Here is a 57,671-nt window from a genome sequence, read left to right as displayed (position 1 = left end):
TCATCTAATGGCTCTATTTTAATTTGAGTGCCACCACTAGTGCTATAAATAGGTTTCTTGCCTCTTAATATTTTATTCATACTTTTAAGTTTATTTACTAGAATTGAACTGTTAATAATTGGCGCTTTATCTACTTTATTAAAACTACCATCAACACAATAATAGCTTTTCATAATAAACTCATCATCAATTCGAGTGTGGGGGGATTGATTATTCACCCTCTCACAACTTTGGTCATCATTCCACTCATCAAGATAGCCAGATGAAGAGATGGTTTTTAAACTGATAGATAGCAATAAAAGTAGGAGTATTTTCTTCATACTAGGATTTTATAAGAGCTTGAACCAAAGTCAAAATTTCGTTTGAGGTATTAGGGAGGGATTATATATATAAAGCCGATATCAATAGGCTACTCCCCCGTATCCTTCAAAGTCTGTATATGTATCCGAGATTAATTATTCTCATATACTCTGTTATGAGTGTCATAACAACGAATGAATGTAGTACATCTCATTAAGTGTTTGAGACGTTGAGCACCTGCGTAGGTACATGAACTTCTAATACCACCTAATATGTCCTGAATTGTTTTTGATACTTCACCTCGATATGGGACTAATACTTCACGACCTTCAGAGCTTCGATAATCTTTCAGTCCGCCAAAGTGTTTTACATTTGCTGCATCTGAACTCATGCCATAGAACTGAATAAATGACTTTTTTTCAGTCACATCAACTTCTTTTGTAATATATTCTTTAGTAATTATCTTACCACCACCCTCGTCATGTCCAGCTAACATTCCACCTAGCATTACAAAGTCAGATCCTCCTGCAAATGCTTTAACAACATCACCTGGTGAAGCACAACCACCATCAGCAATAATATGTCCGCCTAGTCCGTGGGCCGCATCGGCACATTCAATGACTGCTGATAATTGTGGATATCCAACACCAGTTTGAATACGAGTAGTACAAACACTTCCTGGTCCGATGCCGACTTTAACGATATCAGCACCATTTAGAATTAATTCTTCTGTCATTTCACCAGTGACTACATTGCCTGCAATGATTACTACATTCGGATATTGTTTTCTAAACTTTCTAACGAAGTTGCTAAAACGCTCACTATATCCATTTGCTACATCAATACAAACATACTTCAGATTGCCTTTATCAACTTGTTTGTATACTTCTTTGAACTTTGCTGAATCATTATCAGTAATACCAATACTCATTGCCACATGTTCACGTCTAAAATCATTCTTGGCATTAAAGTAATTAACGAGTTCGTCTACTGCTAGGGTCTTCACAAGACAGGTAAAAATTTGTTGTTTTGAAAGGATGTCTGCCATTTCAAATGTACCAACTCCATCCATATTAGAGGCCATAATTGGCACACCTCGATAATGTCGATAATCATCTATTGTGTCGCCTTTATAGTTGCGAAATTTAAAACCGCGTTCTAAGTCAACTTCCTTGCGAGAACCTAATGTGCTTCGTTTTGGTCTTATTAAAACATTGTTATAATCTAACTTTATATCTTCTTCGATTCTCATTTCTCAATTCCTTATTGTTTATAAACTTATTGGACAATCTGTTGCTTATGTTACACACTCCACCAAACAATATTCTTACTCTATCTTATTCAAGATTGTTATTACTAATAATTTCGATAACAACTTTATCTCCAAAATCGTTTTCCCCAGAGATCTTGCCATTATTTAAATTACCTTGTAAAGATGTGGCTGAAATCCCTCCTAAAGGCCAATATATAAGATCTCCTGAAATGGTAATTTGACCATTAGTTTTCCATCTAATTTTTAATTTATCTCTAACTGAACTATTTTTTAACTTACCTCCATCTGAGCTCGATGGCCAGAACCTTTCGCTGCTATGGATTTTGCCCTTACAATTGTCTGTGGCTAAAGTCAGTCTGTCCATTCCTTTATATTTAAGCTCCCAGTTTTCTTCTGGAATTGCCACATACCATTTGGCAATATATTCACTTCCACGAAGACTACTTTCTTTACAGTCAATAGCATCTTTTTCATCTTGGAGTTCAGCTTGTTTCTGAAGGAGCTCAACTTCGAGTTCAGCTTGCTTCTGAATGAGCTCAACATTGTTATTTTCTTCTATAATATTATTACCCAAATGAAGCATGTAGGGATGAACGCCAAAGTTTGGTGATTCATTAAAATTTGAACCCATGTAATTTTTTACATCAAAAGTATAAAGTTCTGGCATATATCGCTTAACAAATTTAGTATGGGCTTTTACAAATTCATTGTCACCATCTTCCCATCGATAAACATTTTGACCATTGTCACTTTTTTCATATTCTTCTTGTGATAAATTCTTTATCTGACTATAGGGAAGCCACATTGACCCAACATCATATTTTGCCCATTGAGCAGTCAGCTTAAAGTCTTTTAAAAATCTGTAATTAAAGCTTAAATACTCATGCACTTTTGCACCGCGAGGAAGCGTATGTTCAAGATAGTCATAGCCAACTGCATCATATATCTCTGCTAGTAAACTTGCATAGTATGTGTATTCCCAAGAGTAATTCAATGTATTTCCACCTCTAGAGGCGTGATTAATATTAATACCATCTTCATTAACAAAAGCATGCACCACATACATATCATCATGCCCTTTATCTAACAAAGTTTGATTTTCTAATCTAAAGCCCAGCATAATTTCACCCACTGCTACTTTCATTCGAATGTTGCCACAGTTATTTGTACCTGTATCTTTATGAAAGACACTGTTAATATTATTTATATCACAAGGCCTTGTTCCATAATTCATCACAGGAAACTTTTGCTCTATTAGCTTTTTAGTCATGTAAGAATCTACCTGTTTACGCTCATCTGGTGTGTACTCTATTTCGTCATACCAAAACGCATAAGACTGGGCAAATGTTCCGATCGTGGATGGTATATCATAGCCTGCAACATTGTAACCCCCAGACTTTGTAACAGGTATAACAAACATAGGATCTTTTGTAGCTGATGCCCACGTAAGTAATATGTCTGCTAATATTTGTGGATTGCTTGCCGCTAATCCATGAACATAAGCTTGACAATGAAACCATGCACGATGTGAATCTTCATCTGGATATGGATTTACATTTGTAATTCTATTTACACAATTCCATTCTTTATTTTTTTTAACTCGAAATCCATTTATTGGGACTTGTTTGGCATATTCTTTTAAAGCTTCAAAATCAGCAACGGGTTCCCAATCCTTCACAACTTTGATTTGTTTAAGTGTATCTGGTAATAGTCCATTGGACTTTGCACTTGAGGTTTCATAAGAAGAGGTTGTTGAACCTCCACAGTTGTATATAAAATAAGTACCATCAGCAGAAATACTCTTTACTGGCTCACTGCCATCAGGACAAGACCCAGCGAGACCTTGAGCTGAGAAAAAGGATAGAATTAAAAGTATGAATAGTCTCTTCATAATAGAATTATAGTTCAAAAGGAATTCAAATTTTGTTTGATGTGTGAGGGAGAGTGTATATATCTATCCGAAATGCAGAGAGGGGCTCCCCTATATAATTAAATTAGTAATTAGTTTAAATTGGAATCGCTTGATTTCTATCTAATCCTGTATTTGGGTCAATAATTGGCTCTGATGAATATTGAGCTAGATAAGCTGTTCTTGTTTTGGCTGATTGATTTGCTCCAGAGGCATGTGGAGTAAGGCTAGAAAATACCACTAGAGTTCCTGCAGAAACATGTAAAGTCTTTGCTTTAGTTTCATCAACCTCAATAAATAAGTCTTTTGATTTGTCTGACCATTGGTGAGTAAATACTTCTAAAGTGGTCTCTATATTTGTAGGAATAATCGACAAAGGTCCATTCAATGAATTGGTATCATCAAGCGCCAACCAAGTTGTCAAATAGGGTTTATGATCAAAATTTATGTATCCTGAATCTTGATGCCAATTAAAGCTTGACGGCGTGCTAGGCTCTTTCGTTACGAATTGTTCATTGAAAATAAATGCATCACCATCAAGTAACGTTGTAACTACTTCCTTTATACGATTGCTTTTAAGGTATTTCTGAATTGAAGGATAATATTTACTTTGATTTTTAGTAAATTTTCGACCAGCTTTTGAGATATCACCATAATGCTTATTGTCATATGATTGTTTTACTCTTCTCGATTCTTTATGAATTTCTTTAAAGATGCTATTGAGTGACTCTTTAAGCTCTAACAATACTCCTGAACTAACAAAATCTTCTAATACAAGAAAGCCTTGAGATTTGAATTCATTGACTTTTTGTTGTGTTAATTTTTGCATGATAAGATTTTATCTCATAAAAAGATTATAAGTCCAAATTGCGTCTGATGTGTGAGGGAGGGTTTATTCATGTGTAACTTTGTTCATTGACCTCATTCGACCATTACATCTCAAACCTTACATAAGGTTTTGAATTGCCATTACCAATTCTAACTTTGGATTATTTGGTGGTGAGCATTTACCGTAGCTTTGAATGCCAAGAGCGTAAAAAGGCAAGACACAGCAGATAGTGCAACTCGGACCCAATGTAAGTTGTACCAGAATTCAAGATTTACACGAGCCTCTTCTGGTGTAAATGATTGCGCAACAAACCCATTATTCATTGGTAAAAAGTAGACAGCAGATAGGCCAAGCCCGATCAAAGTTAGAACAAGCGCACAAAGCCAATAATTTCGAGCGAGCATAGTTTTCCGTGTGCTCCAGATAGCAACAATTATCGCAAGTAAGCTAGGTAAAAACGTTAAGGGCAGAGTCATCACAAGCAAATCAAATTTACCTGCGAAGTCATTCATGAATGCAACTGGCTCTAAGGTTAACCAGAAAGCCGCATGTACCACTCCCATATTGATTAAGTTACCCAGATAAGCACCTGATGTGATAATGGCAATCGCATAGATTGAGAAGCTTAGAACATTTAAATCCACATGTTTTGATCGAGCCATATTAGTCTCTCCTAAAAAAATAGAATTATATGTTAACTTAAATTAAAGTCCAAATTTCGTTTGATATGTGAGGGAGAGATTTTTTTGAGCTATAATTAAATTTTTTTAATAATAAGAAGGAATAAAAATGATACGTATGTTGGTGACAATTAATATTTCTAAGGGCTGGAAAACCTGGTCAGAGATGGCAAAAGGTCTTGAGCCTCAGATGAATGAGCAAGGTGCAAAGATGATTTGGGCAGGTACAAATCCAGATGAAACAGCTGTTTATGCATTAATCGAAGCGAAAGACCCATCATTTGTAAAATCATTTGGTGAGCGCGCTGATATTATAGAAATTAGAGAAGCAGCCGGTGCAGACGTTGCATCAACAACCGTTTTGACGCAAATAGATGAATACTACATGGGGTAGGATTACAAGTCCAAACTTCGTTTGATGTGTGAGGGAGGGTGTGTATATCTTTGATTGGAAAAAAAAATTATTTTTATTATGTCCACACGGGGGTGGATTGCATTGATTCAGGAATCGCAACGCCCATGCGTTGAAGTATACTGGGTGCAATGGCGGTTTGGTGAATCACATGATCTGGTGCTGGCCCTTGAACAGGATGGTTAGGGTTAGCAAAGTAGTAGATGGGAATGTCGCGCATGATGGCTTCGGTGCCACCATGGTGGCCCCGAGCGCTTTGGCCATGATCTGCGGTGATTATGACGTCATAACCTTGCTCTTGCCAGCGCGGGATAAAGTCGCCCAGAGCTGCGTCAATGGTATAACAATTTTTGTCTATTTGAATGGAATCAAAGCCATAATTATGACCTAAGCTGTCTAGGGTACAGGAGTGGAATAAAAAATAGTCCGGATGATGGCGTTGAATTACTAAACTCATTTGCCAGAACAGGTCAATGTCTGAAGGTGTTGCAGGCTGGGCTTTATTTTCTCCAGTCATGGTGTAAAAGCGGGCGTGTTGAATAGGCCGATTAATGTCGTCCACCTCCATGTCGCGCAGGTGATTAAATGGACTGGATTGAAAATAATCTGAAAAGAATGAATGGGCTACAGCTCCTGTGGTTCCACCTGCAGCTTTGACGGCACTAAAAATGTCAGCATTTTCCAGTCTGCCTTGATGGTAGTTAGAGGTCACACCATGGTCTTGGGGAGTGAGTCCCGTGTGAATGCTGGCGTAACATGGGCCAGACGCAGAGGGCAAGACTGATTGGCCTTGCCAAACCTTCGCATCTCCAGCCTCTACCCAACCTTCTAAATTTCCCATCAGCTTGCGCGCGTAAGAATAACCTAATCCATCTAAAATGAGCAAAATAACTTTATTTTTCATACTAGGATTGTATATCAACTTGAACTCAAGTCCAAATTTCGTTTGATGTGTGAGGGAGGGTGTAATTAAAAAAGGAGGTCAATCATGACCTCCTTTTGAATATTAAAATAGAATAAATTAATATTTAGGCGCGAGATTGTCTATAGAAAAGCACCATAAATACTACTAAGATTACACTCTGTAGCCAGAAACCAGCATCAGCAGGTATCGAGCCATTTACAACATGATAGATTGGCATCAAGAATAGAAAAAATTGAGCCCATATCAATGGCATAGTGGCAGTTTTAAGCTGGTCTTCAGATGTCCAGCTTGGAAGCATCCAGAACATATAACCTATGACCATCATCGCAGAGCCAAAATGTTCGGCCATTGTTGGAATTCCAACAGAAGCAACCCAGTCAGTTGGAAGAGGTCCAAGGCCAGATAGTAATACTAATCCAAAGAAAATATGAAAGCCACCAAAAATTTTATAAATCCTTGTTAATGTCATTTTTTAACTCCTAAGTTATTGTAAATATAAGGTATGTATTTTTTACAGTGAATACTATATATGTAAGAAAGGGCATTCAATAACTCTTTTTTTTTATATTATGATTTTTTTCATTCAGGAATTACAGCTCATTTAGAAATTCAAACTTCGTTTGATGTGTGAGTGAGGGTATATATATCTATCCGTTATCGCAATGAGCCTCCCCACCCGTACCTTCAAAGTCAGTATATATATGCGAAGGATGGTACTTTTTTCATAGTATTTATCTAAACCATCGGTTATATACACTTCAAACCAACGGTTATTAGTCACTATGTATTTAATTGTTATTATTTATATAATTATTTGAACTTAAGCGAAGTGTAGAAAAGGGGTGTTTTTTAGTCCTATTGTGTACTGAGTGTGTACTGGAGCAATATTTTGATTTAAGTGAAATGGCTTAAAGCCTTATAGGATATGGTGGTTATGGGTGGACTTGAACCACCGACCCCAGCATTATGAATGCTGTGCTCTAACCAGCTGAGCTACATAACCAAAAGAGCGCCTATTATCGAAATTTTTACTTGGAAAGTCAAGCTAAAAACCATAATTAAGAAATATATTAATATCATTCATATTGTATTCCCTAAATTTCAATATAAAATTTAAGTAACTACTATTATTTGAAATCAACCATAATGGTGAAAAAAATTCTTAAGGTGTCGCTAACTGGTGGCATAGCATCAGGCAAATCTCTTGTTAGTGACTTACTGGGAATCTATGGTTGCCATATTATTGATTTAGATGTTATTTCTCGAGAAGTTGTTCTCCCTGGCACAGAAGGACTTAATGAATTAATAGAGGTTTTTGGAGACTCTATTGTATTACCTAATGGTATGCTTAATCGGAAACACCTTAGGGATGAGCTTTATAAAAAAGGGCGCAATAGAGCTTTAATTGAAAAAATTTTACATCCAAAAATACTTCATAAAATGAATGCCGCTATGAATTCATGTCAAGAAGGAATCATGATTGTAGTAATTCCTTTACTAGTTGAGAAAAAATTATGGGAACCATTTGATAGAGCGATAGTAGTTGATTGTGAAATTGAAAATCAATTATCTCGCCTGATGTCTAGAGAGAAAATTAGTAAAGAAAAAGCTAAAATAATGTTGATGGCTCAAGCCACTCGTGAAGAGCGCCTTCAACTAGAAAACCATCTTCCTACTGATATTATTGAGAATAATTCTAAGATAAGTGATTTAAAGATTATGGTTAAAGAGCTTAATCAAAAATTACTTTCACTCCTGTAAATTTTAGATTACCCAAATATATTAGTTACTCATTACGAATCAATGGGTAGACCTTCGGGCTAAAAATACTTCTATTAGCCAATAGAATTAAAACAAATGATACTAAAGCAGTTGATACAATAATCCAAAGTGTTAATCCAAAATCAAACTGCCATGTAAGCTGTAAAGCTTTTTCTACAACAAGGTAAGAACTTATAGTTGCAACAGAAACAGCAAAAAATATTAAGGTGCCATATATAAATGCAAATTCCATTGTCATGGCCTTGAGTATAGTTGGAAAGTCTACACCCACAATCTTATATATTAGGTTGTTGTATCTTCTAAATGTTGTTTGAACAAGAACTGCACTGACGATAACTATTAGGCCAATAATAATTACAATCAAAGATATGGCCGTAACTGCTATAAATATTTTATTTAATACTTCGCTTATCTGAGACAAGATCCTATCAATCCTTATTGCTGATACATTTGGGAATTTTTCAACAACCATTGACAAAATTTCATCAGATGGGAGCTCTGACTTTAATGTTCCAACATTCTCATAAGGGAGTTTATTAGCAAAGGCTTTATTAATAATTATGGCAAAGTTAATGGAAATATCTCGATAGTCAACCTCTCTAAAGTTCTTAATAGTACCAGTAACATCTCGACCTAATATATTCAACACTATCTTATCATTAATCTTCATGCCTAGATCATATGCAGCCCTACTATCCATAGAGATAAACATTTCATTCTCATTGCCAGGCTGCCACCACTCTCCCTCAATAATAGGATTGTCTGGCTGTGGCTTTTCAGCCCAAGAAATTCGTCTGTCACCCCTTACAACCCAGGCAGATCTATTATTATTCGAAACAACTTCCTCAATGGGAATTCCATTTAATGAGATAAATGAGGCACTAGCCATTGGACTAAATTCGAGCTCTGCATTAGGATCAATATCCATAATAAAAGATTCAAGAGCAGGCTGAATATCTTTATCAATGCTAACAAAAAATAAATCTGGTGCCATTGCTGGAATGCTGTCTGATATTTCTTTTTTTAAATTATTTGCAACAAAACTTAGAGTAAGCAATAGGGTTAAGCCAATCCCTAAAGAGATTGTCATAATTGGTGCAAGAGATTTTTTTGCTACAATATTTCTATAAGCTATCCTATAGCTGTTGTTAGAAAATTTATAGAAGTGCTTAATGAATAAGATTAATAATTTTGACACGCCATAAAAAATAAGCATGGTTACAAAAAAAGATACAAAGTATAAAACTGTATAAAACTTCTGATCAGTTTGATTGACAAAATAGGCCATCAAAATAACTACCAAAATACTCAACAAAAGAATATTCTTTAAGGAGAAATTTAAGCTTACAGGATTAAAAGTATTTCGAAATAAAGAGGCTGCTTTAATTTCGCTAATTGAATATAGAGAGGGTATAGAGAAAATTAGTACTACTAAAAAACCAATAAAAAAAATGTTAAGATATCCTAGATAACTAAACGCAGGCTGTAAATCTATGCCAAGTGACTCTGGTAGAAACTCATTAGCCAATAATGGACTAAAGACACCTATGAAATAAGCAAAGATTGAAGTTAAAACTAGGATCAACATAATCTCATAAAAATACATTATTTGAATAAAGTCAGAGGAGAATCCAATCGATTTTTTCACGGCTATACTTGTATTACTTTGATTAACAAACGAAAGAAGTGTATTGCTAATTCCAATACCAGCAATCACCATTGCACTGACAGAGACTAAGTTTAAAAAATTTGAAAAGTTATCAATCACACTACTCAGACGTCGCCCACTCTGCCCAGGAAGACGAGTCTTAATTTTGTCATCATAAGAAATAATAGAATTTACTAACGCTTCTTGCTTCTTAGGCTCATTTGAATTATTAAATTTAAGTCTATACTTGTGATCAAGAAAACTCCCTCCTGAACTAAGTCCAAATTGCTCATAACTATCCATACTAATAATCGCAAATTCACCGAAAACAGCACTTTCAGCTAGGTCTGGAACTGAAGAAACTAATCCAGCGACTTTAAATTCTTGTCCCATTATTACAATATCATCGCCAACACTTATATTTAGAAGATTCTTAATACTCTCATTAATTAAGACAGCTGGTTTTTGAGTATTTAAAAATATTTGATTTGCCACACCCTCAGGTATTGTTTCAATCTGGCCATAGAGTGGGTAATTATTATCAACTGCCCTGAGTTCTGTAAATACTGGCGACTCCCCTTGCTTTGAAAGCATCGTTGCAAATTCAATAGAAGCACTGACTTCTCCAAGATCTTTGAACTTCTTAATAATGCTCCCAGGAAGTGGATCTATATCACTATCAACCTGGATATCTCCACCTAGAAGCTCTTTTGAATTATTTGTAATTTCACTATTCAAAGATTCTTTCACAGAAAAGGTTAATGAAAGAAGTAATAAACTAACGAAAAGAGTTGATGTTACAACCCATAGTTTTTTATAACTTCTTGAGAAGTCTCTTAAGGCATACTTATTAATTAATTTGAACTGTTGAAAATCAAACAATCTGGCCATCCCTTATTTCAATAATACGATCACATCGATCAGCCACTGAATTATCATGAGTTACCATGATAAGTGAGGTTTTACTTTTTTTTGTATAGTCAAAAAGTAAGTCGATCATACTTTCTGAGTTTGCACTGTCTAAATTACCGGTTGGCTCATCAGCCAAAATAATCTTAGGCTTGTTGATTAGAGCTCTCGCTATTGCTACTCTTTGTTGCTCACCTCCAGATAACTCACCTGGAAGATGATGAATACGGTGCGAAAGCCCAAATTCACCAAGAAGCTCCTCAGCATCTTGTTCTCGATTATATTGATGATTTGCCTCAAGAGACAATAGAACATTTTCAATAGCAGTAAGATTTGGAATTAAGTAAAAAGATTGAAAGACAATGCCAATATTTTTTCTTCTAACTTCTGATAGTTCATTCTCTTTTAACCCAACTATTTCGTGATCATTAATTTTAATAGATCCTGTTGATGCAGTTTCAAGCCCAGAGGCTAGCATAATAATTGAAGTTTTTCCTGAGCCACTTGGCCCAACAATAGAAACAACCTCCTCACTATCAATTGAGAAACTGATACTCTTTAAAACTTCAACAATGTCATTTTTATTGCCGTAATTTAAGGAAACATTATTGAACTTGATGGCTGCACTCATTTCACAATCTAATATAAAATTCAGCGCATGATTATCTCAAAAAAATATAGTGTCAAATCATTATTTGTAAGCTTGGTGCTTATATTTTTTATATCAAATGCCTATGCAGATAATTATCTAAAAGTTATGCTCTATGGTGACAGCCTAATGGCTGGATATGGACTACCTCAAAATGAAAACTTAGCCTCAGAACTTTCAAGAAACTTTACAGATGGGCCCGCATTAAAATTTATTAATGCCAGCATTTCTGGAAATACTTCTAAAAATGGTTTATCTAGATTGGATTGGTCTCTTGGTGATAACCCAGATATAGTAATTTTATGTTTAGGTGCCAACGACATGTTAAGAGGCCTCAGTCCAACTCTTACTAGTAATAATCTCAATAGAATAATAACTAAATTTAAAAAAAATGATGCCGTTGTGATACTTGCTGGAATGCTCTCTCCAGAGAGTATGGGGCCTGATTATCAAACTGAGTTTGATAACATTTATCCTGAACTTTCAGAAAAACATAGCCTTATTTTCATGCCTTTTTTATTGGAGGAAGTTGCCCTTCAAAAAGCATTATTACTCCCTGATTATAAACATCCAAATGCACAGGGAATTAAGACTATCGCAGCCAACTTAAGGCCTTATATTATTGAAGCAATAGCAAAAGTGAAATAATAAAAATACTATTTAATTAGTAACCTATCAACAATTTTTCCACCCTCAAGGTGGGATTCAAGAATCTCATCAATATCTTCTTCATCAATGTATTGATACCAGACATTATCTGGGTAGACAACCAAAACAGGTCCATTTTCACAACGCCCCAGGCACCGAGACTCACTTACACCGAGACCCCCTTTTCCCAATGACTGATTGGCACGGCACTTATCCTTAGCATAACGATACATCTCTTTAGCACCACTTTGTGAGCAGCACTGCTTACCATCAACCCGAACATTGTTGCAGAAAAAAATATGGTGTTTGTAAAAATTACTCATAACGCTATAGCTCTCTTGTAACAGTTTTTTTTATCAATTCCAGTAATTTTAGATGCTAATTTAGCAGCCTTTGCAGCTCCCATTTCAGAGCATAGAATCGGCAATAACATTTCAAGCTGAGTTTCAGCCTCATCTATGTCTATTTTATCAGCAGGAGAAACTAAAATCACAAATTCACCTTTTTGGTGACTTTCGTCAGTTGCAAAGTATTCAATTAAATTAGGTAGTTTATTGGTAAGGATTGTCTCGAAGGATTTTGTTAACTCTTTTGCAATACAAACATCACGACTGGCTCCAAAAACTTTAAGCAAGTCTTCCATTGTTGACAAAATACGCTTAGGAGATTCATAGAAAATTATCGTTTCTTGAAGATTTGTTTTGGCTTGAAGCATCTTTAATCTAGCAGCCTGTCTTGATGGAAGAAAGCCAAAGAAAGTAAACTTATCAATGGCTAACCCAGAGGCTGACAATGCTGTAATTAAGGCACTTGGCCCTGGGATAGGGACAACATCAATACCTTCTTTTTTTGCAGTTGAAACTAGAACAAACCCTGGATCACTTATAAGAGGAGTACCTGCATCACTTATTAGGGCAACCTGCTTGCCGTCATTAATTTCAGCTATTATTGAATCTGTTTTTTCTCTCTCATTATGCTCATGTAAGGCTCTAATTGATGTGGTGATTTCATAATGAGTAAATAGTTTTTTACTGTGTCTAGTATCTTCTGCAAGAACAATATCAACACTCTTTAGAATATCAATAGCTCTCAGGGTGATATCACTTAAGTTACCGATAGGCGTTGCAACAATAAAAAGCTTTCCAGTCATAAAAATTTATTAAACATTAAATAAATATTGTTAGTAGTCATCATTATGCTTTATAAGACGAGTGTTTCCTAGATTAATCTTTATCTTTAGCTCAAAAAAATACTTAATCTGATTTAAAATAGAATATATATCTTTTTTTAAAATTTCGACTAATTAGAAACAAGGAGTAATAATGAAAAAAGTAATTCTTTTAGGCTTTTTATTAATTTCTGCATCCTTCTTAAGCTCTTGCTCACCAATTATTCAAGGTGCTGCTGCCGTTACCACTGTTGCAACAATGGCAAATGATCGTCGATCTATGGGTGAAATTTTAGATGACAAAGCACTGTATATGGATTTGAGCAATCTTGTTAATAAGGATCCAATGTTGGATGATGCGCATATCAATTTCAATGTATTTAATAAATCTGTTCTTATGACTGGTGAAGCTCCAGATGATGATCTTAAAAATTATTTAGAGGAGCAAGTTAAAAGAAGAGCTCCCTTAATGAAACAACTCATTAATGAGGTAGAGGTAATGCCAAACAGTAGTTACTTATCCCGTGCAAAAGATGGTGTAATTTCTGTGCAAATTGAAGCATTATTTCTTGACCAAGAGGTTTTTCATCCCAGACATGTATCGGTTCTTACCGAAAGAAAGACAGTTTATCTAATGGGATCAGTGACGAAAAGGGAGGCAGAGCATGCTACCAATGTTGCTAGTAAAGCAAAAAATGTAAATAAAGTAGTTAAACTATTTAACTATTTATTAGTTCGTCCTGCAGAAGAAATTGAAAGAGACAATAAGAAAAAGGAAGATGCAGAAAGAAAAGCAGAGTTAGATGCTAAAAGGGCTGAACTTGAAGCTGCTCAAGCTGAGCTTCAAAGACAGATGGACGAACTCAACTCAAATTAATAATTTTTTATTGGTGCAAATGAGGCTCTATGAATGCCCTTTATAGGGCCGAATTTATTAAGAGCATCAAGGTGTTCCCTTGTACCGTAACCTTTATGTTTAGCAAAGCCATAGCCTGGATAATTTAAATCAAGCTCTTTCATTTGTCTATCCCTTGTAACTTTTGCAATAACAGATGCTGCTGATATAACTGGTTCGATTAGATCACCTTTGACTATTGCCTGACAATTGCCAACATCTGGACATTGATTCCCATCCACAAGAACACTAAATTGATCATCTTTGTCACTTATAGAAAGCTCCAGTTGTAAATTATTAACTGCTCTTTTCATTGCAAGCATTGTTGCCTGAAGAATATTAATTTGATCTATCTCAATGCTGCTAGCTTCGCCAACAGACCAATTACATTTCTGAACAATTTGAGAGTAGAAACTTTCCCGTTTTTTTTCAGTTAATTTTTTTGAGTCAGTCAAGCCCTCTAAATAGAAATTTTCAGGAAAAGCTACTGCAGCTGCAATAACACTTCCAACTAAAGGCCCCCTTCCAGCTTCATCTACACCAATAATGATCAAGTTGAAACTCCTTTAAATCCAATATCAGTTCTATAGTAAGGTGTTTGCCATTTGACATTTTTAATAAGATCATAAGCTTTTTTTTGTGAATCTTTGATATCATAACCTAGGCTTGTTACACAAAGAACTCGGCCACCATTACTAAGGATATTTCCTTGGTTTTCAATTGTCCCTGCGTGAAAAATCTTAGAGTCTAAAGGCTCTTGTGGTAGCTCAATTTTTTCACCTTTTTTATAGGAATTTGGATAACCCTTTGCTGCCATAACAACACCTAAAGCTGTTCTATCATCCCACTCAGCCGATTGTGTATCTAAAGTTCCTTGAGAAGCAGAAAGGCAAAGTTGGGCTAAATTTGACTTTAAACGCATCATAATTGGTTGCGTCTCAGGATCCCCAAATCTACAGTTGTACTCTAAAACTTTTATTTCACCCTTTTTATTGATCATAAGTCCTGCGTATAAAAAACCAGTATAAGGCATACCTTCTGATTGCATTGCATCTACTGTTTTTCTTATTACTCCGTCCATCACCTGATCATAAATAGCGTCAGTAACACATGGTGCTGGTGAGTATGCCCCCATACCACCAGTATTTGGACCTTTATCTTCATTATCTCGAGCCTTGTGATCTTGTGATGTTGCCATTGGAAGAATATTAACCCCGTCCACCATGACAATAAAGCTAGCCTCTTCGCCAGTTAAAAACTCCTCAATAACCACTCTTGACCCAGCATCTCCAAATCGATTCCCTTCTAACATATCTTCAATTGCGTCTGTTGCTTCTTGTAATGTACTTGCGATAATGACACCTTTTCCTGCAGCAAGCCCATCAGCTTTAATTACGATTGGAGTTCCTTTTTCTTTTACATAGTTAGTAGCTTTTTCCGTCTCAGTAAAAACCTTATAAAAAGCTGTAGGAATATTGTTTCTCTGCAAAAAGTCCTTACAAAATGCCTTGGAGCCCTCTAATTGTGACGCTTGTTTACTGGGTCCAAATATAGCTAAGCCCTGTTGACAAAAGTCATCCACAATTCCCATGACTAAAGGAGCTTCAGGACCAACAATTGTAATATCTATTGATTCATATTTAGCAAATTCTATAAGTGCGGGTATGTCTTCTGAATTTATTTTTACATTTGATATTTTTTTTTCTAAGGCACATCCAGCATTACCAGGCGCTACAAAAACATGCGTCACTTCAGAGAAATTAGCACACTGCCAAGCCAGTGCATGCTCTCTTCCTCCAGATCCAATGATTAAAACTTTCATTAATGTTTCCTTATTTTTTTTCTAAGAAAAAATAGAATAATTAGTCTTTGAATTATAATGACTAGGCAAGAATATTTGCTATACAAATAAGCGTTTTGGCAAAACCTCAGATAGAAGACTACTTTCACCAATGCCAATAAACTGATTGTTATGATCATAAAGCCTAAGTTTCTTAATTGAGTCAAAACCACTGAAAGAGATTTTTCTGCCAAGTTTTATATCATTAGTTTGTTCTTCATTTAGATGAATACTTTGAAGAGTAGGTAACATCTCATCGGCGTTTAAAATTACCGTATCTAAATTTTCAAAACCTACTTCTTTTAGCCTTACTAACTGTTCATAATTTAAACTTTGACTAATATCAAAATGACAAAAACCTGTTCTTCTGAGCTCAACAACATAAGCACTAGATCCAAGATTTACTCCAATATCCTCAACCAAAGTTCTGATATAGGTCCCCTTAGAACATGAAACGCTTATTGTCATGATATCGTCTGCATAATCAATAAAACTAATATCATAAATTTTAACTGGCCTTGCAGCTCTATCAACTTCAATACCTTTCCTAGCCAGCTTATAAAGAGGAGTGCCATTTCTCTTAAGTGCAGAATACATAGGGGGGATTTGCTCAATATCACCAATGAAGTTAATCAAGCTATCCTTAATTACATTTTTATTAATAGCTGAAGTGGAGCCACAATCAACTATATTGCCCTCAGAGTCTCCAGTAGTACTTGACTGACCCATCTTTGCACGAACATAATATTGTTTATCGCCGTCTAGAAGAAATTGGGCAACTTTTGTTGCCTGACCAAGGCAAATTGGCAGCAAACCACTTGCTAATGGATCTAAACTACCAGTATGTCCAGCCTTATTAGCATCAAACAAACGTTTAACTTCTTGAAGAACTGTATTAGAGCTTTTTCCAGTGCTTTTATCTAGAAGTATAACTCCATTGATGTCTCTGCCAGTTGGATTTCGTCTTGACATTTATTGATTCAGAGTTTACTTAAAAGGTCATCCATTCGAGCCCCAGTATTAGGAGCAGTATCATAGATAAAACTAAGTGCCGGCGTATGACGCAAATCTAAAACCTTAGAAAGACTGGATCTAAAAAAACCACTGGCCTTATTAAGAAGAGTAGTAACAGTTTTTTGTACACTTTCATCAACAGAAAAAAACACTTTTGCACTTGTCAAATCACGACTTACCTTGACATCTGTAATTACAACTTCTTGAAGTCTAGGATCTTTTGTTTCTTTGCTTAGCAAAAGCACCAGTTCACGCCTTATAAGCTCATTTACCCTTTCGGCTCTATAACTGGTTTGCTGTGCCATTAAGAATAAAACTCCTATAGAGTCCGAGCACGCTCGATTCGCTCGAATACCTCAATTTGATCACCAGGCTGAACATCTTTATAGTTCAGAACTCCAATACCACATTCAGTTCCAGACTTAACCTCTTTAACATCGTCTTTGAAGCGCCTTAGAGACTCTAATTCACCCTCATAAATAACCACACTTTCTCGTAAAACACGAATTGGACTATCTTTTTTGACAACACCTTCTTCAACCATACAACCTGCTATATCACCAAATTTTGGAGATCTAAAGACATCCTTCACTCCTGCAATTCCAATAATATTTTCACTTAGTTCTGGACTTAGTAAACCACCCATAATAGCCTTGATATCATCAATCACATTATAAATGATGCTGTAATATTCTATTTTAACATCCTCTGTATCAGCAGTTTTCCTGGCAACAGCATCAGCTCTCACATTAAAACCAAGAACTAGGGCGCCTGATGCGCTAGCTAAAGAAATGTCGGTATTATTAATTGCACCAACACCGGAAGCAATAACCTTTACCTTAACCTCATCTGTAGAAAGCTCTTCTAAAGCCTCGACTAATGCTTGAGCTGAACCACGAACATCTGATTTAAGCAACACATTTACAGTTGACACCTCGCCTTCTTCCATCTTAGAAAAGAAATCGTCCATCTTTCCTGCTTGTTGTTTTTGAAGTTCAGACTCACGATCTTTAGTCTTTCTGAATTCTGCAACTTCTCTAGCCTTTCTTTCACTTTCAACTACAAGAACTTCAGCACCAGAATCTGGAACACCTGATAACCCTAGAATTTCAACAGGTGCGGAGGGTAAAGCCTTGTTTATAGTCTTTCCATTATCATCAATAATTTGTTTAACCTTACCAAACTCCTGTCCTGCAATCACAATATCGCCTTTGTTAAGAGTTCCTGACTGAACAAGTATAGTAGTAACTTTACCACGACCTTTATCTAACCTAGCCTCAAGAACAACGCCACTAGCTGGCTTATCTACAACTGCAGTAATTTCATTCATTTCAGCAGTCAAAGAAATACTTTCAAGAAGTTCATCAATGCCTTCACCAGTATGGGCTGAAACTCCAACCATTAATACATCACCACCCCATTCATCAGAAATAACGTCATGAGTAGAGAGAACCTGTTTGACTTTATCAATATCTGCACCCTCTTTGTCAATCTTATTAATTGCAACAATAATTGGTACATTGGAATCTTTAGCATGTTTAATGGATTCAATAGTTTGGGGCATAACACCGTCATCAGCTGCAACAACTAAAATAACGATATCAGTTGCTGTTGCTCCACGAAGCCTCATTTTAGAAAATGCAGCATGTCCCGGAGTATCAATAAATGTAATACGGTTATCCTTTTGGCTAACTTGATATGCACCAATATGTTGAGTAATGCCTCCAGCCTCTACAGAGGCAACTTTAGATTTTCGGATATAGTCTAGAAGAGAAGTTTTTCCATGGTCAACATGGCCCATAATTGCAACTACAGGTGGCCTTGGTGATGTCTCTAGATCTTCAGTAACTTCCTGCACCAAAGTATCTTCAATAGTTTCTTCACTACTTGCAATAGGTGTATGGCCCATTTCTTCGACAACAAGCATTGCAGTATCTTGATCAATAACATCATTAAGTGTTGCCATAACACCCATACCCATCATCACTTTGAGAACCTCACCAGCTTTTGTAGTCATTTTGCTAGCCAGCTCAGAAATTTTAATCATCTCAGGAATATGCACGTCATGCTTGATAGGTTCAACTGGCATATGAAAACCGTGCTGTGCTTGTTCATCTTGAACTTTTTGTGAAATCTTTGTGCGCTCCTTTTTCTTAAGCTTTCTATTAGGATTATGTCTGGCAACATGAAGCTCTTTTCGATTAGGAGCAGGAGTATTCCTCAGTCGTTTAGGCTGTTTTTTTGCATCATTAGCTTTTTCAGACTCAACCTTATCTTTATCTTTTTTAGTCTGCTCATCTTTTTCAGCAGTTTCATTTTGTATTTTCTGGGCTTGCAACTCTTCGGTTTTTATTTTTTGCTGACGAACCATATCATTGCGCTTAGCATCATGCTCTTCATCTTTCTGTTCAGAGAGTCTTCCAGCTTCTAGAGCCTGCTTGGCTTTCAAAATTGCAGTGTCATCAACAGTTTCAGAGGTTATATTTTGAGGAACCTCACGCTTCTTTTTAACCTGAATCTTAACACCACCTGAAGAGGGAGTCTTTTCAGGTTGCTTAGGCGTTTTTCGAGAAACAGATATAGTAGATTTAGTGCCAGAACGTTTGCTTAAACTTGACATTAAAATCTGTCTTTCATCTGCAGAGATATTTGATTCTGCTGTTTTTCCTGAAATCCCAGCACCTATTAGAATTGCTATGACTTGATCAGGTGTTTTTCTGAGTAATTTAGATAAACTTTCTACAGTATGTGCCATATTTATTGCCTATATATTCGTGATAATCATTCTTAAAAAAAACTCATAAAATTAGTCAAACCAGCCTTCTTTTTCTCTTGCTGCCATAATGATAGCTGAAGCATTATCGTTGCCAACATCTTGTATCTCTAGAAGCTCAACAATTGCTAGCTCTGCAAGTGCCTCTACTGTAGTTATTTCAGCATCCACAAGTGAATTTGCAAGCACGTCATCAACACCCTCAACACTTAATAAAATTTCTGTAGCTTCAGAGTCATTTAATGCTTTTACAAGCTGAGCATCTTGCGCCCTCTCTTGAAGCTCCCCCACCATCTCAGAATCAAACTCCTCAATCTTTGATAATACATCTGATTCAGCATCCGCAATTTCATCAAGACTCGTATAACCTTCATCAATTAACACGCCAGCAACCTCTGCATCAACGCCAAGTTTTTCAGCGAGTTTTTCACCAGTTTTTTGCAGCTCTTTTGCCTGCATATCATCTGCATCAGCTAGTGACATTACATTTAGCTTCCAACCAGTTAACTTACTTGCTAATTTGATATTTTGACCACCTCTTCCAATTGCTAATGCTAATTGATCTTCTTCAACTGCGATATCCATAGATCCCTTTTCCTCATCAACAATGATCGAGCTAACCTCTGCTGGTGCCATTGCATTAATGACAAATTGCGCAGGATCCTCGTCCCAAAGAATAATATCAACTCGCTCACCATTAAGTTCATTTGAGACTGCTTGTACACGAGCACCTCTCATACCAATGCAAGAACCAATTGGATCAATGCGCTTATCTTTTGCTTTGACAGCAAGCTTTGAACGAAGACCTGGATCTCTTGCTCCAGCCTTAATCTCAATGACGCCCTCACTAATCTCAGGAACCTCCATTTCAAAAAGTTCGATCATCATGTCATTAACGGTTCTACTCAAAAAGATTTGTGCACCACGAGGTGTGGACTTCACTTCTTTAATATAGGCCCTTAATCGATCATTTTTTCTTATAGACTCATTAGGTATCAGGTCATACTTTGAAATCATGCCGTCAATACCACCCATATCAACAAAGACATTACCCCTATCAACCCTTTTGACAGTAGCCATAACTACCTCACCAACACGCTGAGTGAAGTTATCAACAACGACTGTCCTCTCGGCTTCGCGCACCTTTTGAATAATAACTTGCTTAGCAACTTGTGCGGCAATCCTACCAAACTCCATAGATTCCATAGGCTCTTCAACATATGCATCAACTTCAAGACCGCCTGACTCTGCCTGATAAATATGGAGCTCTGAATCAAATGTGTTTCCATCGTCATCTACAAATTGCTCACCATCTTCAATAACTTGCCAACGCCTAAAGGTATTAAATTCACCACTATGTCTATCGACTTCGACACGGACATCGATATTGTTGCGTTTTTTTGTTGCCACTGCTAAGGCCTCTTCTAATGACTCTATAACATCATCTTTAGTTATATTTTTTTCATTTGAGATTGCCTCAATCATTAAAAATAACTCTTTGCCATCCATCTACTTCTCCTAAAAATGAGCAACTAAATTTGCTTTTTCAATTAAATCTATATCAAGTGTAACTGGGCCAAGCTCAGTTACTAACTCAAAAGTATTACTGGTTTCACTTACACTTCCAATGGCTCCAGTAAAATTTCTTCTGCCATCTAATGGTCTATAAGTCCTTAAACGAACATCATGTCCTAAAAAACGTTGGTAGTGAGCCACTTTAAAAAGAGGTCTCTCAATGCCTGGTGAGGAAACCTCAAGATTATACTGACCACTTATAGGATCTTCAACATCCATTATTGCGCTCACTTGCCTTGAAACTGTCTCACAATCATCCACTCCAATGCCTTTCTCTGAATCAATATAAAGCCTTAATACTGAGTGCTTACCACTGGAGACGTATTCTACACCCAGTAGCTCATAGCCCAAATCATTAATACTTGGGTTAATTATTGAAAACAACTTGTCAGCAATCTTGGCCACAAAAAATTCCTAATAAAAACCCCCAAAAGAGGGGGTCTAAATTGGTAGCGGGGATAGGATTTGAACCTATGACCTTCGGGTTATGAGCCCGACGAGCTACCATACTGCTCCACCCCGCACTAAAGAGGCGAAATTATACGCCGAAAACCTTTCTACTTCAACATTTTTCACCCTGTATGCGTATTTATTCTGAAACAGCTTACTTTATAATAAGCCCATGAAGCAAATTATACTCGGTGTGCTGATGGATGATATTGCCAGCATTAAACCTAAAAAAGACTCCTCATTTGCCATGATGCTAGAGGCACAAAGGCGTGGCTGGATAATTTATACTTTTGATAGTAATGATATGTTTCATCTTAAGGGAGAAGTTTTTGCCAATGCTTGCAAAACCAAACTTAAAGACTCTGAGCTAGATTGGTATCAGTGTGAAGAGCCTATAACACTTCCTTTATCTGAAACAGATGTTGTATTTATGAGAAAAGACCCGCCCTTTGATATGGATTATATCTATGCAACTTACCTCCTAGAGCAAGCAGAATTAAGTGGCGTTTTAGTTGTCAACAAACCAAGCTCACTAAGAGATGCAAATGAAAAAATGTTTGCCCTTAACTTTCCAGATTGTATTCCCAAAACTCTTGTTAGTTCAAACAATGAAAAACTAATAGACTTTATTAACAGTAATAATGAAGTTGTTGTAAAACCTCTTGATGGTATGGGTGGTAAAGATATATACAAACTTCAGAGGGGTGATGCAAATATTAAAGAGGTGCTTCAGAAAATAACTAATCAAGGAAAACGCTTCATAATGGCACAAGAATTTCTGCCTGAAATCAAGTACGGGGATAAGAGAATCTTACTAATAAATGGAGAGCCTGTTGACTATGCCCTTGCTCGCATGCCAGCTAAAGGAAGCTTCAAAGGTAATCTTGCTGCTGGTGCCAAAGGAGTTGGTCAAGAGCTATCTGATAGAGACCGTTTTTTATGCAAGCAGATTGCACCAATGCTGATTGAAAAAGATTTGTTATTTGTTGGTCTTGATGTAATTGGTGATTATATAACAGAGATAAATGTTACGAGCCCAACATGCATTCGAGAACTCGATAGCGAGTTCAACCTTAATATTTCCTCTTCAATTCTTGATGCAGTTGAAACTAAATTAGGACTGGGCTAGATTAAATCCATATTTTGCGAGCATAAAACCTAAGCTAGCTGCCAGAACTGACAGCCCAACATTTAATAAAATATTTAATAGCGCTTGACTATAACTTCCTCCACTAAGCATCTCAACTGACTCTATTGAAAGCGCTGACATGGTTGTTAAGGAACCTGTCAATCCAACGAGTAACATCAACCTATAGGTCTCACTAAGTAATAGTTTTTCCAAAATAAAAACGACTAAGAGTCCTGCAATAAATGAGCCTAAAACATTTGAAATTAAAGTGCCATATGGTAGAGCTTTTCCAAGATACTGAACAGATACAATACCAATATAATAACGGCAACTTGCGCCAACCGTTGCCCCTATTCCAATAGTTGCTATCGACGTTAATGCACTCATAATTTTGGCCTCAATTGCTTTAATTTTTCTTTAATTTTAATCTCAAGACCGCGCTCAGTAGGCTCATAATAAATCTGCTCTCCCATCTCCTCAGGAAAATAGGTCTGTCCTTCACTGAATGCATCAGGCTCATTATGCGAGTATCGATAATCCTTGCCATGCCCAAGCTCCTCAAGTAACTTTGTAGTGGCATTTCTAAGATGGATAGGAACATCAAGATGACTCGTCTCCTTAGCAACATCCATAGCCTTATTGAAAGCTTTATAAACCGCATTAGATTTTGGTGCACAAGAGCAAAAAACTGCGGCATGGGCAATAGCTCGATTACCCTCTTTATCCCCTAAACGCTCATACACATCCCATGCATTAAGTGCAATTTGAAGGGCTCTAGGATCGGCATTTCCAATATCTTCAGAAGCGATTGCTAGAAGTCTTCTTGCAATAACCTTTGGGTCACAACCTGAAACAATCATTCTCGCCATCCAATAAAGAGCGCCATCTGGAGATGAACCTCGAACCGACTTATGAAATGCTGATAATTGTTGATAATAAATATCACCACCCTTATCAAAACTGGCTACCTTAGTTTGCAAAATTTTAGAGACATCATTTATACTTAATGTTCGATTTGATTTGTCTGTTAGCTGCTCAATGATATTAATTAAACGACGAGCATCACCATCACTATGCTCAATGATTAAAGACAATGCGTCATCATCTTTAAGTGTAATTTTTTGGCTTTTGATGGCCTTGCTTGCAATTATTTTCAGGTCTTCATCTCTGAGCTTATTAAGAATATAAACACGCATCCTTGATAATAATGAAGAGTTAATCTCAAAAGAGGGATTTTCAGTAGTAGCGCCAATTAAGGTAATAAGTCCAGACTCAATATGAGGCAAAAAAGCATCCTGCTGAGCTTTATTGAAACGATGAATTTCGTCTACGAATAAGATTGTATTTTTATCATGTTGCTTATAAAGTTCAGCATGTTCAATTACATTTCTAAGCTCTTTAATTCCATCTAGCACAGCTGACATCTGCTCAAAGTGGGCTCCCATCTGCGAGCAAATAATTCTTGCAAGAGTTGTCTTTCCAACTCCTGAAGGACCCCAAAAAACCATTGAAAGGAATTGCTTATCTGCCAGGGCTTTACCAATAGGTTTATCAGATTTAAGGAGGTGGTCTTGTCCTATAAAATCATTTAATTTAGTAGGACGTAATACCTCAGCTAATGGTTGATAAGTCGACATAAATATTAAAAAATTAATTTTGTACTTTGATTATTATCTTCTTTATTTGTTACCATAAGCGCATATTTAAACATTATAATTTACCCATGTTTTTAAGATTTTTTTGCCTTGTTTTTTTTACAACAAGCGTATTTGCTAATTCCCAATCATTTGAGGACTTCCTAAGTCAGGTCAGAACGACTGCAATAGAACAGGGTGTCTCTAAAATGACAATTGATAAAGCATTTTTCGAACTTACTCCTAATACAGATATCCTCAAATCAGACAGCTCTCAAGCTGAATTTAATCAAAATTTTTGGCACTATGTCAATAAAAGAGTAAGCAATGTTCGTCTCAGTAATGGAAGAGAAAGCTTAAAACAAAATGCCTCATTACTCAATAAAACATCTGAAAAATATGGTGTGCCTGCATACGTTCTAGTAGCATTTTTAGGCCTTGAAAGTAACTATGGTAATTACATGGGGAATGAAAGTCTTGTGCGTTCTCTAGCAACCCTTGCTTATGACCCAAGACGCTCAGGGTTTTTCACAAAAGAACTAATTGCTGCATTAAAACTTATGGACAAGAACACCATACCAATTAATGCAAAAGGATCTTGGGCTGGAGCCATGGGAGCTGTTCAGTTCATGCCTACAAATGTTATTGCCTATGGTGTTGATGCTAATAATGATGGTAAGGTTGACCTTTGGAATGACAAAGCAGATATTTATGCAAGTGCTGCAAACTTTCTTAAAAAACTTGGCTGGAAAAAAGGAGAAAAATGGGGGCGTGAAGCTAAAATACCTAAGAACTTTGATTACCGCTTAACGGGTTTAAAAAACGAAAAAACGGTTAATGAATGGGCTGCATTAGGAGTCTTAAAAGGGAATGGCTCAAGCCTACCTACCTCAAATTTCAAATCATCTTTAATTGTGCCAATGGGCCATAAAGGTCCTGCCTTTTTAGTGTATCGAAACTTTGATACAATTATGGGTTGGAATCGTTCAATTCTTTATGCACTATCCGTCGCTTATTTATCAGATCGTATTAAAGGTGGGGGGAAATTAAGCGCCAAATTAATAGATGAACCACTTTTGAGTAAAGAGAACGTAATGCAAATACAGAATACTTTAAATTTACTTGGCTATGACACTGGAACTCCAGATGGAATGGCAGGACCAAAGACAAGAGAAGCAACAAGAATGTTTCAGTCTGATATTGGTCTTGTAGCTGATGGTTATATTGGGTATGAGTTATTCCAAGTCCTTCAATGATAATCAAAACCTACCTTGGTTTTGATGTTGGCACTAAAAGAACGGGTATTGCAATTGCTAATAGTTTGACTTTACATGCTAGTGGCATTGAAACTATCCTGCATAACAAAGATGGATCAACTAATTGGGCACAACTCGAAAAAACTATTAACAAACATCAGCCAGATAAATTCATAGTTGGTGTGCCCCTTGATAAAGATAATAAAGAGCAGGAGATGACATTTATAGCTCGCTCCTTTGGGAGAAAGCTTGAGAAACGATTTGATAAAGAAGTCATTTTTATTGACGAATATTTATCATCGTCAGAAGCGAAAAAACAACTAAAATGGCACTACGCTCATAAGAATGCTGACAGGGGCGATGTAGATAAGCGCTCAGCCAAACTAATTTTACAGACTTGGCTTAATGAAACCACACACGATTAGCAACGAATCACAACTAAACTCAAATGGAAGGTTGGTCCATCTCTTAGGCTTAAAAGGACTTCCAAAAAATCAGCTAGAGAAAATATTAGATGTAGCTGATGGACTTATAGATAGTAAAGGAAATCTCCAAAAATCAAAAATCTTAAGGGATATGTCGGTTGCAAATCTATTCTTTGAACCGTCAACTAGAACTCGAAATACTTTTGAAATTGCTGCCAAGAGAACAAGTGCTAAGACAATAAATGTGGATCTTGCAAATTCAGCAACCAAAAAAAATGAAACCTTGATGGATACAATGCATACCCTTAAGGCTATGCAAATTGACATGTTTGTTATTCGTCACAAACAAAATGGAATACCTCATCATGTTGCAGAGAATATTGAGGGAGTTTCAATTTTAAATGCTGGTGATGGCATTAATGCGCACCCAACACAAGCTTTACTAGACGTCCTTACAATAAGACAGCGCAAAGGACAATTTGACAACTTATCAGTTGCTATTGTGGGTGACATTAGACACTCGCGAGTTGCCCGCTCTGGAATCCAAGCGATGAAGACATTAGGCACAACAGATATTCGCCTTATAGCGCCTGAGACCCTTCATTATAAAGAAGAGACACCTGATTTAGAACGCTTTGATAACCTCAAGAAAGGTATTGAGGGTGCTGATGTTATTATTTCCTTGAGACTACAAAAAGAAAGAATGATTGCAGCAGATATTCCAGATGAGCAGACATATTTTGATAATTTTGGTCTTACTAATGAGATTTTAAAACATGCAAAACCAGACGCTATTGTGATGCATCCTGGACCAGTTAATAGAGGCATTGAACTTGAATCTAGTGTTGCAGATGGACCCCAGTCAGTCATCCTGCAGCAGGTAACTAATGGCATTGCAGTTCGCATGGCTGCTATGGAAATTTTAGCAGGAGCCTTTTAAAAAGTGAGCCAGCCTATTAATTTTGAGCTTGCAATGGATGCACTTCAAAAACTAAATACTGATGACACAATCTCATCAGCTCATGGCTTATTGTGCGGATTCTATTGTGTTAAACAAGACATCGGTCTAGATGATTGGCTCAATGAAATACTAGTGACTATTGATTTAAACAATCTCATTGAAAAAGAAGCACACCAAGTACTTGCAGAAATATTTAACAACACAAGCGAGCAACTGTCTGACCCAACACTCAATTTCTGGCCAGTTATTGCTGATGATGAGTCTTCTTTAAGAGAACAAGCAAATACTCTTATTGAATGGTGCCAAGGATTATTAGTTGGTCTTGGACTTAGCTCAGTTGAGACCTCAGATGAGGAGGTGTTAGAAATGATTAAAGACATTAGTGAGATTTCACAGCTAGATGCTGACCTATTAGACAATGAGGAGAATGCTCAAGACTTTTATGAGATTGTTGAGTTTGTTCGTATAGGTGTTCTCTTTATTCAAGAAACCCTTCAGCCTTCAAAACAGGACTTTATTAGCCCAGATCTTTTGCATTAAGCCTAACAATAGGTTCTAAATGAACCATTCCATTTTAGGTTTATAATATATTAACTTCTTTTTTCTTAAAAAAGGAGTGGATAAAGATTTTATTAAATAATTTAAGGAGTAATAAAATGACTTTAGGAAATTTATTTAAAGCACAAGCAATATTTGTATGGCTCTATGCAGCATTGTTTTGGGTAGCACCTCAAATGGCTGCTCAAGGACCAGGATGGACTTTAACTGCAAACATGGTTTCTTTTGGACAAGTACTAGCAATTCCATTGTTTGCCTTAGGATTATTTGCTTGGATGGCACCAACATGGGTAGGGGATAACATTAATAAAGTTGGTATGATTTTTGGTGTCTACATTAATCTTGCACTGGTGGCAGTTCAAGTTTTTCATATCTCAACAAGAGCTGCAAATTTTGATCCAATGGGAATGATTCCAGCCTTACTTTTAGCTGCTTTATTCTTTTGGAAAACACGCACTACTAGCTAGTTATAAAAAAGCCGAATTAAACATAAGTCTGATTCGGCTTTAAAAAAATGGTGGCCACACCTAGAATTGAACTAGGGACACAGGGATTTTCAGTCCCTTGCTCTACCAACTGAGCTATATGGCCAAAGCGCGTAATTATACACAAGGGAAATCAAAAGTGCGTTTGAATTTAGGCTTGTAAAGCCTGTCAATCAGCCATATCATCTAAAAAACGTTCGGCATCTAGTGCCGCCATGCAGCCTGATCCTGCTGAGGTAATTGCTTGACGATAAACGTGATCTGCAACGTCTCCAGCTGCGAAAACACCCTCAACACTCGTTTGAGTTACATTGCCTTGAAGACCTGCTTGGACCTTAATGTATCCATCATTGATTTCTAGCTGCCCCTCAAAAACTCCAGTATTTGGGCTATGACCGATAGCTATAAAGACACCATGAACATCAATTTCTTTAGTTTTACCGTCATTACCCTTTAGTCGAAGGCCATTTACCCCCATCTCATCGCCCAAAACTTCGTCTAGGTTATGATCCCATTCAATAGAAACATTACCATTTTTAGCTTTTTCCATGAGCTTATCAGAGAGAATTTTCTCAGACCTAAACTTATCTCGTCGGTGCACAATAGTGACATGATCTGCAATATTTGAAAGATAAAGTGCCTCTTCAACTGCAGTATTCCCCCCACCAATTACGGCGACTTTTTGTCCTCGATAGAAAAAACCATCACAAGTTGCGCATGCTGAAACACCCTTACCCTTATAGGCCTCTTCTGAATCAAGCCCTAAATATTTGGCCGTGGCACCTGTAGAAATGATAACTGCATCAGCAGTATAGGTAGTATCTCCTCCATGCAAAATAAAGGGACGCTTTGAAAAATCAACTTTGGTTATATGGTCATTAATTATTTCTGTATTAAACCTAATAGCATGATCTTTCATCCGTTCCATCAAATCTGGTCCTTGAAGACCATCATGATCACCAACCCAATTATCCACATCAGTTGTTGTCATTAATTGGCCACCTTGTTCGCTGCCACTAACCATCACTGGATTAAGGTTTGCTCTTGCTGCATATACTGCTGCAGAATAGCCTGCAGGGCCTGAACCAACAATCAAAACTCGACAATGTTTTATATCACTCATTATGAAATACTTTATACTAATTTATTAAATAAGTATTATAAACTGTCTTGAAAAAAAATAATAAACGCACGGTCGAAAATACCCCCACAAATAATCCGCGCTCAAAAGTTGTAAGCGAGGCAATTTTTATACTACTCCTAACACTAGGGGTTGTTTTCCTGATTTCATTGATAACTTATACTTCCTCTGAGGATCCTTGGACTGGTGGTGCTGAACTTGCAAAACCAGTTGCTAATGGTGCAGGTATATTTGGTGCTTATGTCAGTGACATAAGTCTTGGGATACTTGGATATGTCTCATATGTCATTCCTATAGCCCTAGTCTGGCTTGGTTATAACTTTCACCGTGATGCTAAAAAAGAACAAAAAAGCCAACTGACCTTCATAATTAGACTTCTTGCATTCTTTGTAATGTTATTCTTTACAACTGCACTTGCTCACCAATTTGCTCCAGAAATTAAGATAATGGAAGGACTCAAGGAGACCTTTTTAGCTGGAGGAATGATTGGAAAGTCAATGCATGAACTTGTATTTTATGAGTTATTTGGAAGCTCATCTACCATAATTTATGTTGGCATTATTTTAGTGAGCTTTAGTGTTTCAACCAGCGCCTCATGGAAAAACATTGGCTCATCAATCCTAAGAAAAGGCTCAAAAGCTGATACTGACTTATCAATAAAAACTAGCAAAATAAAGCCCAGGCCTGAAATCATTAACTCTCAAAACTCAGAGCCAGAGGCAATAGAAAAGAAAGTTGATAAAACACAAAAGGCTGAGAAGCCTAAAAAAGCTGAGAAGCCTAAAAAAGCTGAGAAGCCTAAAAAAGCTGAAAGTAGTAATCTCTATAAATCTGCTGGAACAGCTGGACTTCCAAGTCTAACTCTTCTTGATGATGTCAATAATTCTGGGCTGGGTTATACTGAGGAATTTCTTGTTGAGATGGGACAGCAAGTTGAAATTAAATTAAAAGATTTTGGATTTGATGTAACTATTACAGCTGTTACTCCAGGGCCAGTTGTTACACAATTTGAAATATCGCTTGCGCCAGGTATCAAGGTAAGTCAGATTATGAATCTTAATAAAGATTTAGCCCGCGCATTACTTGTTGAAAGTGTAAGAATTGTTGATGTGATTCCTGGCAAGCCTGTTATTGGGCTAGAAATTCCAAACAATAATAGAGAAATGATTGGCCTCAAAGAAATACTTGCTAGTGAAACTTTCATTAAATCTAAATCCATACTTTCGATGGGCCTTGGTAAAGATATTAATGGCTTTCCAGTAGTTGTTGATCTTGCTAAGATGCCGCATCTTTTAGTTGCTGGAGCAACTGGCATGGGAAAATCAGTAGGTCTTAATGCCATTATCCTAAGTATCCTTTATAAAGCATCCCCTGAGCAGGCTAGGCTAATTATGATTGATCCAAAAATTGTTGAACTTGCCTCTTATGCTGATATTCCCCACCTATTGACACCCGTTATCACAAATATGAATGAGGCTGCAAGCGCACTATGGTGGTGCGTTAATGAAATGGAAAGACGCTATAGCCTTCTTGCAAAATTTGGCGTAAGGAATATTGAATCATTCAACGAAAAGCATTCCAGCGCTCAAACAAGTGGCAAACCATTATTAGATCCTTCGTTTAACCCAGATACTGCTAAAGAAGGGGAACAGCATCCAGAACTTGAGGCACTTCCTCTTATTGTTATTGTTATCGATGAATATGCCGATATGTTGGGTGCTCTAGCTCAGGAAGATCGTGCTAAATCCAAACGTGTTGAAGGTCTTATTGTTCGTATTGCCCAAAAGGCTCGTGCGGCAGGAATTCATTTAATTGTTGCAACGCAAAGACCAAGCGTTGACGTTATAACTGGTCTCATTAAATCAAATATTCCAACTAGAGTTTCTTTTAAAGTTTCATCTAAAACAGATTCTAGAACCATCCTTGATCAATCTGGTGCTGAGCAATTATTGGGTATGGGTGACATGCTATATATGGCACCAGGTATGACCCACCTAACTCGTGTTCATGGGGCATTTGTTGAGGATAGTGAAATACTTCGGGTGGTGAAACACCTCAAAAAGAACTCCAATCCAAACTACTTAGCAGGAATTTTGACACCTCAAAATGAAGGTTCTTCTCAAGATTCAGCCCAAGCTTCTGGTGAACTTGATCCCCTTTTTGATGAAGCTGTTCAAATAGTTACCTCGACTAGAAGAGCTTCAATTTCTAGTCTACAAAGAAGAATGCGTATTGGCTATAATCGTGCGGCCAGAATCATTGAGGACATGGAAGCCAGTGGTATTGTTAGTTCAATGAATAGCGCAGGCAATAGAGACGTTTTAGCTCCAGAGCCAATTAATCCTGATGAAACTTAGCCACTAGGGCATAAACTTGGATTCCAAAATTCATCTTCGATTTTTCCCATAGAAAAAATTAGTCCCACAATATCAGTAAACGAAAACTTTTCTATATCACCAATAGCCATAATATATTGGCCAGTATTAGAATTATTAAAAACCCTTACATAGTAGGTACCAGCTTTGAAAACCCGATCAGAGAGAAAGTTTTTTCCAACCTCAGGGCCATTCCAATACCACTGCTTACCGTATTCTTCATACCAAGGTGTCCACTCAAAGTTTTCGCCATCAGCAACGAATAAAACATGGAAGTCTGAATCTAAAACCTCAAAAGAAAACTTTTCCTCTAGTGCACATTCCCCAATCTTTGCTGCTAGAATACCTGCATAAAAATTAAAGTCAGTTTCAGACTGTATCCGATAAAAATGAGGATCCCCAGTCAGTGTGGAATATATTGCTTTTGAGATTTCTGGTTCTTCAACCTCATAAGGTGCATCAGGTGGGTAGCTTGAATTTTCATTCATTACCGGTTTATGCGCATTTGAATATGAACAAATCATCAGGAGGGTTATGAACGTCAGAATTTTTTTCATCATTTATATGTATTTTTTGTCAGTTTAAATAATAGGCTTAAAGACAGCCAATTACACATATAAGGATTATGGTTTTTTATGACAGATAGTTTTTTTTAAATGGCTTTGATTTTGTCACGTTGTGAAATTATTAGCATTACTCAAATAAATTAACCTTGACCTAACATTTTCGATACTATATAGTGTTAACAGCCAGCGAATGTTCTATTAGCTGGTTTTTTTATTGAAAAATTTGTTGCGTCTTATCTTAGGCGTTTATTTAGGAGAAAAAAATGAAAAAAATTATAAGCATTGTTTTGTCATTGCTAATTATGGGTATTTTTTCACCGGCTTTTGCAAATTCGATTAAATGGTCGATGCCTGGTGATTCTTTAACTCTTGATCCGCATGCTCAAAATGAAGGACCAACACACATGGTTTCTCGTCAAATATATGAAGGCTTGGTAACTCCAGGCATTAATATGGAGGTACTTCCTCAGCTAGCTGAGTCATGGACTACTACAGCTGACGATACATGGGTATTTAATGTTCGAAGAGGTGTGACATTTCATGATGGATCAGCCTTGACAGCAGGTGATATTGCTTTTAGTGTCAATAGAGCAAGAACTGCTCCATCTGATATGGTTGATTTAATTAAGAGTGTTAAATCAGCAAGAGCAATTGATGATCATACTGTTGAAATAAAAACTGATGGACCAAATCCAATTCTTTTGAACCAACTGACTCAGATATTTGTAATGTCTGAATCTTGGGCAAAAGCGAATGGCTGTGAAGCTTCATACAATTGGGATGCAGGTGAAACATCTTATTGTGCATCCAATGCGAATGGAACTGGCCCATTTGAAATTACTTTTAGAGAGCAGGACGTAAGAACTGTTTTTGAAAAAAATAATAACTGGTGGGGAAATCACTATACTCACAATTTAGATAAAATTGAATTACTCCCAATTAAGAATGATGCAACAAGAGTTGCGGCGCTTCTTTCAGGAGAGATCGATTATACTAACGTTGTGCCGGTTCAAGATATTAAAAGAATCGACTCTTCATCAAGTCATGCTGTGAAAATGACTCCTCAAAATAGGACTATTTTCTTTGGTATGGATCAAGGTTCAGCTGAATTAAATTCATCTAATATTAAAGGAAAAAATCCTTTTGCAGATAAAAGAGTTCGTCTGGCGATGTACCATGCTTTAGATATGGAAGCTATTAAGGATAAGGTCATGAGAGGTCAAAGTGTACCAGCAGGTATTATTACTGCTCCAGGTGTTAATGGTCATACAGCGGCTCGTGATGAAAGAATGGCTTACGATCCTATGACATCAAAGAAACTTTTAGCTGAAGCAGGTTATCCTGATGGTTTTGAAGTCACTTTGGATTGTCCTAATGATCGTTACATCAATGATGAAGCAATTTGTGTAGCAGCTATTAGTATGTTTGCAAAAATTGGTGTTACAGTAAACCTTGATGCAAAAACTAAGAGTCAGCATTTCTCTGAAGTAAAAGAGGGTGATGCTAATGGTATGACTAGTGATATGTATATGTTAGGTTGGGGTGTCCCAACTTTTGACAGTCACTATGTATATTCATACTTGTTTGAAAGCTCTGGTAGCTGGAATAAAGTAAATTTCAATAACGCTAGAGTCGACGAATTAGTTGCGGCAATGGGTGTTGAAACTGACTTAGATAAAAGAAATGCTATGATTGCAGAGGCTTGGGATATTACTCAAGACGATGTAACATATCTACCTTTACATCACCAAGTTGTTAACCAAGCATCTAAAGGTAATGTCGATGTTCCAATTAGAATGAACAACGAACCATTATTTAGATTTGCCAACGTAAACTAACATAGTTTATATTTTTTCTGGCCAGTTATCTGGCCAGAAAAACACTTTAAGTTAATGTAACATAACTCCCTTTTCATCTCTATTCATCCATGTTTATCTATTTTTTTAAAAGGCTTTTCCAATCTGTTCTTGTAATGATTGTTGTTGCCTTTGTTTCCTTTTCTTTATTCAATTTTGTTGGAGACCCTGTAAATAGCATGACTGGAATAGATGCCTCATATGAAAGACAAGCTGAGGTTAGGGAGATTTTAGGATTAAACGATCCTGTCTATATTCAATTCTCAAGATTTTTAGGTAATGTTATCCAAGGTGATTTTGGTATATCTTATCAATTAAAAAGAGAGGTTTCTGATCTTATTGCAGAACGAATGCCAGCAACTCTAGAGTTAGTATTTGTGTCGGCTTTACTTGCGATAATAACTGGCGTCATTTTGGGTGTTTATACTGGTATCCATAGGGATAGCTTTATTTCAAATGTCATCCTAGTAGTATCACTAGCTGGCGTCTCTCTTCCTACATTCATTATCGGAATAATGTTAATTTACTTGTTCTCTGTAATACTAGGGGTCCTCCCTTCTTTTGGAAGAGGTGAGGTTGTGCAATTAGGTTTCTGGGCAACAGGTTTTTTAACCCCCTCAGGACTAAAGGCATTAATATTGCCCTCAGTCACCTTAAGTTTATTTCAAATGACATATGTCATTAGACTAGTTCGTGCAGAAATGATGGAAATATTACAAACCGATTATATTAAATTCGCTAGAGCAAGAGGTATTAAAAGAAACACTATCAATTATAAGCATGCTCTTAAAAATGGCTTAATACCAGTAATTACTATTACTGGAATTAACATTGGAACTTTAATAGCCTTTTCAATTATTACTGAAACAGTTTTCCAGTGGCCTGGTATGGGGCTTCTTTTTATTAACGCAGTCTACTTTGTTGACATACCAATAATGTCAGCCTATATGATTATGGTTGCTTTTATTTTTGTTATGATAAATTTCATTGTTGATATCACATATTATTTTATTGACCCAAGAATAAGACTTAAAGAAGAGGCGGGCTAGAGATGTTATACAAAACCTTTAATAAAATTTATGATACAGATATAGGTTATAGTTTTTTTAATTCAAAAATTGCGATTATCTCTTCTACAATTTTATTCATTATTTTTCTTTGTTCCACTTTTGCTGGATTAGTCTCACCCTACAATCCTTTTGACCCAGCTACAGTTTCATTAATGGATGCTTTTACTCCACCTTCTTGGTCTGAGGGAGGCAGCTCAAGTTTTCTTCTTGGAACGGATCAGCAAGGAAGAGATATGCTCTCAACAATTATCTACGGTTCAAGGATTTCATTAATTGTGGGATTTGCATCGATACTTTTTGCTATGATTCTTGGGGTATTCCTTGGTGTTACTGCTGGTTATATAGGTGGTAAATACGAGATAGTTGTCATGCGAATTACAGATGTCCAATTAACGATACCAAGCATTCTGATGGCCTTGCTGGTAAATGGCATTGCTAAGTCAGTCATCTCACAATCGATGCATAATGATATGGCGATATACGTATTAATTTTTGCAATAGGTATCTCTGAATGGCCTCAATTTGCCAGAGTTTCTAGGGCGTCTACTTTAGTTGAAAAAAATAAAGAATACGTATCAGCTTCGAGAATTATAGGATTATCAAACATCCTTATTATGTTTAAACATATTTTACCAAACATACTCAGACCCCTCTTAGTGATTGCTACAATAGGATTGGCTCTTGCAATAATCACTGAGTCTACACTAAGTTTTTTAGGTGTAGGAGTGCCCCCTACTACCCCTTCACTAGGAACATTAATTAGGTTTGGAAATAGTTTTTTATTTTCAGGTGAATGGTGGATTACATTTTTTCCAGCTATCTTTTTAATCGTATTAGCTTTGTCAATTAACCTACTAGGAGATTGGATGAGAGACGCCTTAAATCCAAAATTAAAAATAAGATGAGTTTTTTAGAGGTTAAAAATTTAAACATTAGTTATCCAACTAGAAAAGAAACTATTGTTGCTAGCAAGGATGTTGAATTTACATTGGAGAGGGGAGAAATATTAGGAATAGTTGGTGAATCTGGCTCTGGAAAATCTACGATTGCAAATGCCATCATCGATTTAATTGATCCACCTGGTGAAATAACTAGTGGGTCAATAAAAATTGATAATGATGAATTAAGGGGCAACGAAGAGCTCATTCAGGAAATAAGAGGAAAGAAAATTGGATTTGTTTTTCAGGATCCACAAACATCCTTAAATCCATTATTTAAAATAAAGGATCAATTAATTGAAACTATTCAAACTCATCTAAATTTAGACTACAAAGATGCATTAAAAAAATCGATTCAGCTCTTAGAAGAAGTAGGTATTGATAACGCTGAAAAAAGAATTGAGGATTATCCTCATCAATTTAGTGGAGGTATGCGGCAAAGGGTTGTTATTGCTTTAGCAATTAGTTGTGAGCCAGATTTAATTATAGCTGATGAGCCAACAACTGCTTTAGATGTAAGCATTCAACATCAAATACTGGAATTACTAAAAGATCTGACTAAAAAAAGAAATTTAGGGGTAATTATTATTACTCATGATATGGGTGTTATTGCTGAAACAACAGATAAGGTCATTGTTATGAGACATGGTCTTATTGTTGAGCAAGGTGATACCAAAGAATTATTAACAAACCCCAAATCGAATGAAGCTAGAAGCCTAGTTATTTCTGTCCCACCCACGAATAAAAAAATTGATAGATTCAAACTTATTAGTCCTGATGGAAAAGAGATTACTTCTGATTCTAAAAATTTAACAAAAAATATTATTAAAACCTGGGGGGTAAGAGAAAATAAAAATCAAAAATTATTAGATGTAGTAGGTGTTACTAAAATTTTTGATGATCAATCTTTAGCGAGTAATTTTTCATTTGGATCAAAAAATGAATCTACTGAAAAACTAGTGAAGGCAGTTGATAATGTTTCTTTTGAACTATTTGAGGGAGAAACTCTAGGTTTAGTTGGGGAGTCTGGTTCAGGAAAATCAACAATAGCAAAAATTATTACTGGACTAGTTAGACCAACTAATGGGGAAATTTTTTATAACAATCTATCACTTTATAATTCAAAAAGAAAATACCAAATTGATAAAAGCAGAGGACAAGTTCAGATGATTTTTCAAGATCCATACTCATCTTTGAATCCAAGATTTAAAGTAAGAGACATAATATCTGAACCAATCAGGCTTTTTCAAAAAAATATTAACACTAGTGAGCTTTCACAAAACCTTTATGACTTAATAGATATTGTTGGGATGTCAAGACAATCATTGGATCGATATCCTCATGAGTTTTCTGGTGGACAAAGACAAAGAATATCAATTGCTAGAGCTTTAGCTACTAGGCCACGCTTATTAATTTGTGATGAGCCTACCTCAGCTTTAGATGTGAGCATACAAGCTCAAGTTTTAAATCTTCTAAAAGATATTCAAGATGAACTTCACCTTGCTATGCTGTTTATTAGTCATGATCTTCCTGTAATTAGACAAATGTGTAATAGAATTGTAGTGCTTAAAGATGGAGTTGTTTGTGAAACAAAAGAAAGTGAAGAGTTATTCAATAATCCAGAACATCCTTACACCCAGGAACTTATTAGACTCATGCCTAAAATTGAATCTATAATTTAATTAATTTATAAATTTATTAAAAATCTTATGCAACAAAAAATAAACTCTGTGCGTGCTCGTATGAAGGATAACAATGTTGATTTAATTGCTCTGGGTCCTGGCACCCATATGAAATGGTTATTAGGCTTCAACCCCTCTCCTGATGAAAGACCTTGTATGCTATTGATGGGATTGGAAAATGACGCCTTCCTTATGCCATCAGTTAATGTAGAGGATGCAATGAAGCGCTCTAATATTAAAATGTTTAGCTGGAAAGATGAAAATGGTCCTGATAAAGCATTAGATGAAGCTCTTTCTTATACTGGCTCATCCAATGCAAAAAATATTGCTATAGATGAAGCAATGCGCTCTCACTTTGCTTTAATACTTATCGACGCCTTACCAAAGCCAACCTATGAGTTTACTAACTCTACTATTGGCGCACTCAGAATGCGCAAAGATAATGACGAATACACTAACCTTAAAGAGAATGCGCTGATCGATGATCGGGCAATGCAAGCTGGCTTTGCAGCAATTAAAGAAGGTGTAACTGAACTTGAAATTGGTGAAGCAATAAACAAACACTTTATCTCAGAGGGTGCAAAACCTCAATTTTGCATTGTAGGGTCTGGTCCAAATGGTGCCTTTCCTCATCATCATACAGGCAATAGAAAAGTAGAATATGGCGATGTTGTTTTGATTGATATCGGTGGAAGAAAAGGAACCTTCCCAAGCGACATGACTAGAATGTCAGTACTAGGTGAACCACCAGAAGAATATCTAAAAGTTCATAATATTGTTGAGCAAGCAGTCCAAGCAGCAATGTTAGCTGCAAGGCCTGGCGTTATGGCAAAAGAGGTTGATGCTGCTGCAAGAAGCGTTATAACTGAGGCTGGTTACGGTGACTATTTTGTCCATCGAACAGGTCATGGTCTTGGCATTGATATCCATGAGCCTCCCTATATTACTGCTACTTCTGAAGTAGTCTTAGATGAGGGCATGGTATTTTCAATTGAACCTGGAATTTACCTCCAAGAAAGATTTGGAGTTAGACTGGAAGAGATTGTAATTCTTAGGGCAAATGGTCCTGAAATTCTATCAGAGCTTTCACGTGAAACAAACTTTATAAAGTAGCAAAAAGTATAAGAAATAATAATTGCAACTTGTTGAAAAATGTGTATTATCTTCGAATTCTATATTACTCGCATATACATCAATGAAAAAAGAATTCAGCTTTGGAACACAAGTAAGAAAGTCACCATATTTTGATGCCACTGTTCGCTGGGGTGCCCAAGGTTTTTCGGTCTACAATCACATGTATATCCCTAGAGACTTTGGCGATCCTGCTCAAAACTTCTGGAACTTAGTAAATAATGCCATTCTCTGTGATGTTGCCGTTGAAAGACAAGTAGAAATAACTGGGCCAGATGCTTCAGAGTTTGTTCAATTATTAACGCCACGAAACCTTTCGGATTGTTCAATTGGTCAATGCAAGTATGTCCTTATAACAGATGCTAATGGGGGGGTCCTCAATGACCCAGTCTTATTAAAGTTAGCTGAGAATCACTTTTGGCTTTCACTTGCGGATAGTGATGTACTTTTCTGGGCAAAAGGTGTTGCTGTAAATTCTGGTTTAGATGTTGAGCTATCAGAGCCTGATGTCTCTCCGCTTCAGCTTCAAGGTCCAAAGTCTGCTGAAATTATGCAAGCTATTTTTGGTGATGAATTTAATGATCTTAAGTATTACTGGTTTAAAGAATCAGAGTTAAATGGCATTCCAATAATTGTTTCTCGAACAGGCTGGTCAAGTGAATTTGGTTACGAAATCTTTCTTCGTGATGGCTCCCGAGGAAATGAGTTATGGGATTATATAATGAAAGCAGGAAAGCCTTTAGGGCTGGAACCAGGACACACCTCGACTATAAGAAGAATTGAAGGAGGCATGTTATCTTACCAAGCAGATATGGACTGTGAGGTTAATCCCTATGAGCTCGGCTTAGGCAGACTAGTTGACTTAGAAATGGATAGCAACTTTATTGGTAAAGATGCTCTTAAAAAAATTAATGCAGATGGGATAACTCGCAAACAGGCTGGAATAGTAATTGACTGTCCCCCATTAGATGCCCCAAATACAACTTACTGGCCAATTATGATTGACTCAAATAAAATTGGTTATGTGACCTCTGCAGTTTATTCCCCTAGACTGAAGAAAAATATTGCTTTAGCAATGCTAAATATTGACTATACTAAAATAAATACGAATGCAGAAGTACATACGACATTGGGCATATTCCCAATAAAGGTTGTGCCAAAGCCATTTTTTGATCCAAACAAAAAAATAGTGGCGAAATGAAAATAGGAAATTAATGTCAGAATTATCTGTTCAAATTAGTTGGAGTAGGAAAGAGGCAAGCCTTATGCCTGACAATTTTTCTAGTGAGCATGAAGTAACCTTCAACGAGTCTTTCAAGATCAAATCTGACACTGCTCCTGATTGGGGTGGTAATGCAAATAATACTAATCCAGAACAGGCCCTGGCGGCATCTTTAAGCAGTTGCCATATGATGACATTTTTAGCATTAGCGGCAAAAACTAAATGGCCAGTTTGCGATTACCAAGATCATGCAGTTGCCTATTTAGGAAAAAATCAAAAAGGGCAGATGAGTGTTAATCGTATTGATCTCAACCCAATAGTTACCTTTGATGCTGGCTTTGAAGTTAATAAAGAAAGCCTAGATAAAATGCAGGACCGAGCACATCGGTATTGTTTTATTGCAAACTCACTAGATGAAAATGTAGAGGTCAATATTAATAAAGAATAAATTTTAGAACTCGATTGCTTTGGAGCTGAAGCTATGAACAATACTAATAACCCTACCCAACATGATTTATTAACTCAAAAACTTTCTGAAGATGGCATATTACGCCTAACACTAAATGATGAAAAACGCCGCAATGCTCTTTCTGAAGAGATGATGGCTGCCCTTTCAGAATCATTAAATCAAGCCTCAACAAATGATGCTGTTCGAGTAATAATTCTGGCGGCTATTGGGCCTGCATTTTGTTCTGGTCATGATTTAAAACAGATGTCTGCTAGACGCAATAGTGAAGACAATGGTCGTCAATATTTCACAGAAGTATTTGTAAAATGTTCCTCACTTATGAAATCTATTACTTGCAACTCCAAACCCATAATAGCTGAAGTTTCAGGTGTTGCTGCCGCTGCTGGTTGTCAGTTAGTTGCAAGTTGTGACTTAGCGATTGCTTCAGAATCTGCTCGCTTTATAACTCCTGGTGTAAATATTGGGCTTTTCTGCTCAACACCTATGGTTGCTCTTTCAAGAAATATCTCTAATAAAGCTGCAATGGAGATGTTGCTAACCGGTGAGATGGTGAGTGCAAAAAAAGCTGAACATATTGGTCTAATTAATCAGGCTGTTAAGGATATTGATTTAACAGAAAGTACAATGAATATGGCTAAGGTTATTGCTTCTAAATCAAGTATGACATTGAAAACTGGTAAGCAGGCTTTCTACAAACAAAAAGAAATGTCATTAGAAGCTGCGTACGACTATACATCATCAATAATGGTTGAGAACATGTTAAAGTTAGACGCCCAAGAAGGTATAGGTGCCTTTATAGAAAAACGTCAGCCTAAATGGCAAGATAAGTAATAATGTCCAATCCCTATAATACTGATCTAGATAGAAATTCTGCTAATTACCAGCCCCTAACTCCACTAACCTTTTTAGAGAGAGCAGCATCTGTATTTCCTAAGCATACAGCGATAATCCATGGCTCTATTAAACGGAATTATGATGAATTTTATCGTCGTTCACGTCAACTAGCCTCTGCACTTTCAAACAATGGTATTACTAGGGGAGATACTGTATCAGTAATGCTGGCAAATACTCCTGCAATGCTTGAATCGCATTATGGAGTGCCCATGTGTGGTGCTGTATTACACAGCCTTAATACTCGTCTTGATCCAGCAGTAATATCCTACCAACTTGATCATGCTGATAGCAAGGTATTAATTTTTGATCGCGAATATATTGATGTTATCAAATCTGCACTTAAGCTCTCGAAAGTAAGCCCTATACTTATTGATTATAACGATAGTGAATTTCTAATAAGTCAAGAATTTCCCAATGCAACAGAGTATGAATCCTTTTTATCTTCAGGGTCTGCTCAATTTGAATGGCTCATGCCTGAAGACGAATGGGATGCTATTTCATTAAATTATACTTCTGGTACAACTGGCAATCCAAAGGGCGTTGTCTCTCATCATCGTGGTGCTTATCTTTTGGCACAAGGCAATGCTATGATTGCCTCAATAAATAAGCATTCAGTCTATCTCTGGACTTTACCTATGTTTCACTGCAATGGTTGGTGTTTTCCATGGACGATGTCAGCTATCATTGGCACTCATGTTTGTTTGAGACAAGTTCGAGTTGAGCCAATCTGGAAGGCCCTTACTGACCATAATGTCACGCACTTATGTGGTGCACCAATTGTAATGTCAACTATTCTTTCCTTGGGTAAAGAACAAAGACAAGTACTTATAAATAAAGTAGAGTTCTTTACTGCAGCAGCACCTCCACCAGAAAATATTCTTAGTCAAATGAAAGCCTCAGGTTTTAATGTTACCCACTTGTATGGCCTTTCCGAAACTTATGGACCTGCAGTAGTTAACGAGTGGAATCAAGAATGGAATAAGCTTGATGAAGGAGCTCAAGCATCACTAAAAGCCCGTCAAGGCGTTCGTTATTTACCATTGGAGTCATTAGATATTATGAATCCAGAAACAATGGAGCCTGTGCCTCATGATGGCAAGACAATAGGTGAGGTTATGTTTAGGGGAAATGTAGTAATGAAGGGATACCTAAAAAATAAAGGGGCATCTGAAGAGGCTTTTGCTGGGGGCTGGTTTCACTCTGGTGATTTAGGGGTAATTCATAATGATGGCTATATCCAGCTTAAAGATCGATCTAAAGACATCATTATTTCTGGTGGTGAAAATATATCGTCTATTGAAATTGAAGAGGTTTTATATAAACATCCTGCTGTTGGTGCCGTTGCAGTAGTGGGAATGCCAAGCGAAAAATGGGGGGAGACTCCATGTGCTTTTGTTCAATTTAACTTAAATAATACTGCGTCCAAGGAAGAGTTGACGCAATGGTGCAGAGACAATATGGCGGCTTTTAAAATACCCAGTAAGTTTATTTTTGAAGATATACCTAAAACATCGACTGGCAAGGTGCAGAAATTTATTTTACGAAAACGCTTCTTATAAAAAATATTTAGTCAAAATTATAAAGCTCCTTTAACTTTCATAATTAGAAGCGATTTTTGCCGCTAAAGCTGCATTATTTTTTATGAGTTTCATATTTGCCTCTAAACTCTCCCCATGGGTTAATTCATTTACTTTTGATAATAGGTAGGGTGTTATATCTTTGCCAATTATATTTTCTGAGTCGGCCTGAGTAATTGCCTCATTTATTGCCTTATTCATAATATCTAAAGTAAGTTCAAACTCCTGTGGTATTGGGATAGTTACAAGAACACCACCATCAATTGAAAGATCCCATTTAGTTTTTAATATTTGAGCGATATCAGCTGCTGAGTCGATACGATAGTCTACTTTAAATCCAGATTTTGTAGAGTAAAAAGCTGGCAAATCTGAAGTTTTATAACCTATTACTGGAACACCTATAGTTTCTAAATACTCAAGAGTCAGGCCAATATCCAGTATTGCTTTTGCTCCAGCACATACGACACATACATTAGTTTTGGAGAGTTCTTCAAGATCTGCAGATACATCAAGAGTATTTTCTGCACCTCGATGAACCCCACCAATCCCTCCAGTGGCAAAAACTGCTATTTTTGCTAAACTTGCAATAATCATTGTTGAGGCTACCGTCGTTGAGCCTGATGTTTTTTGCGCAACTGCAACAGCAAGATCTCTTCTTGAGACTTTTTGAACTTCATCATTAGTTGCCAAAAAATCAATTTCATTCCTAGTGAGACCAACCTTTATCCTTCCTTTAATTATGGCGATAGTTGCTGGAATTGCATCATTAGCTCTCACAGTTTCCTCTACCATAATTGCAGTTTCTATATTTTTAGGATAGGGCATTCCATGTGAAATAATCGTAGACTCTAGAGCAACGATTGGCAGTTTTTTCTTTATAGCATGTAAAATCTCTGGGCTAATATCTATGTAGTTATCTAGCTTCATTTAAGCTTCCTTTAATATAAGTTTCATGTTTCTTAGAGATAAATCACTACTAATTGTATTTTTACTTTTTAATGCAATTGCTGCGGCAGCAGAAGCGTATCTTGCAGTTTTCTTAATACTATCTAATTTTAAAAAGCCATAGACTAGGCCGGCCACAAAAGCGTCGCCTGCTCCATTTGCACTATTGACTTTAATATTTTTTTGATAATACTTTCCATGCTCCTTGCCATCATAATAAAAAACACCATCTTTTCCTAAAGTAATAAATATTTGTTTACATCCCCGACTAAATATTTCTTTTGCAACCTTAAGCATGCTTTTCTCATCATTTATTTTAATACCAGTAATAAGTTCAGCCTCTAATTTATTAGGTTTTACCGTATGAAATTTACCGATAATATCAACTATTTTTGAGGCCTTAGAAATCGATACTGGATCTAAGAATAATGGCAAATGACTGAACTCATCTGTAATATATTTAATTACATCAACTGGAATATTTGTGTCAATTACAATAACTGAACTTTGATTGAGCACATTACTAAAACTTTTTATATCTTCAATACTCATTTCATTGATAATTCGCATATCTGATATTGAAACTAACATATCTTTATTATCATCAAGAATAGAAAGATATTGACTTGTTGGAAGTGTTGGATGTTTTTTAATATAGGAGGTGTCAACTCCTGCTCTTTGCGTCTCATTAATTAAAAAATCTCCTAAAGAGTCTATACCAACATAAGAAAATATTTTTGAGGTTACTGAAATTCGTGATAAGTTTTCTGCAATATTTCTGCCTACCCCTCCAGTTGACATTGAAATCTCTCCAGGGTTTGAGTCATTTATAGCCAGCTTATTATCTGACGAACCTTGGAGATCAATATTTGCACCACCAATAATAGAGACGAATTCTTCAGTGTCAGTTATATATCCTCTTCCTTTGATAAGTTTTTTATTAACCATATTTGAAATATGCACACCCACAGAGGAGCGTGTAATACCTAACTTTTCAGAAAGCTGATCTTGACTTATCATGGGATTTGAGTTGATTAGTCTTAGTAACTCTGCTTCCCTTTTAGTAGTCCTCATATAAATAAATATTTATTAAATAAACTTATCTTTATTATACTTATTATTTAAAAAACATTTAGCGAAAAAAAAGAGGTCATAAGACCTCTTTAATTTATATACATTGTGGTGCCGAAGGCCGGACTCGAACTGGCGACCTACTGATTACAAATCAGTTGCACTACCAACTGTGCTACTTCGGCTTAGTGGGAAATTATACATTAAACATTTTTTTTTCAGCAAGGATTTAGATTATCAAAACTTGATTATTTTTTCCGCTGTTTTAAGCCTAATCTTATTCCTATAATTGCCAATACAAACGCCATTAAAAACCATTGAACCGCATACCCTATGTGTTTTTCAATACTTCCCGTGTATGGCTCCCATTTTCTAACAAAACCATTAGCAGCATCTGCGTCTAATAAGCCTATTACATTTGAAAAATCAATAGCTGCTAACTCACTCATTTCCTCAATATCAATTACCTGAAGTAGTATTGGAAATTCAGACTTTACTTCACTTGACTTGAGCTCCATACGTTTAATTGGTTTTGAGATTTGAACCTTGACTTCTTGAGAGACTTGGCCTATTGATATATCTGCTAGTTGATCCCTTCTTCCATTCCAAGGTACAAACCCTCTGTTGATTAGTATAGTTTTAAAGTCACTACTAAGAACAAATGGTGTCAGCACGTAGTATCCAGAAATCTGATCCACAATCTGGTTATCATAAATAAATTGCTTATTATTTATGAACTTTCCTTTAAGCCTGACTTCATAATACTCTTTATCCTTAAGAAGTTCTTCTGTGGCAATAAGCTCAACACTTCCCGTATTAGCTTTTTGTATTGAGACTTCTATTGCCCGTTTTTGGTCTGCTCGATCAAGCTGCCAAAACCCTAGTGAAACTAAAAAGGCGATGGTACAACAAATAAGAAATGCAGGAACTAAAAAGCGCAGGCTCATTACTGAGTAGGTAAAAGATTGAAGTTGTTAGGCTCTATCCATCCAAATTGGCTTGCAACTAATAAAAAGATAAACAAGAAAACTGACAGGATAATCCTTACTCTCAGGGCCTTAAACATTTTATCTGATCCAGCCTTTCCACCTTTTAAGAGACCGATAACGGCTGAGCCCAAAAAGAAAAAGATCAGCACAAGTATAGCTATGACAAATAAACTCATAATTTTCCTAATTTATTAGCAAAAGAAAATGCTTACTAGTATTTATATCCAATATACGAAAATGAATAGTCCTAACCAAACAACATCTACAAAGTGCCAGTACCAAGCCACGCCTTCAAAGGCGAAATGGTTTTCTAAGTTAAAATGACCTTTTTGAATACGGTAAAGTATCACTGTTAACATAATCACACCAATTGTTACATGGAAGCCATGAAACCCAGTTAATAAGTAAAACGTCGAGCCATAAATGCCTGATGTTAACTTTAACCCATCATGATAGGCATGCCCATACTCAGTAATTTGAAAACCTAGGAAAACAACACCTAATGCAATTGTTGCTAGCATCCATGCCATCAATGCATCCCTATGTCCTGCTCTTAGAGCATGATGAGCGTAAGTTAGAGTAACGCCGGAAGTAAGAAGAAGCCCAGTATTAAGAGCTGGAAGTCCCCATGTATTGACTAGCTTGAAGTTTGTTGAAAAGGCAACACCATTTTGCCCAACATCTCCAGGAGTCGTTAATAGCGGCCACGACGCCTTAAAGCCCTCCCATAGTTGTGGTGTATAGATATTATTATATTCTCCACCCAACCAAGGAACGCTTAGAACTCTTGCATATAAGAGAGCGCCAAAAAATGCTGCAAAAAACATTACCTCAGAAAAAATAAACCAACTCATTCCCCATCTAAATGACCTGTCAACCTGTGAATTGTACATCCCAGAAACACTTTCAGTTACAACAGTTCCAAGCCATCCGAACATCATAAATGCAGTTATTGCAAAACCAAGAACCATGACTGGCCAACCCCAACTCACATCATGCATCTGGTTGGCAAAACCAATGAATAGCGTTGAAATTCCTATTGACCCAATAATTGGCCAGTAGGTACCATGAGGGACATAATATTTTTCATTACTCATTTTTTTCCTCTCTTTAACTATCTAACTTGTAAAAATTATACGACAAACTAACATCTTTAATTCGCTCATCCATTTCAGGCTCTACAACAAACCGAAGCGTCATCTCGACTTCTTCATTAGGCTTGAACTCTTGCCTTATAAAACAAAAACACTCAAGCTTTTTAAAGTGCAGTGCTGCATCAGTTGGCGCCACACTTGGTATGGCCTGGCCATAAATTAACTTGTCTGTCGTATTTTTTGCGATATAACTTGTAGTGTAAAACTTTCCAGGCACTACTTCCATAGAGCTTACCTTTGGTGCAAACTGTACTGGAAAACCAGGGCTAGTTGCCGAGAAAAAACTCACGCCAACAAGTCGCTCATCATCTACAACATATGCCTTTTCTGTTTCTACTCTTCCAGTCTTTCCATTAAAACCAGTTATGTCACACAACACCTCATAAAGAGGAGGAAGGACAAATAAAGCGAAAAGGAGAACTAATATAGGTGCTGAGACTAGCGTTATCCAAAACCTTTTTGTAATTTTTTTTCTTTCCATATTAGCTTTTAAGCAGAATAGTTATTGCATAAACTCCTATTGCTAATGCCCCAATTAATAAGGCTGTTTTGCTAGCACCATTGCTTTTCTTATCTGCCATTAGCTATGCTGCGACTCAGCCAAGATTTCAGCTCTTGTTGGTGGCTCTTCAAAGCTATGATATGGCGCAGGAGAAGGCAAAGTCCACTCAAGCCCTTTAGCGCTTGCCCATGGTCTTGATTCTGCTGGCTTACCATTTCGTATGCAATTAACAATAATATAAGTAAAGAAAATAAATGAGAGTCCAAATGAGAAAGATCCCAGTGACGATATATAGTTAAAGTCAGCAAACTGAAGCGCATAGTCCGGAATACGACGAGGCATCCCTGCGAGGCCTAAAAAGTGCTGAGGAAAAAATGTTACGTTAACTGAAATCAGCGCCCACCAAAAATGTATTTTGGCAAGTCTTTCGTTATACATCTTGCCCGTCCACCTAGGAAGCCAATAAAATACAGCAGCAATAATTCCCCATAATGCTCCTGTTACAAGAACATAGTGGAAGTGTGCAACAACAAAATAAGTATCGTGATACTGAATATCTGCTGGTGCTATTCCAAGCATAAGGCCTGAGAATCCACCAATAGTAAATAAGAAAACAAATGAAAGCGCCCAAAGCATAGGAGTCTCAAAAGTCATAGATCCTTTCCACATAGTAGCTACCCAGTTAAAAACTTTCACTCCAGTTGGAACAGCAATTAACATGGTTGCATACATAAAGTATAGCTCTCCTGCAACTGGCATTCCAGTTAAGAACATATGATGTGCCCAAACAATATATGATAAGAAAGCAATTGATGCAGTTGCATAAACCATTGAGGTATAACCAAACAAAGGTTTACGAGCAAATGTTGGAATGATATGAGAGATAATTCCAAAGGCTGGCAAGATCATAATGTACACCTCAGGATGTCCAAAGAACCAAAAAATATGCTGAAACATTACTGGATCACCACCACCAGTTGCATCAAAGAATGCTGTACCAAAATTTCGATCAGTCAACATCATAGTCACTGCACCTGCTAATACTGGCATTGCTCCAATTAATAAAAATGAAGTAATTAACCATGTCCAAACAAATAAAGGCATGTCCATTAATCTCATTTCAGGCGCCTTCATGTTAAGAACAGTTGCAATAATATTGATCGCACCCATAATTGATGAAAAGCCTAATAAGTGGATCGCAAAAATAAAAAAGTCTGTTGAATCAGGGGCAAAAGCAGTTGATAGTGGTGCGTAGAATGTCCAGCCAAAAGCGGGGGCTCCACCTTCCATAAAAAATGTACTTAGAAGGATTGTTCCTGCAAAAGGCAATATCCAAAAGCTCCAGTTATTCATTCTAGGAAGTGCCATATCAGGCGCTCCAACCATCATAGGAATAAGCCAATTGGCAAGCCCAACAAAGGCAGGCATAATAGCCCCAAAAACCATAATTAGGCCATGCATCGTTGTCAACTGATTATAAAACTGTGGCTCAAATAATTGAAGTCCAGGCTGTAATAATTCTGATCGAATACCCATTGCAAAAGCGCCACCAACAAGAAGCATTGCAAAAGAAAACCACAAATATAATGTTCCAATATCTTTATGATTAGTTGTTTTGACCCATCTTAAAAGCCCTTTTTCTGGGCCATGATGATGATGGTCGTGTGCTGCTGCCGTTGTAGTTGAGCTCATGTGTTTCTCCTTAAATTAACGTGCAGATGTAACATCTGATGGTTGAACAACTGTTCCATTATTTTCAAAAGATCTTCTCTCGTAGGTAATTACTGCTGCTATATCTGAGTCACTTAACATTCTAAATGCGGGCATTCCTCCCATTCCATTAAGAACAAGATCAATCTGATATGCTGCTGGGCCATTAGTTACTTCTGATCCAATCATTGCAGGAAAGACTCCAGGGATACCAGTACCATCTTTCTGATGACAGCCTGAACAGTTTGCGTTATAGACGGTCTCTCCTTTGGCAACAAGATCTGCCTCAGTCCAAACCTGAGTTGCGCTGGCAAGCTCAGCAACTTTTTCAGCCTGCATGGTTTCAACCCACTTTGCATAATCCTCTTTAGAAACAACGTCAACAACAATAGGCATAAAGCCATGGCCTTTTCCACATAACTCTGCGCACTGGCCCTCATATCTTCCAATTTTATTAGGCTTTGCCCATGCGTCATTAATAAATCCTGGATTTGCATCTTGCTTGACCGCAAACGCAGGCACCCACCAATTGTGAATAACATCAGCTGATGTTATTAAAAAACGAACTGTAGTATCAACTGGCAGAACAACATGTCTATCGACAGAACGAAGATAAGTGCTCTCTGCATGAACAGCTTCACGCTCTTCAGGCGTTCCGTTGATTACATCCATTGACGATTGTGCTAGATTAGATACAAAACTTATCCCCTCTTCAGGATAATCATATTGCCACTTCCACCTTATTCCAGTTACCTTTATAGTCATATCAGCCTTTTCCAAAACCTCAATATCTATAAGTGTCTTGGACGCAGGAATTGCCATTGCAATTAAAATTAAAACAGGTATTCCAGTCCAAATAAATTCAACAGTTGTGCTTTCATGAAAATTAGCCGCCTTAGCTCCTTTTGATTTTCTGTGAGCAATAATTGAATAAAACATTGCTCCGAAAACAACAACACCGATTGCAACACAAACCCAAAAAACCATCATGTGCAAGCCCCAGATATCTCTACTGATATCTGTAATTCCTTTAGTCATATTTAGTGTGTATTCTGCAAACACAGACTTCGAGCTTAGGAGTCCAATAAATGTGACAGCAAGGTTAAACAATAATTTCATAGATTCTCCGAATTTAATCTTTGTTTAGCTATATTAGGAATAGCATATATAGTTATTAAAAATGCAATTTCAAGTTCAATTAAAAAATGCAATTAAATGATACCTGTTTATCTTCTTTTTACCAAGTAATAATTCACCTTTATTATCAATATTAGTTGAACTATTTTCATCTCTGCCTTGAAAATAAAAAAACTTGGGGTCTTTCAATTGAAATTAGTCATAAACACCCTATATACTTTTCAAACACTAGCAGAAATTAGTTCAATATTTTTCCAATAACTGGCTTGCTTCATTAAAATATATGGCTGCTTAAATAAGGATAATTATGTATACAAAGACTCTTAATCTTTCAATAATTCTAGCACTTATAGTTGTCATACTTGGGGCTTATGCTCGTCTTGCAGATGCTGGCTTAGGCTGCCCTGACTGGCCAGGATGTTACGGACAATTGCTTGTGCCCGATGTGGTATCAAGCGAATATGAAAGGCCACTGGATATAGCAAAAGCCTGGAAAGAAATGGTACACAGATATGCCGCCTCAACGCTTGGATTGGCGATAATTGTAATATTCATATTTGCTGCTCTTGGTAAAACTGAAAGGGCTCAATCTATCAGAGTCCCGGCAGCTCTGCTTTTGCTTGTGGGTTTTCAGGGTGCTCTTGGAATGTGGACAGTAACTGAACTGGTGCACCCAGGAATTGTTACGATGCACTTATTAGGGGGCTTCTCTACAACAACCCTAATATTCTGGCTTTTATTAAATCAACGTAAGCCAATCCAACTTAATCAAGATATCTCAAAACGAGATAAAATAATTCTAGTTGTTGTAACCGTGCTTCTTGCATTTCAAATTTTTCTTGGAGGCTGGACTAGCACAAACTATGCCGCGCTATCTTGTGGTGAATATTTTCCTAGCTGCCTTGATCAAATGTGGCCAGATAATATGGACTTTGAAAACGCCTTTTATTGGGGACCACTGGGGATTGATTACGAATTTGGCGTTTTAGAAAATCCTGCTAGAAGTGCAATTCAGATGGTTCATAGAGTTGGAGCATTAGTTATTACAGGTGCATTAATTGGACTTGCTTTTGCATATAAAAATTATACGATGCTAAGAAATAATATTTTTATTATCTTGCTTCTTTTATCTATCCAGGTGGGCCTAGGTATTATTAATGTCGTTATGTCACTGCCAATGTTTGCTGCTATTATGCATAATGCAGTAGCCTTAGGACTTTTACTAAGCCTAATTAGCCTGACTCATAAAGTATTTAAAAATCATAAGACTGCTTAATAATTATGAATAAATCGATTCTACTATCGGCTTTCTTTTTGATTTTTTTTGTACTTACAGCCTCGATTTATTTTGGCGGGCAACCAAACATTAATGAATTAAAAAAATCTGTTGCGCCAACCGCCTCTCTTTATCCAGAGGCAAAATCACTATCAGGTAAGCTTAATTTCATTAATGATAAGTCAGAAGATGTGCATTTGTCTGAGTTAACTAAAGATAAATGGGCCCTATTATATTTTGGTTACACTTCGTGTCCAGATATATGCCCAATAGACCTCTCAAAAATTAATCTCACATATCAAATGATGGATAATAAAAACAAGCTTCAAGTTGTATTTGTTTCTGTTGATCCTACTAGAGATATTGGTAAGCTAGATAATTTTGCTAATGCCTTTAACTCATCTTTTGTTGGTTTAACTGCTCAACAGGATAAGCTTGTTTCTATAAGTAAAGCCCTTGGTGTTTATCATGAGGTTGTAGCATCACAGAAATTAGCAAAAGAAGATCACACCTCTCATGATGACCACTCTCATTCTCACTATGACATTGATCATACTGGCAGCTATTTACTCTTTAACCCTAAACTTGAGTTGACCGCTCTGTTGACTAGCCCGCATGAGCCGGCGCCAATGGCAAAAGCTATAGATAAGATTATTGAAGCTTTATGATAGAACCAGCCTCACTGCAAAAAGTATAGACCCAATAAATAATATTGTCATTACAAGCCCAACGAGGATGTAGAGCCACGGGCCACTCTTCTCTACAGCATCGAAATCCTTGGCTAGGTTTTTCTTTTTGCCAACACCAATCATTGCTGATGCAACACCTCGAAGCACTTGAAAAAAATAACGCATCTTTAAATGGAAACTCTAAAAGTCATTAACAGATAATGATCAAGCAATAAACCTATAAATAGAACCATTAAATAGTTAATTGAATATTTAAATGTCTTAAAGGCTATTTGAGGATTCTCCGGCTCCATAAAAATTTTAATAGAGTATCCTAAAAAAAGAGCACCAAGAGTCGTGGCACAGATCAAATATATAACTCCACTCATGCCAGTTAGATATGGAAGAAGCGTAACAAGAAATAAAAGAACTGTATATAAAAGGATCTGTATTCTTGTAAACTCCAATCCATGAGTTACAGGCAGCATAGGGACTTCAGCTTTTTTATACTCTTCGCTCCTATGGATTGCTAAGGCCCAAAAATGTGGCGGCGTCCATATAAAGACTATTAAAAAAAGCAATAGTGCATACTCAATCCCTTGGGAGCCCGCAATAGAGGTCCAGCCTAGCACTGGAGGGGCAGCACCTGCAGCACCACCAATAACTATATTTTGTGGGGTTGCTCGCTTCAAATACATTGTATAAAAAACTGCATATCCAATAAGCGATAGGAATGTTAGAACAGCTGTTAGCATATTAACAAAAATCAAAAGAAGGGCTATTCCAATAACCCCTAGAAATAGGCCCCAAATTAGTGCTTGCTGTCGTGTTACTTTGCCTTGTGGTAATGGCCGAAGATCTGTTCGAGACATCTGTACGTCAATTTTTTCATCAACAATATGGTTAAACACTGCTGCTGACATTGCTGCCAGGGAAATTCCTGCTGATGCCATAACTATAAGAAATAGATTTGGCACATAAGGGACCGCCAAAAGCATGCCAACAACTGCAGTTAGAAGAATTAATGAAACAACCTTAAGCTTACAAAGGCCAAGAAGATCAGAGATAGCTGGAATGTTTTTCATCAGCCTATTCTTGAATACTTAAGTAAGCGCTTTAGGTCTTTTAATACAAACTTAATATTAATATCTTGGGGTTTATAGTAAAGCATAAAGTTACCAATAGGGTCAATGATGTATATTGCATTTTCAGGAAACTTACTAAGACTATCGGAAAGTTTTGTACTTGTAATTTTTGCTTTAACAAGACTTGTATCGTTATTGCTTGGACTGGAACCATCTTGGACAATAAGCATTCTTTGAATTCTTCGCATATCCATATTAATGAGGGTTCGAATTGTTTTTATATCAGCAACTGCCTTTTCACAGACCAAGTCACAGCTTTTTGATACATAGGCAATTGTCCATATACCATTAAAAGTTGCGTCGCCCTCAATAGCAATATCAGCTTGCTCAGTAACTATTACTGGGCGAACTAGCTCACCATAATTGACTGTACTATCACTAAAATAACTTGGGTTTAAATAAAAAAATAAAGTTCCAAGTCCTATGGGCAAGATAAATATTGACAATAATGCCCAAAATTCTTTTTTAATAGTCATAAGAATCCAAGAATTTAAAACTGGACAATGATACGCTGTTGATAGTCAAAACTCAATACGCTATAGTCTCACTTCTATGCCATTATCTTGCATTGATTTTTTTGCCTCTGCGACTGTAAATTCTCCAAAATGAAAAATGCTTGCCGCCAGAACTGCATCTGCACCTCCATCAATAATTCCCTCTGAAAGATGTTCTAGCTTCCCAACCCCACCAGAGGCAATTACTGGGACTCTAACTGCACTTGAAACGGCTTTCATAAGCTTAATATCAAAACCATCTTTTGTCCCATCTCTATCCATAGAGGTCATCAATACCTCTCCAGCACCATTTTCACCACTTGTCATTTTGATAGCCCATTCAACAGCATCAATGCCTGTTGGTTTTCTTCCACCATGTGTAAATATCTCCCATCTAGGGGGGTATTTAGAGACTTGCTTGGCATCAATAGCAATAACAATACATTGAGATCCAAAAGTTGCACAGAGCTCGTTCACAAGCTCTGGATTAGAAATTGCTGCTGAATTAACAGCTACTTTGTCTGCACCAGCTTTTAACATTAACCTAACATCTTTAGCTTCTCGAATACCGCCCCCAACTGTTAAGGGGATAAATACCTTTTCAGCAATCTTTTCAACCATCTCCACTGTTGTATTACGGCCCTCATGTGAGGCAGTAATATCAAGAAAAGTTATTTCATCAGCGCCCTCATAATCATACCTAATAGCCACCTCTACTGGATCTCCAGCATCTTTAATATCTATAAATTTAATACCTTTTACAACTCTGCCATCTCTGACATCAAGGCAAGGAATAATTCTTTTAGCTAAGCTCATAATGAGATTTTACCGCATAAACTTATTATTATTATTTTACTAATTGCCCCATTTAAGGAGGGACTAAAAGGGGAGTCACTTTACATCAGGCTTGTGATTGTGCTATGGGTATAATTGCCCTATTTATTTTATTAAAAGTTCTTTATGAGCCTAAAAGCTTTACCAAATCATATAGCTATCATTATGGATGGTAACGGACGATGGGCAAAATCACGACACCTTCCTCGGTCCAAAGGCCACCAAAGAGGGGTACAGACTGTGAGAAAAATTGTTAAGCACTGTGGAAAGTTAGGCATTAGCTCCCTGACTCTTTTTGCTTTTAGTAGTGAGAATATGAAACGCCCAACTGAGGAGGTTGGATTATTATTTAAACTTTTTTTAACAGTTTTAAAAAATGAAACAAAAAAACTCAAGGAAAATAATGTTAAGCTCAAAATTATTGGTGATCTTAGCGTTTTTACCCCTGAAATTCAACTGCTAGCTAAAGCTGCTGAGGATCAACTTCAAGACAATGATGGTCTTACACTTGTTATTGCTGCAAACTATGGGGGGCAGTGGGATATTACCAATGCTGCAAAAAAAATTGCCTCAAAAGTGGCAGCAAATGAACTCGATCCAGAACAAATAAACACAAGTTCTTTTCATGATCACACATCACTAGCAGGACTTCCTCCGGTTGACCTTCTTATTCGCACAAGTGGAGAAGTAAGAATAAGTAACTTTTTATTATGGGATATTGCATATAGTGAGCTATACTTTTGTGACACATTATGGCCAGACTTTAATGAAAAAGAACTTGACCTTGCAATCGAATCGTTTAGCTCACGAGAACGTCGCTATGGAGAGAGAAGGGGTGAAAAATAATGCTACTCCTAAGGGTTATTACTGCTTCTATTTTTGCCCCACTTGTAATTTTTTCTGTAGTAGCTCTCGAAAAATTGGGCTTTTCTCTTGCACTTGCAATAATTTTTATAATTGCCTTATGGGAGTTCTCCACACTAGCTAAACTTAAAAGTTTAACCGCAAAAGTTGCGTATATTTTTGCAATTATTGGTATTACTTTTTTTCTTATAAACAAGACATTAGCACTTCTGCCAATCTTAATTGCCTCGTTTGCTTGGTGGCTTATTGCTCTTTACTGGATAGTTGTATTTCCCAGAAGTTCAAACCATATTAATAAAAATCTTTTTGTAATTTTGATAAATGGATTGTTTCTCTTCACCCCAGCAGCCTTATCATTAATAGCACTTCATATGAATAACAATTATCTAGTGTTGCTTCTTTTTGGCCTTATATGGGCAGCAGACGTTGGGGCTTACTTTGCTGGCAAAGCCATTGGAAAGATAAAGCTATCGCCCAACGTTAGTCCTAAAAAAACAGTTGAAGGTTTGGCCGGAGGGATTATTCTTTCCCTCATTGTTGCAGGTACCTATGTATTTGTTTCATTAGGTAATCCATCAATAAGTGATTATTTAACTTATGGTGTTTTGTCAATAATTATTTCACTTGCATCAGTTATTGGCGATTTATTTGAAAGTGTATTAAAAAGACTAGCAAATGTTAAAGATAGTGGGCGGCTTTTGCCTGGACATGGAGGTATACTAGATAGGATTGATAGCCTTACTTGTGCTGCACCAATTTTCTTTCTTTTCTTCACGTATATATTATGAAAAATATTTCTATACTGGGAGCTACGGGATCAATTGGTTTAAGCACTCTTAATGTAATTTCATCTAACCCTGATAAATATAAAGTATTTGCTCTTAGTGCAAAATCTAATTGGGAAAAAATGCTGTCACTTTGTACAGAATTTAAACCATCATATGCTGTTATGGTTGATCCTGATGCAGCTGCAGAATTACAAAAACTTGCTCCAGAGGGAGTTGAGGTGCTTTCGGGTATAAGCGCTCAAAACTTTATAGCGTCTCATAAAAATACAGACTATGTGATGGCTGCAATTGTTGGAAGTGCAGGCCTCGCCTCTACATTTTCAGCAGTTACTGCTGGCAAAAGAGTAATGCTAGCAAATAAAGAATCTTTAGTTTTAGCTGGAAGCTTATTGATAAATGCCGCCAAGAAATATGGCGCTCAACTCATACCTGTAGACTCAGAACACAGTGCAATATTTCAATGCCTTCAAGCTGGAACAAGTGGACTTAAAAAGGTTCAACTTACAGCCTCAGGAGGGCCCTTTCTTAATAAAAAATTGCATAGCCTTGGTAAGGTTACTCCAGAGCAAGCATGTGCTCATCCTAACTGGAAAATGGGAAAAAAAATTTCAGTTGACTCTGCAACTATGATGAATAAGGGTCTTGAGGTTATTGAGGCCCACTTTTTGTTTGGTCTTCCTGCGCAACATATAGAGGTAGTTATTCACCCGCAAAGTATTGTCCATTCGTTTGCATATTTTACTGATGGAAGTGTTTTATCTCAGCTGGGGCTGCCCGATATGAGGAGTGCAATATCTTATGCTCTATCTTTTCCAGAAAGACACCCTTCTGGAGTTGAGGACCTTGATCTTACTAAGCAAAATGATCTTGAATTTATAGCGCCTGATATGCAAAAATTTAAATGTCTAGAGCTTGCCTATAGTTCGCTAAAAAATGGCGATAGCAGTCCTGCAACTTTAAACGCTGCCAATGAAATTGCGGTTGAGGCATTTTTAGAAAATAGAATTGGCTTTCTTGATATTAGTAGTACTATAGAAAAAACACTT

General features: G+C 36.7%; 59 protein-coding genes and 4 tRNA genes (2 of these 63 only partly in view). 25 read left to right on the top strand and 38 right to left on the bottom strand.

Going from position 1 to position 57,671, the window contains the following annotated elements:
• The 5 genes from CRN91_RS01800 to CRN91_RS01780 all read right to left on the bottom strand — a co-directional run.
• On the bottom strand, positions 1 to 320 hold the 5' portion of the coding sequence (locus CRN91_RS01800) for a hypothetical protein (RefSeq protein WP_114114747.1). The gene continues 34 nt to the left of window position 1, outside the view; the window shows 320 of its 354 coding nt (coding positions 1-320); it begins with the start codon at positions 318 to 320; its stop codon lies beyond the left edge, outside the window.
• Positions 321 to 451: 131 nt separating this feature from the next.
• Entirely contained in the window at positions 452 to 1,552 is a 1,101-nt protein-coding gene (locus CRN91_RS01795) for a GMP reductase (RefSeq protein WP_114114746.1), read from the bottom strand.
• A gap of 85 nt (positions 1,553 to 1,637) precedes the next feature.
• Complete coding sequence (locus CRN91_RS01790) at positions 1,638 to 3,464, bottom strand: alginate lyase family protein (RefSeq protein ID WP_114114745.1); 1,827 nt, start codon at positions 3,462 to 3,464, stop codon at positions 1,638 to 1,640.
• 115 nt (positions 3,465 to 3,579) lie between these two features.
• The gene (locus tag CRN91_RS01785) at positions 3,580 to 4,311 is read right to left on the bottom strand and encodes a phytanoyl-CoA dioxygenase family protein (RefSeq protein WP_114114744.1); all 732 of its coding nucleotides are present in this window, start codon (positions 4,309 to 4,311) and stop codon (positions 3,580 to 3,582) included.
• A gap of 149 nt (positions 4,312 to 4,460) precedes the next feature.
• Entirely contained in the window at positions 4,461 to 4,874 is a 414-nt protein-coding gene (locus CRN91_RS01780) for an anthrone oxygenase family protein (protein WP_254424955.1), read from the bottom strand.
• A 226-nt stretch (positions 4,875 to 5,100) separates the two neighbouring features.
• Here CRN91_RS01780 and CRN91_RS01775 point away from each other — a divergent pair, with 226 nt between their 5' ends.
• The gene (locus CRN91_RS01775) at positions 5,101 to 5,385 is read left to right on the top strand and encodes a hypothetical protein (protein WP_254424954.1); all 285 of its coding nucleotides are present in this window, start codon (positions 5,101 to 5,103) and stop codon (positions 5,383 to 5,385) included.
• Positions 5,386 to 5,461: 76 nt separating this feature from the next.
• Here CRN91_RS01775 and CRN91_RS01770 read toward each other — a convergent pair whose 3' ends face one another.
• From CRN91_RS01770 to CRN91_RS01760, 3 genes are all read right to left on the bottom strand, one after another.
• Positions 5,462 to 6,307 carry an alkaline phosphatase family protein gene (locus CRN91_RS01770; protein WP_114114741.1) on the bottom strand — a complete coding sequence of 282 codons (846 nt, stop codon included), beginning with the start codon at positions 6,305 to 6,307 and terminating at the stop codon, positions 5,462 to 5,464.
• A 124-nt stretch (positions 6,308 to 6,431) separates the two neighbouring features.
• The gene (locus CRN91_RS01765) at positions 6,432 to 6,797 is read right to left on the bottom strand and encodes a hypothetical protein (RefSeq protein ID WP_114114740.1); all 366 of its coding nucleotides are present in this window, start codon (positions 6,795 to 6,797) and stop codon (positions 6,432 to 6,434) included.
• A gap of 457 nt (positions 6,798 to 7,254) precedes the next feature.
• Positions 7,255 to 7,331: transfer RNA gene (locus tag CRN91_RS01760), tRNA-Met, on the bottom strand.
• A 143-nt stretch (positions 7,332 to 7,474) separates the two neighbouring features.
• Between CRN91_RS01760 and coaE the strand changes: the two genes are divergently transcribed.
• On the top strand, positions 7,475 to 8,089 hold the full coding sequence (gene coaE, locus CRN91_RS01755; RefSeq protein ID WP_114114739.1) for a dephospho-CoA kinase: 615 nt from the start codon (positions 7,475 to 7,477) through the stop codon (positions 8,087 to 8,089).
• Between the two features lie 25 nt (positions 8,090 to 8,114).
• Here the strand turns inward: coaE and CRN91_RS01750 are convergent, their stop codons facing one another.
• Both CRN91_RS01750 and CRN91_RS01745 read right to left on the bottom strand, forming a co-directional pair.
• Positions 8,115 to 10,649: an ABC transporter permease gene (locus tag CRN91_RS01750; RefSeq protein ID WP_114114738.1), complete on the bottom strand. Its 2,535-nt coding sequence runs from the start codon at positions 10,647 to 10,649 to the stop codon at positions 8,115 to 8,117.
• The gene (locus tag CRN91_RS01745) at positions 10,633 to 11,298 is read right to left on the bottom strand and encodes an ABC transporter ATP-binding protein (protein WP_114114737.1); all 666 of its coding nucleotides are present in this window, start codon (positions 11,296 to 11,298) and stop codon (positions 10,633 to 10,635) included. The genes CRN91_RS01750 and CRN91_RS01745 overlap by 17 nt, the downstream gene beginning before the upstream one ends.
• A gap of 27 nt (positions 11,299 to 11,325) precedes the next feature.
• Here CRN91_RS01745 and CRN91_RS01740 point away from each other — a divergent pair, with 27 nt between their 5' ends.
• Positions 11,326 to 11,964, top strand: a complete 639-nt coding sequence (locus CRN91_RS01740; RefSeq protein ID WP_114114736.1) for an arylesterase — start codon at positions 11,326 to 11,328, stop codon at positions 11,962 to 11,964.
• A gap of 8 nt (positions 11,965 to 11,972) precedes the next feature.
• On the opposite strand, the gene CRN91_RS01735 is transcribed toward CRN91_RS01740, so the two are convergent.
• Together CRN91_RS01735 and rsmI are read right to left on the bottom strand one after the other, a co-directional pair.
• Entirely contained in the window at positions 11,973 to 12,287 is a 315-nt protein-coding gene (locus tag CRN91_RS01735; RefSeq protein WP_114114735.1) for a (2Fe-2S) ferredoxin domain-containing protein, read from the bottom strand.
• Positions 12,284 to 13,114, bottom strand: coding sequence for a 16S rRNA (cytidine(1402)-2'-O)-methyltransferase (rsmI, locus tag CRN91_RS01730; protein WP_114114734.1), 831 nt, complete (start codon positions 13,112 to 13,114; stop codon positions 12,284 to 12,286). The genes CRN91_RS01735 and rsmI overlap by 4 nt, the downstream gene beginning before the upstream one ends.
• Before the next feature lie 172 nt (positions 13,115 to 13,286).
• Here rsmI and CRN91_RS01725 point away from each other — a divergent pair, with 172 nt between their 5' ends.
• The gene (locus CRN91_RS01725) at positions 13,287 to 14,009 is read left to right on the top strand and encodes a BON domain-containing protein (RefSeq protein ID WP_114114733.1); all 723 of its coding nucleotides are present in this window, start codon (positions 13,287 to 13,289) and stop codon (positions 14,007 to 14,009) included.
• Here the strand turns inward: CRN91_RS01725 and CRN91_RS01720 are convergent.
• The 8 genes from CRN91_RS01720 to CRN91_RS01685 all read right to left on the bottom strand — a co-directional run bounded on the left by CRN91_RS01720 (position 14,006) and on the right by CRN91_RS01685 (position 21,753).
• Positions 14,006 to 14,581: a ribonuclease HII gene (locus tag CRN91_RS01720; protein ID WP_114114732.1), complete on the bottom strand. Its 576-nt coding sequence runs from the start codon at positions 14,579 to 14,581 to the stop codon at positions 14,006 to 14,008. The genes CRN91_RS01725 and CRN91_RS01720 overlap by 4 nt on opposite strands.
• Entirely contained in the window at positions 14,578 to 15,849 is a 1,272-nt protein-coding gene (gene purD, locus CRN91_RS01715; protein WP_114114731.1) for a phosphoribosylamine--glycine ligase, read from the bottom strand. The genes CRN91_RS01720 and purD overlap by 4 nt, the downstream gene beginning before the upstream one ends.
• A 78-nt stretch (positions 15,850 to 15,927) precedes the next feature.
• Positions 15,928 to 16,839 (bottom strand): tRNA pseudouridine(55) synthase TruB, encoded by a 912-nt coding sequence (truB, locus tag CRN91_RS01710; protein ID WP_114114730.1) that lies wholly within the window; start codon positions 16,837 to 16,839, stop codon positions 15,928 to 15,930.
• An 8-nt stretch (positions 16,840 to 16,847) separates the two neighbouring features.
• A complete protein-coding gene (gene rbfA, locus CRN91_RS01705; RefSeq protein WP_114114729.1) occupies positions 16,848 to 17,186 on the bottom strand; it encodes a 30S ribosome-binding factor RbfA in 339 nt (112 codons plus the stop codon).
• Positions 17,187 to 17,200: 14 nt separating this feature from the next.
• Complete coding sequence (gene infB / locus CRN91_RS01700) at positions 17,201 to 19,636, bottom strand: translation initiation factor IF-2 (RefSeq protein ID WP_114114728.1); 2,436 nt, start codon at positions 19,634 to 19,636, stop codon at positions 17,201 to 17,203.
• Positions 19,637 to 19,687: 51 nt separating this feature from the next.
• The gene (gene nusA / locus CRN91_RS01695; RefSeq protein ID WP_114114727.1) at positions 19,688 to 21,163 is read right to left on the bottom strand and encodes a transcription termination factor NusA; all 1,476 of its coding nucleotides are present in this window, start codon (positions 21,161 to 21,163) and stop codon (positions 19,688 to 19,690) included.
• A gap of 9 nt (positions 21,164 to 21,172) precedes the next feature.
• Entirely contained in the window at positions 21,173 to 21,634 is a 462-nt protein-coding gene (gene rimP, locus CRN91_RS01690) for a ribosome maturation factor RimP (protein WP_114114726.1), read from the bottom strand.
• A gap of 42 nt (positions 21,635 to 21,676) precedes the next feature.
• Positions 21,677 to 21,753: transfer RNA gene (locus CRN91_RS01685), tRNA-Met, on the bottom strand.
• Positions 21,754 to 21,851: 98 nt separating this feature from the next.
• On the opposite strand from CRN91_RS01685, the gene gshB reads away from it, so the two are divergent.
• Positions 21,852 to 22,808 carry a glutathione synthase gene (gene gshB, locus CRN91_RS01680; protein ID WP_114114725.1) on the top strand — a complete coding sequence of 319 codons (957 nt, stop codon included), beginning with the start codon at positions 21,852 to 21,854 and terminating at the stop codon, positions 22,806 to 22,808.
• Here gshB and crcB read toward each other — a convergent pair.
• Both crcB and CRN91_RS01670 read right to left on the bottom strand, forming a co-directional pair.
• Positions 22,794 to 23,195 (bottom strand): fluoride efflux transporter CrcB, encoded by a 402-nt coding sequence (crcB, locus tag CRN91_RS01675; RefSeq protein ID WP_114114724.1) that lies wholly within the window; start codon positions 23,193 to 23,195, stop codon positions 22,794 to 22,796. The genes gshB and crcB overlap by 15 nt on opposite strands.
• The gene (locus tag CRN91_RS01670; RefSeq protein ID WP_114114723.1) at positions 23,192 to 24,445 is read right to left on the bottom strand and encodes a replication-associated recombination protein A; all 1,254 of its coding nucleotides are present in this window, start codon (positions 24,443 to 24,445) and stop codon (positions 23,192 to 23,194) included. The genes crcB and CRN91_RS01670 overlap by 4 nt, the downstream gene beginning before the upstream one ends.
• Before the next feature lie 86 nt (positions 24,446 to 24,531).
• Between CRN91_RS01670 and CRN91_RS01665 the strand changes: the two genes are divergently transcribed.
• From CRN91_RS01665 to CRN91_RS01645, 5 genes are all read left to right on the top strand, one after another.
• Complete coding sequence (locus CRN91_RS01665) at positions 24,532 to 25,698, top strand: lytic murein transglycosylase (protein WP_114114722.1); 1,167 nt, start codon at positions 24,532 to 24,534, stop codon at positions 25,696 to 25,698.
• Complete coding sequence (gene ruvX / locus CRN91_RS01660) at positions 25,695 to 26,123, top strand: Holliday junction resolvase RuvX (RefSeq protein WP_114114721.1); 429 nt, start codon at positions 25,695 to 25,697, stop codon at positions 26,121 to 26,123. The genes CRN91_RS01665 and ruvX overlap by 4 nt, the downstream gene beginning before the upstream one ends.
• Complete coding sequence (locus CRN91_RS01655) at positions 26,104 to 27,063, top strand: aspartate carbamoyltransferase catalytic subunit (RefSeq protein ID WP_114114720.1); 960 nt, start codon at positions 26,104 to 26,106, stop codon at positions 27,061 to 27,063. The genes ruvX and CRN91_RS01655 overlap by 20 nt, the downstream gene beginning before the upstream one ends.
• A 3-nt stretch (positions 27,064 to 27,066) precedes the next feature.
• Positions 27,067 to 27,624, top strand: coding sequence for a UPF0149 family protein (locus CRN91_RS01650; RefSeq protein WP_114114719.1), 558 nt, complete (start codon positions 27,067 to 27,069; stop codon positions 27,622 to 27,624).
• A 116-nt stretch (positions 27,625 to 27,740) separates the two neighbouring features.
• Positions 27,741 to 28,109 carry a hypothetical protein gene (locus CRN91_RS01645; protein WP_114114718.1) on the top strand — a complete coding sequence of 123 codons (369 nt, stop codon included), beginning with the start codon at positions 27,741 to 27,743 and terminating at the stop codon, positions 28,107 to 28,109.
• A 48-nt stretch (positions 28,110 to 28,157) separates the two neighbouring features.
• On the opposite strand, the gene CRN91_RS01640 is transcribed toward CRN91_RS01645, so the two are convergent.
• Positions 28,158 to 28,233, bottom strand: a tRNA-Phe gene (locus CRN91_RS01640).
• A gap of 63 nt (positions 28,234 to 28,296) precedes the next feature.
• A complete protein-coding gene (gene trxB / locus CRN91_RS01635) occupies positions 28,297 to 29,250 on the bottom strand; it encodes a thioredoxin-disulfide reductase (protein ID WP_114114717.1) in 954 nt (317 codons plus the stop codon).
• Positions 29,251 to 29,297: 47 nt separating this feature from the next.
• Between trxB and CRN91_RS01630 the strand changes: the two genes are divergently transcribed.
• Positions 29,298 to 31,625, top strand: a complete 2,328-nt coding sequence (locus CRN91_RS01630; RefSeq protein ID WP_114114716.1) for a DNA translocase FtsK — start codon at positions 29,298 to 29,300, stop codon at positions 31,623 to 31,625.
• Here the strand turns inward: CRN91_RS01630 and CRN91_RS01625 are convergent.
• Positions 31,622 to 32,131, bottom strand: coding sequence for a hypothetical protein (locus CRN91_RS01625; RefSeq protein ID WP_254424953.1), 510 nt, complete (start codon positions 32,129 to 32,131; stop codon positions 31,622 to 31,624). The two genes, CRN91_RS01630 and CRN91_RS01625, sit on opposite strands and share 4 nt — an antisense overlap.
• A 341-nt stretch (positions 32,132 to 32,472) precedes the next feature.
• Between CRN91_RS01625 and CRN91_RS01620 the strand changes: the two genes are divergently transcribed.
• The 9 genes from CRN91_RS01620 to CRN91_RS01580 all read left to right on the top strand — a co-directional run bounded on the left by CRN91_RS01620 (position 32,473) and on the right by CRN91_RS01580 (position 43,030).
• Positions 32,473 to 34,047 carry an ABC transporter substrate-binding protein gene (locus CRN91_RS01620; RefSeq protein ID WP_114114714.1) on the top strand — a complete coding sequence of 525 codons (1,575 nt, stop codon included), beginning with the start codon at positions 32,473 to 32,475 and terminating at the stop codon, positions 34,045 to 34,047.
• Between the two features lie 89 nt (positions 34,048 to 34,136).
• Positions 34,137 to 35,114 carry an ABC transporter permease gene (locus tag CRN91_RS01615; RefSeq protein ID WP_174688433.1) on the top strand — a complete coding sequence of 326 codons (978 nt, stop codon included), beginning with the start codon at positions 34,137 to 34,139 and terminating at the stop codon, positions 35,112 to 35,114.
• A gap of 2 nt (positions 35,115 to 35,116) precedes the next feature.
• Entirely contained in the window at positions 35,117 to 36,040 is a 924-nt protein-coding gene (locus tag CRN91_RS01610) for an ABC transporter permease (RefSeq protein WP_114114713.1), read from the top strand.
• On the top strand, positions 36,037 to 37,755 hold the full coding sequence (locus CRN91_RS01605; protein WP_168177003.1) for a dipeptide ABC transporter ATP-binding protein: 1,719 nt from the start codon (positions 36,037 to 36,039) through the stop codon (positions 37,753 to 37,755). Before CRN91_RS01610 ends, CRN91_RS01605 begins: the two co-directional genes overlap by 4 nt.
• Before the next feature lie 27 nt (positions 37,756 to 37,782).
• Positions 37,783 to 38,868 carry a M24 family metallopeptidase gene (locus tag CRN91_RS01600; RefSeq protein ID WP_114114711.1) on the top strand — a complete coding sequence of 362 codons (1,086 nt, stop codon included), beginning with the start codon at positions 37,783 to 37,785 and terminating at the stop codon, positions 38,866 to 38,868.
• 82 nt (positions 38,869 to 38,950) lie between these two features.
• Positions 38,951 to 40,087 (top strand): glycine cleavage T C-terminal barrel domain-containing protein, encoded by a 1,137-nt coding sequence (locus CRN91_RS01595; RefSeq protein WP_114114710.1) that lies wholly within the window; start codon positions 38,951 to 38,953, stop codon positions 40,085 to 40,087.
• Between the two features lie 13 nt (positions 40,088 to 40,100).
• On the top strand, positions 40,101 to 40,556 hold the full coding sequence (locus CRN91_RS01590; protein ID WP_114114709.1) for an OsmC family protein: 456 nt from the start codon (positions 40,101 to 40,103) through the stop codon (positions 40,554 to 40,556).
• Positions 40,557 to 40,589: 33 nt separating this feature from the next.
• Entirely contained in the window at positions 40,590 to 41,408 is an 819-nt protein-coding gene (locus CRN91_RS01585) for an enoyl-CoA hydratase (protein WP_114114708.1), read from the top strand.
• 2 nt (positions 41,409 to 41,410) lie between these two features.
• On the top strand, positions 41,411 to 43,030 hold the full coding sequence (locus tag CRN91_RS01580) for an acyl-CoA synthetase (protein WP_114114707.1): 1,620 nt from the start codon (positions 41,411 to 41,413) through the stop codon (positions 43,028 to 43,030).
• A 30-nt stretch (positions 43,031 to 43,060) separates the two neighbouring features.
• On the opposite strand, the gene CRN91_RS01575 is transcribed toward CRN91_RS01580, so the two are convergent.
• The 9 genes from CRN91_RS01575 to coxB all read right to left on the bottom strand — a co-directional run bounded on the left by CRN91_RS01575 (position 43,061) and on the right by coxB (position 50,538).
• On the bottom strand, positions 43,061 to 43,975 hold the full coding sequence (locus CRN91_RS01575; protein WP_114114706.1) for a pseudouridine-5'-phosphate glycosidase: 915 nt from the start codon (positions 43,973 to 43,975) through the stop codon (positions 43,061 to 43,063).
• Positions 43,976 to 45,067, bottom strand: a complete 1,092-nt coding sequence (locus tag CRN91_RS01570) for a PfkB family carbohydrate kinase (protein WP_114114705.1) — start codon at positions 45,065 to 45,067, stop codon at positions 43,976 to 43,978.
• 106 nt (positions 45,068 to 45,173) lie between these two features.
• A tRNA-Thr gene (locus tag CRN91_RS01565) sits at positions 45,174 to 45,249 on the bottom strand.
• A 63-nt stretch (positions 45,250 to 45,312) separates the two neighbouring features.
• A complete protein-coding gene (locus tag CRN91_RS01560) occupies positions 45,313 to 46,011 on the bottom strand; it encodes an SURF1 family protein (RefSeq protein ID WP_114114704.1) in 699 nt (232 codons plus the stop codon).
• Complete coding sequence (locus tag CRN91_RS01555; RefSeq protein WP_114114703.1) at positions 46,011 to 46,229, bottom strand: DUF2909 domain-containing protein; 219 nt, start codon at positions 46,227 to 46,229, stop codon at positions 46,011 to 46,013. The genes CRN91_RS01560 and CRN91_RS01555 overlap by 1 nt, the downstream gene beginning before the upstream one ends.
• A 42-nt stretch (positions 46,230 to 46,271) precedes the next feature.
• Positions 46,272 to 47,150 carry a cytochrome c oxidase subunit 3 gene (locus CRN91_RS01550; RefSeq protein WP_114114702.1) on the bottom strand — a complete coding sequence of 293 codons (879 nt, stop codon included), beginning with the start codon at positions 47,148 to 47,150 and terminating at the stop codon, positions 46,272 to 46,274.
• Between the two features lie 13 nt (positions 47,151 to 47,163).
• Positions 47,164 to 47,688, bottom strand: a complete 525-nt coding sequence (locus tag CRN91_RS01545; RefSeq protein ID WP_114114701.1) for a cytochrome c oxidase assembly protein — start codon at positions 47,686 to 47,688, stop codon at positions 47,164 to 47,166.
• A 99-nt stretch (positions 47,689 to 47,787) separates the two neighbouring features.
• Positions 47,788 to 49,401: a cytochrome c oxidase subunit I gene (gene ctaD, locus CRN91_RS01540; RefSeq protein ID WP_114114700.1), complete on the bottom strand. Its 1,614-nt coding sequence runs from the start codon at positions 49,399 to 49,401 to the stop codon at positions 47,788 to 47,790.
• Between the two features lie 15 nt (positions 49,402 to 49,416).
• Positions 49,417 to 50,538: a cytochrome c oxidase subunit II gene (coxB, locus tag CRN91_RS01535; RefSeq protein WP_114114699.1), complete on the bottom strand. Its 1,122-nt coding sequence runs from the start codon at positions 50,536 to 50,538 to the stop codon at positions 49,417 to 49,419.
• A gap of 325 nt (positions 50,539 to 50,863) precedes the next feature.
• Here coxB and CRN91_RS01530 point away from each other — a divergent pair, with 325 nt between their 5' ends.
• Both CRN91_RS01530 and CRN91_RS01525 read left to right on the top strand, forming a co-directional pair.
• The gene (locus tag CRN91_RS01530) at positions 50,864 to 51,832 is read left to right on the top strand and encodes a COX15/CtaA family protein (RefSeq protein WP_114114698.1); all 969 of its coding nucleotides are present in this window, start codon (positions 50,864 to 50,866) and stop codon (positions 51,830 to 51,832) included.
• Between the two features lie 5 nt (positions 51,833 to 51,837).
• Positions 51,838 to 52,500 carry an SCO family protein gene (locus tag CRN91_RS01525; RefSeq protein ID WP_114114697.1) on the top strand — a complete coding sequence of 221 codons (663 nt, stop codon included), beginning with the start codon at positions 51,838 to 51,840 and terminating at the stop codon, positions 52,498 to 52,500.
• On the opposite strand, the gene CRN91_RS01520 is transcribed toward CRN91_RS01525, so the two are convergent.
• Genes CRN91_RS01520 through hisF form a run of 4 tightly spaced genes read right to left on the bottom strand, consistent with a single transcriptional unit; the run spans position 52,495 to position 54,955 of the window.
• Positions 52,495 to 52,686, bottom strand: a complete 192-nt coding sequence (locus tag CRN91_RS01520; protein WP_114114696.1) for a DUF2970 domain-containing protein — start codon at positions 52,684 to 52,686, stop codon at positions 52,495 to 52,497. The two genes, CRN91_RS01525 and CRN91_RS01520, sit on opposite strands and share 6 nt — an antisense overlap.
• Before the next feature lie 2 nt (positions 52,687 to 52,688).
• On the bottom strand, positions 52,689 to 53,585 hold the full coding sequence (gene cyoE, locus CRN91_RS01515) for a heme o synthase (RefSeq protein WP_114114695.1): 897 nt from the start codon (positions 53,583 to 53,585) through the stop codon (positions 52,689 to 52,691).
• Entirely contained in the window at positions 53,585 to 54,121 is a 537-nt protein-coding gene (locus CRN91_RS01510; RefSeq protein WP_114114694.1) for a redox-active disulfide-containing membrane protein, read from the bottom strand. Before CRN91_RS01510 ends, cyoE begins: the two co-directional genes overlap by 1 nt.
• Positions 54,122 to 54,181: 60 nt before the next feature.
• Positions 54,182 to 54,955, bottom strand: a complete 774-nt coding sequence (hisF, locus tag CRN91_RS01505; protein ID WP_114114693.1) for an imidazole glycerol phosphate synthase subunit HisF — start codon at positions 54,953 to 54,955, stop codon at positions 54,182 to 54,184.
• Between the two features lie 144 nt (positions 54,956 to 55,099).
• On the opposite strand from hisF, the gene uppS reads away from it, so the two are divergent.
• The 3 genes in view from uppS to dxr are tightly spaced (each overlapping or abutting the next) and all read left to right on the top strand, a layout consistent with a single transcriptional unit that may run on beyond the window.
• Entirely contained in the window at positions 55,100 to 55,819 is a 720-nt protein-coding gene (gene uppS / locus CRN91_RS01500) for a polyprenyl diphosphate synthase (RefSeq protein WP_114114692.1), read from the top strand.
• Positions 55,819 to 56,625, top strand: coding sequence for a phosphatidate cytidylyltransferase (locus CRN91_RS01495; RefSeq protein WP_114114691.1), 807 nt, complete (start codon positions 55,819 to 55,821; stop codon positions 56,623 to 56,625). Before uppS ends, CRN91_RS01495 begins: the two co-directional genes overlap by 1 nt.
• Positions 56,622 to 57,671, top strand: partial view of a 1-deoxy-D-xylulose-5-phosphate reductoisomerase gene (dxr, locus tag CRN91_RS01490; RefSeq protein WP_114114690.1) — the 5' portion only. 102 nt of this gene lie beyond the right edge of the window; 1,050 of the gene's 1,152 nt are visible here — the first part of the coding sequence; it begins with the start codon at positions 56,622 to 56,624; the stop codon falls past the right edge of the window. The genes CRN91_RS01495 and dxr overlap by 4 nt, the downstream gene beginning before the upstream one ends.

The sequence above is a fragment of the Candidatus Thioglobus sp. NP1 genome (assembly GCF_003326015.1).
Taxonomy (GTDB): domain Bacteria; phylum Pseudomonadota; class Gammaproteobacteria; order PS1; family Pseudothioglobaceae; genus Pseudothioglobus; species Pseudothioglobus singularis_A.
This window is presented reverse-complemented; position numbering and strand designations above follow the sequence as displayed.

Coding starts and splice junctions, on each gene's coding strand:
- CRN91_RS01795 (WP_114114746.1), bottom strand. CDS start 1,552: ATGAGAATCGAAGAAGATATAAAGTTAGATTATAACAATGTTTTAATA.
- CRN91_RS01790 (WP_114114745.1), bottom strand. CDS start 3,464: ATGAAGAGACTATTCATACTTTTAATTCTATCCTTTTTCTCAGCTCAA.
- CRN91_RS01785 (WP_114114744.1), bottom strand. CDS start 4,311: ATGCAAAAATTAACACAACAAAAAGTCAATGAATTCAAATCTCAAGGC.
- CRN91_RS01780 (WP_254424955.1), bottom strand. CDS start 4,874: ATGGGAGTGGTACATGCGGCTTTCTGGTTAACCTTAGAGCCAGTTGCA.
- CRN91_RS01775 (WP_254424954.1), top strand. CDS start 5,101: ATGATACGTATGTTGGTGACAATTAATATTTCTAAGGGCTGGAAAACC.
- CRN91_RS01770 (WP_114114741.1), bottom strand. CDS start 6,307: ATGAAAAATAAAGTTATTTTGCTCATTTTAGATGGATTAGGTTATTCT.
- CRN91_RS01765 (WP_114114740.1), bottom strand. CDS start 6,797: ATGACATTAACAAGGATTTATAAAATTTTTGGTGGCTTTCATATTTTC.
- coaE (WP_114114739.1), top strand. CDS start 7,475: ATGGTGAAAAAAATTCTTAAGGTGTCGCTAACTGGTGGCATAGCATCA.
- CRN91_RS01750 (WP_114114738.1), bottom strand. CDS start 10,649: ATGGCCAGATTGTTTGATTTTCAACAGTTCAAATTAATTAATAAGTAT.
- CRN91_RS01745 (WP_114114737.1), bottom strand. CDS start 11,298: ATGAGTGCAGCCATCAAGTTCAATAATGTTTCCTTAAATTACGGCAAT.
- CRN91_RS01740 (WP_114114736.1), top strand. CDS start 11,326: ATGATTATCTCAAAAAAATATAGTGTCAAATCATTATTTGTAAGCTTG.
- CRN91_RS01735 (WP_114114735.1), bottom strand. CDS start 12,287: ATGAGTAATTTTTACAAACACCATATTTTTTTCTGCAACAATGTTCGG.
- rsmI (WP_114114734.1), bottom strand. CDS start 13,114: ATGACTGGAAAGCTTTTTATTGTTGCAACGCCTATCGGTAACTTAAGT.
- CRN91_RS01725 (WP_114114733.1), top strand. CDS start 13,287: ATGAAAAAAGTAATTCTTTTAGGCTTTTTATTAATTTCTGCATCCTTC.
- purD (WP_114114731.1), bottom strand. CDS start 15,849: ATGAAAGTTTTAATCATTGGATCTGGAGGAAGAGAGCATGCACTGGCT.
- truB (WP_114114730.1), bottom strand. CDS start 16,839: ATGTCAAGACGAAATCCAACTGGCAGAGACATCAATGGAGTTATACTT.
- rbfA (WP_114114729.1), bottom strand. CDS start 17,186: ATGGCACAGCAAACCAGTTATAGAGCCGAAAGGGTAAATGAGCTTATA.
- infB (WP_114114728.1), bottom strand. CDS start 19,636: ATGGCACATACTGTAGAAAGTTTATCTAAATTACTCAGAAAAACACCT.
- nusA (WP_114114727.1), bottom strand. CDS start 21,163: ATGGATGGCAAAGAGTTATTTTTAATGATTGAGGCAATCTCAAATGAA.
- gshB (WP_114114725.1), top strand. CDS start 21,852: ATGAAGCAAATTATACTCGGTGTGCTGATGGATGATATTGCCAGCATT.
- crcB (WP_114114724.1), bottom strand. CDS start 23,195: ATGAGTGCATTAACGTCGATAGCAACTATTGGAATAGGGGCAACGGTT.
- CRN91_RS01670 (WP_114114723.1), bottom strand. CDS start 24,445: ATGTCGACTTATCAACCATTAGCTGAGGTATTACGTCCTACTAAATTA.
- CRN91_RS01665 (WP_114114722.1), top strand. CDS start 24,532: ATGTTTTTAAGATTTTTTTGCCTTGTTTTTTTTACAACAAGCGTATTT.
- ruvX (WP_114114721.1), top strand. CDS start 25,695: ATGATAATCAAAACCTACCTTGGTTTTGATGTTGGCACTAAAAGAACG.
- CRN91_RS01655 (WP_114114720.1), top strand. CDS start 26,104: ATGAAACCACACACGATTAGCAACGAATCACAACTAAACTCAAATGGA.
- CRN91_RS01645 (WP_114114718.1), top strand. CDS start 27,741: ATGACTTTAGGAAATTTATTTAAAGCACAAGCAATATTTGTATGGCTC.
- trxB (WP_114114717.1), bottom strand. CDS start 29,250: ATGAGTGATATAAAACATTGTCGAGTTTTGATTGTTGGTTCAGGCCCT.
- CRN91_RS01625 (WP_254424953.1), bottom strand. CDS start 32,131: ATGAATGAAAATTCAAGCTACCCACCTGATGCACCTTATGAGGTTGAA.
- CRN91_RS01620 (WP_114114714.1), top strand. CDS start 32,473: ATGAAAAAAATTATAAGCATTGTTTTGTCATTGCTAATTATGGGTATT.
- CRN91_RS01615 (WP_174688433.1), top strand. CDS start 34,137: ATGTTTATCTATTTTTTTAAAAGGCTTTTCCAATCTGTTCTTGTAATG.
- CRN91_RS01610 (WP_114114713.1), top strand. CDS start 35,117: ATGTTATACAAAACCTTTAATAAAATTTATGATACAGATATAGGTTAT.
- CRN91_RS01605 (WP_168177003.1), top strand. CDS start 36,037: ATGAGTTTTTTAGAGGTTAAAAATTTAAACATTAGTTATCCAACTAGA.
- CRN91_RS01600 (WP_114114711.1), top strand. CDS start 37,783: ATGCAACAAAAAATAAACTCTGTGCGTGCTCGTATGAAGGATAACAAT.
- CRN91_RS01595 (WP_114114710.1), top strand. CDS start 38,951: ATGAAAAAAGAATTCAGCTTTGGAACACAAGTAAGAAAGTCACCATAT.
- CRN91_RS01590 (WP_114114709.1), top strand. CDS start 40,101: ATGTCAGAATTATCTGTTCAAATTAGTTGGAGTAGGAAAGAGGCAAGC.
- CRN91_RS01585 (WP_114114708.1), top strand. CDS start 40,590: ATGAACAATACTAATAACCCTACCCAACATGATTTATTAACTCAAAAA.
- CRN91_RS01580 (WP_114114707.1), top strand. CDS start 41,411: ATGTCCAATCCCTATAATACTGATCTAGATAGAAATTCTGCTAATTAC.
- CRN91_RS01575 (WP_114114706.1), bottom strand. CDS start 43,975: ATGAAGCTAGATAACTACATAGATATTAGCCCAGAGATTTTACATGCT.
- CRN91_RS01570 (WP_114114705.1), bottom strand. CDS start 45,067: ATGAGGACTACTAAAAGGGAAGCAGAGTTACTAAGACTAATCAACTCA.
- CRN91_RS01560 (WP_114114704.1), bottom strand. CDS start 46,011: ATGAGCCTGCGCTTTTTAGTTCCTGCATTTCTTATTTGTTGTACCATC.
- CRN91_RS01555 (WP_114114703.1), bottom strand. CDS start 46,229: ATGAGTTTATTTGTCATAGCTATACTTGTGCTGATCTTTTTCTTTTTG.
- CRN91_RS01550 (WP_114114702.1), bottom strand. CDS start 47,150: ATGAGTAATGAAAAATATTATGTCCCTCATGGTACCTACTGGCCAATT.
- CRN91_RS01545 (WP_114114701.1), bottom strand. CDS start 47,688: ATGGAAAGAAAAAAAATTACAAAAAGGTTTTGGATAACGCTAGTCTCA.
- ctaD (WP_114114700.1), bottom strand. CDS start 49,401: ATGAGCTCAACTACAACGGCAGCAGCACACGACCATCATCATCATGGC.
- coxB (WP_114114699.1), bottom strand. CDS start 50,538: ATGAAATTATTGTTTAACCTTGCTGTCACATTTATTGGACTCCTAAGC.
- CRN91_RS01530 (WP_114114698.1), top strand. CDS start 50,864: ATGTATACAAAGACTCTTAATCTTTCAATAATTCTAGCACTTATAGTT.
- CRN91_RS01525 (WP_114114697.1), top strand. CDS start 51,838: ATGAATAAATCGATTCTACTATCGGCTTTCTTTTTGATTTTTTTTGTA.
- CRN91_RS01520 (WP_114114696.1), bottom strand. CDS start 52,686: ATGCGTTATTTTTTTCAAGTGCTTCGAGGTGTTGCATCAGCAATGATT.
- cyoE (WP_114114695.1), bottom strand. CDS start 53,585: ATGAAAAACATTCCAGCTATCTCTGATCTTCTTGGCCTTTGTAAGCTT.
- CRN91_RS01510 (WP_114114694.1), bottom strand. CDS start 54,121: ATGACTATTAAAAAAGAATTTTGGGCATTATTGTCAATATTTATCTTG.
- hisF (WP_114114693.1), bottom strand. CDS start 54,955: ATGAGCTTAGCTAAAAGAATTATTCCTTGCCTTGATGTCAGAGATGGC.
- uppS (WP_114114692.1), top strand. CDS start 55,100: ATGAGCCTAAAAGCTTTACCAAATCATATAGCTATCATTATGGATGGT.
- CRN91_RS01495 (WP_114114691.1), top strand. CDS start 55,819: ATGCTACTCCTAAGGGTTATTACTGCTTCTATTTTTGCCCCACTTGTA.